Raw genomic sequence first — 40,569 nt, forward strand, 5'->3', positions numbered from 1 at the left:
GACGTCCTGAGCGCCCGGGGCGGTCACCCAGAGTGTGGAAGCCTCGCCAGTGGCCAGGGCTCCGTCGTTCTCGCGGTCGGCCCGGCAGAGCCGGTATGGGCCTGCGCCTGATGGCTCACCAGACGACAGCCGCTGACCTGGCGGAACGCGTACGCGGACACTGGGCAATCGAGAATCGTGAGCACCACGTCAGGGACGTGACGTTCGGGGAGGACGTCTTCCGGGTGCGGACCGGCAGCGCACCGCGGGCGATGGCCTCTCTGCGGAATCTGGCCATCGGCACACTCCGCCTGGCCGGACGGGGCAGCATCGCCGAGAGCCTGCGCCATCACGGGCGGGACATGGCTCGGCCGTCGGCGACCCTCGGACTCACGTGATCATTTCCGGCCGATCGTGAGAACGACGGAGCCCTGGGTCAGGATTGGCGCCGATAGGCTCGACGGGTGATCGATATGCAGGTGCGCGGTGACAGCGGCGACGTCATAGCCCGGGCCGAGGGCAGGGTGAAGTGGACTTCCGCCTTCGGTGATCTGAATCCGGGGCTGTTCCCGATGCTCTGGGGCCTGATTCCCTACGGGGATGCGGTCCTCAATCATCGGCAGGTGTCGCTGCTGCTGGCGGAACTCGACCGGCTCCCCGTCGCTTGCGGTGGTGACTGGGTCGGGCAGGCCCGCGAGTTGTGCCAGGTAGTCGAGCAAGGGTCACACCGCTATCTGTGGTTTGTCGGCGACTGACCGCAGAGTCGTGCGTCAACTCCCGTGAATTCGTTGCCTACTGGCCCAGGGCCTGCCAGCCGATGGTTCCGTTCTGGACGGAGTGGGCCTCGTCCGGGCGGACGACCTCACCGACGGGCTTGCTGTCCGCGATGTGTCCCAGGATCGAGAGCAGGTCCTCGTCGGCGAAGCGCCCGGCGGTGGCCGCAAGTCCCAGGGCCTGGTCGACTTTGTCGTTGCCCAAGACGGTGGCGAGCTCGACCGCGCGGGCCATCTTGGCGCGGATGCGAGCAGTGCCGGCGGGTCCGGCTTTCTTGAGCCAACGTCCGGTCCCGGGGCCGATGGCCATGAATGCGATCTCCGCTTCCGAGCGGGGCTGCAGCCTCGGCTGGTGGATGCTGCGGCCGTCGGGATGGTCGGGGTAGTGCGCGTCGATGGTCTGCGGAAGGCCCGGGGTGGAGATCTGGTGGCGCCAAATCTCCGGCAGGTCACCGGAGTTGGTGCGGGCGGTGATGGACAGTTCCTCGCCGACCACCCGGCACCACACCTTGGCGCCGGTATGGCCTGGCAGGGGCCGAGTAGCGCACCGAGTTGAAGCTGATGGTGCGGTCCGAGCCGACCAGTCTTTCCTCGCCCAGTGCGAGCGCGAGCGGCTCGATGGGCAGGACATGCAGCGTGGTGCGTTCGATGTCGAGGCGGTCGGCGGGTATCTGCCTGGTCACTCGGTGACGGCGGGAGTTCACTGCATCGCACCAGCTCAGGCAGGCATCGGCGAGCTCGGCGAAGGTGTCGTAGGCGGCCAGCAGGTTTGCATCTGTGGGCACCAGGTCGGCTTTCGCGATGCGGACTGTAGCCTCCGCGCCGCCCTTCGATTCGGGATCGTAGGGCACGTAACTGACCACCTGACAGCCGTAATGCCGGCCCGCGGCGACCAGCTGCGGATGACGGACCGGGATCCCGGCGATGTGCTCGACGGTGACCGTCTTGGCGTTGTCGGTCAGTACATACGCCGGTGCCCCGCCGATCCGCCTGAGCGTGGTGTCCAGGCAGGCCACCAAAGGGCCCAGCGTGCAGTCCCAGACCGGGATCACCACCCGCAATCGCGACCAGGACAGCCATGCGCAGAACAGCCAGGTCCGACGTCCCGCGATGCGCGGACCCTCGCCCCAGTCGAACTGCAGCCACCGGCCCGGCTCGGGAATCCACGGGCGGTACGTTCGTCGCTTACCCGCCTTCCACGCGGTCTTTGCCGTGCTCACCGCCCGTCTCGTCGAGCGTTCGCTGCCCCGGTAGCCCATCTTCACGAGCTTGTCGTGGACCACATCGGCACGGATCGTCGCCTTCGACTGCTCGACCCGCTCCTCGACCTTCTCCAGGAACGCGTCGATCATCTTCGCCCGCGGCTCTCGCTCATAGGGATTGCGTCCGCCGTTGCGGGCCTCGACATACCTCTTGACCGTCTTCGGGTCGTGCCCCGTCAAGGTCGCCGCGGACCAGACCGTCCCGGTCAGGTCGTACGCCTCAAGGATTTCCATAATCTCCGTGTCAGACTTCGTCACAGGACCTCTCCGGCCGGTAGCTGATGCGTGGAAACACCAGCAAACGGGCGGAGGGGTCTCCTCCAGTTAAGGAAGTGATCAGGAACACCACTGGTCAGACGGCCATCCACCTGGAATTCCGGTGGCCATCAGCCTGGACTCGGCTGGCCGCACATCTGGGACTTTGCCACGGCCGCCGTCAGCGCCCTACGCACAAGCAGCTCGCCCAAGCGCAACGTTCCACCAGTCAGTCATTCACCCAGATACCGAGGCAAGGCGTCCCCCAATACCGTCGCCTCATGCAGGGGTGCGCTGCGCAGACGCCCTCTGCGCGTACGGCGATCCGAGCAGTTCGGTTGAGACGACGGCGATGCGGGCCGAAACCCTGTCCGTTGCGCCCCGGGTTCACGCCGGATCGGTAGCCGCTCTGACAAGCGCCATCAACCGTTTGCTCAGACGGTAAGTTCGGTGATGCTGAGGGCGAAGTTCAAGTTTCCCACCCCGTGGTTGGCGAGGCCCACCGTGACCACACCCGCTCCTTCCAGCCAGTGCGCCATCTTCAGGCCGCCGACGTCCAGCGGGCGCATCCCGAGGCTCTCGACGAACGCCTCCACACTTGATTTGGCCTGCGCGTTGTCGCCGGCGATGAAGACGTCGGGCCGGCCCTTCTCCAGGACATGACGGAAGACGGTGTTGAACGCCTTCACCACGCTGGCGCCGGCCGGGGCCGCCTGGGCGACTTCCTGCGCGATCGAGGTCTCCTCACGGTGGGCCAGCCCGTCGAACGTCGAATTGAACGGATTGCTGATGTCGACGATGACCTTGCCCGCGAGTGCGTCTCCGTACTGGGCGACGGCCGGCACGACACCGTCGTACAACAAGGCCACGACGACGATGTCCCCGGCCGGGGCGGTGCCCCATTCTCCGGTCGTGGCGCCGTCGCCGAGAGCCTTGGCCAGGTCAGCGGCCTTGGACTGATCACGGCCCATGATCTCCACGGTGTTGCCGCCCGCTATCGCCCGCGCGCCGATGGTGCGGGCCATGTTCCCGGTGCCGATGATGCTGATGTTGCTCATGAGATGTCCTGCCCTGGGTGTGTGTTGTCCGGTTCAGAGGGCGGTGGTGCCGCCGTCGGCGACGAGTTCCATGCCGTTGACGTAGCTGGAGTCGTCAGAGGCGAGGAAGAGGGCGGCGGTGGCAATTTCGCCGGGGCGCCCCATCTGGCCGCGGGGGATGAGGGACTCGAACTGGCGCTTGGTGGCCTCGTCGAAGAGCTCTTCCTGCTTCGCGGTGGCGACCTGGCCGGGGGTCAGGACGTTGACGCGGATGCGGCGGTCTTTGAGCTCGTTGAGCCAGATACGGGCCCAGGCCTGCTGGACGGCCTTGCTCCCGGCGTAGACGCTCCAGCCGGGGAAGGCGCCGAGGGAGGCGTTGGAGCCGGTCATGAGGATGGAGCCGCCGTCGTTGAAGAGCGGGAGAGCCTTCTGGACGGTGAACAGGGTGCCGCGGGCGTTGAGCCCGAACCAGGTGTCGAACTGGGCCTCGGTGATCTCGCCGAGCGGCGCGGGCTCGCCGCCGCCGGCGCTGGCCCACAGCACGTCGAGGCTGCCCTTCTCCCGCTTGACGGTGTCGTACAGGCGGTCCAGGTCGTCCAGGTCGGCGGCGTCGCCCTGCACGCCGGTGACGTTGCGGCCGATCTGCTTCACGGCCTCGTCCAGGGCGTCCTGGCGGCGGCCGGTGATGAAGACGTGCGCTCCCTCGTCGACGAACAGCTTCGCGCCGGCCAGCGCCATGCCGGTGGTGCCGCCGGTGATGACCGCGACCTTGCCGTCGAGCTTTCCCACAGTTACTCCCTCGGGTCGGTGGTGCCGTGCGCACCTGAGATGGCGGTGTTATGTACACCGCCCTGTGTGCTTACGGTACGGGGTGGGCGGCCGGGGCGCAAACTATGTACACCGGTCGTTACCCTGTCGGGGTAGCATGGGGTCATGACGGAGTTGGAGAAGGGCCCCACGGGCCGCCGCCGCGGCCGGGGCGCCCGCGAGCGCATCCTCAGCGCGTCCCAGCAGCTGTTCCGCGAGCAGGGCATCAACCGCACCGGCATGGACCAGCTCTGCGCGGCGGCCGAGGTGTCCAAGCGCACGGCCTACCAGCACTTCACCGGCAAGGACGAACTCGTCGCCGAGTACCTGCGCCGGTTCGACCCCTCCGTTCTGTCGGGCGTGCTCGACCGCACCGACCTCACGCCCCGCGAACGGCTTCTCGCCGCCTTCGACATCCCCCCCACCACTCCTCTGTGCCCCTACATCGGCGCCGCCGTGGAGCTCCACGACCCCCAGCACCCCGCGTCCCAGTACGCACGCGACTACAAGAAAGCCGTCGCCGCCCGGCTCGCCGACACCGCCCGGGAAGCCGGCGCCGCCGACCCCGAACAACTCGGCGAGCAGCTCGCGCTGCTCCTCGACGGCGCCGCGGCCCGCACCCGGGTCGTCAACGCCGACGCCTTCCCCACCGCCGCCGCCATCGCCGCCGTCCTCATCGACAACGCCATCCCCGCCACAGCCGGCGATGACCAGCGACAGGAGAAAGCGGCGAATTAACCTGGCACTCCACGGCCAGGCCGGACGCGCTGCCGATCGGGCGACTGCACCCGCCGGTACGCGACACCAGCCGCCCGGTGCCACCTGGAGTGGAACAGGGAGTACGGAAGGGCGTGCAACACGGAATCGGCGCCACACTGCCGGTCTTTCCGCGCGCAGGGAACCGGCCGCTTCCTCACCATCGCCTCCACAGCTGCGTTTCGCATCGTGCCGGTCATGGCCGTCCACGCCGGCACCAGGCTCGCCGTCCGGGCCATCCGTGAAGGAGCACGCCAGGAACCGGACAACTCCCTGCGGGTAAGCGTCCTCTCACCCGGTGCGACTGCGACCGACTTCACCGATGCGGCAACCAACAGCCAGGTCAGGGCAGAGCAGACATCGCGAAGACGCAGGACGACATCACGACCCCGCACCAGGCGATTTCCCGGGCCATCGCTTTCGCGATCGAACAGGCCGCCGCAGGCGACGTGAACGACATCGCCGTCCGGCCCGCCACCCGGAGCCGCCCATCCGGTGCAGACACCCGCACTCACGGGTTATACGGCAAGACAGGCCCGCCGACCCGCGGGATGGTGGCGTGCCCGGGTGAACACGGCGGACGCGACGCCAGATGATCAAGGTTGCGGAGGCTGAAGATCAGCCCGGAGTCGCGTCCGCGTGCCCTCTTCCCTGAGCAGTGTCCTCCCGCGTCGCTTCGAGGACGCCGCCGCGCCCTGTCCGTGAACCTGTGAACTGCCCACGTTGGCCGCAGCGTTCGACCGTCTGCCCGATCCACGCCCGGTACGAGGACGCCGCCACCGGCTCGGCAACTGCTGGGGCTGCCTGGTCGCGGTACTCGGTGGCGCGAATAACGGCCGCCTCTCGCCGACATACCCCTCCCAGATCATGATCCACAGCTGGAGTGCACATGGCCGTTCACGAGCACCCCAGGCCCTGACGCCGTCTTTGGACGAGGCGGTAGACCTCCCGGGCCACATACCGCTTCAGGCAGCGGGTGATCTCACGCCGGGTCTTGCCTTCCGTAACCCGTCGCGGGGCCGGTGCCGTCGGGTCCTTCGAGACCGTCGAGCAGCATGCCGAGCCCGCCCAGGAACTCCCGGTCGGGGCCGACGTTCCGGGCGGCGCGGGCGGTCGCGGCCATGTGCGGGAAGTCGTCGGGCGACAGCGCGGAGATGGCCACCGTGCCCGGACCGGCGAGGGGGCCGAGATGCTCCAGCTGGATCGCCCCGGTGAGGTGGGCGAGCAGGGCGCGCAGGGCGACGACCCGCCGCTCGCCCGACACCCCGGCCTCGTCGAGGACCACGAGCACCGTCTCCGACCAGCGCAGCACCCCGAGGGAGTGGTGCCGGTGGGCGATGACCAGCGGGACGACCGCGGGATGGGCGCCCACGGCGTCGCGCATGCGCCGCACCAGGATCGTGATCCGTTCCCGCCACGCGGCGGCGGGGTCCGGCGGCTCGGTGTCCACGGCCTCCAGGACCTGCTCCACGACGAGCCGCTCCAGTTCGCCGCGGTCCCGCACGTACCGGTAGAGCCCCATGGCGCTCATGCCGAGTTCCTTGGCGACCGCCCGCATCGAGAGCCCGGCGAGCCCCTCGCTGTCGAGAACGGCGAGTGCGGCCGAGGCGAGCTGTTCGGGAGCGAGAGAGCGTGGTCGTGGCATGGCGGTTGACAGCGTACGGCATACGCTTACGCTGGTAGGCGTATATCGTACGCTTACGGAGGGAAGCAGTCATGCGTACGCAACGTAGCCCCATGGCCCCGGGGTCCACGGTGGCCGAGCGCGTTCTCACCACGGTCTCCGGCGACCTCGTCACCGTCCCCGACCCCGACCGCCTCGTGCACCTCCAGTTCCGGCGCTTCGCCGGCTGCCCGGTCTGCAATCTGCACCTGCGCTCGGTGGTGCGGCGACACGACGAGATAGCGGCCGCCGGTGTGCGCGAGGTGGTCGTCTTCCACTCGCCCGCCGACGAACTGCGCCCCCACGCGGGCGGCCTGCCGTTCGCCGTCGTCGCCGACCCGGACAAGCGGCTGTACCGGGAGTTCGGCGTGGAGCAGTCGCCGCGCGCCCTGCTGGCCCCGCGTGTCTGGGGGCCGATCGTCCGCGCGGTGGTGAGCGGTGCGTGGCACGTCGTACGGGGGCGTGAACGCCTGCCCGCCAACCGCCCGCACGGCGGTCGGCTCGGCCTTCCCGCCGACTTCCTCGTCGCCCCCGGCGGGCGGGTGCTCGCCGTCAAGTACGGCGAGCACGCCTACGACCAGTGGCCGGTCGACGAACTCCTCGAACTGGCCGCACGGTCGGCGCGTACACCGCCCCTCGGGCCCCGCCCGAGCGTCGAACGGCCGTGACCGCACCGCACCCGACATCACCCTGAGCCGACCGGAGAAATCGCCGGGCGGCTCAGGGTGGTGCCGCGGATGTCCGGGCGCCGGACAGCTCGTCGAGGGAGCGCCGCGGGTCTCGACCCGGGGTTGTTCATCCAGAAGGTCGAACAGCGCTACTCGATCGGCATGGTCGCGGCGGCACTCGCCGTGTTTGCGGTGCCGCTCGCCTTCGGCGGCGCGCTGACCGGCTCACTGCTGCGGGCCATGACCTTCATGATCGTCGCCTCGCCGTGCGCGGTGGTCCCGGCGACCATGCCGCCGCCGCTGTCCGCGATCGCCAACGCAGGGCGGCACGGCGTGCTGGTGAAGTCCGCCGTGGTGATGGAACGCCTCGGCCTTGTCGACGCGGTCGCCCTGGACAAGACCGGCACGCTCACCGAGGACACCCCGCGGGTCACCGACATCCGCCCGCTGCCCGACTCCCGGCTGACCGGGAGGAGTTGCTGACGCTCGCCGCTGCGACCGAACCCCTCAGCGAGCACCCACTGGCCCGCGCCGTCATGGACGCCGCACGCGCCCGCGGTCTCACCCTGCCCCTCGCGGAGGACTTCACGTCCACACCGGGTGTCGGCGTCACCGCCACCATCGAAGACCGGAAAATCGCCGTCGGCGCCCCCGCACGGCTGCTGTCCGGCGCCGAGGGCGCACCCGCCGCACGTGCCGCGGCCAGTGCCGCCGAACTGGAGGACGGCGGGCGCACCGCAGTCCTGGTGGTGGACGATGGCGTCCCGGCCGGAGTCCTGGGTATCCCCGACCGGCTGCGCCCCGACGCCGCCACCACCGTCGGCTCCCTCACCGCGCTCAACGGCACCGCGCCGTCGCTGGTCACCGGCGACAACCCGCGCTCCGCCGCCCGCCCGGCCGCCGAGGTCGGCATCAGCGACGTGCGTGCCGGGCTGCTGCCGCAGGACAAGGTGGCCGCAGTCAGGGAGCTGGAACAGGCCGGCCGCAGGGTTCTGGTCGTCGGCGACGGTGTCAACGACGCGCCCGCACCGGCCGTCGCTCACCCTGGCATCGCCAGGGGCGGCGCAGGCTCCGATCTGGCACTGGAGACCGCCGGCGCAGTGATCGTCCGCGACGAACTGGCCACCGCGTCCACCGCGGTGGCTCCCTCCCGCCGGGCCCGCCGTCTGGTCGCGCAGAACCTGGTCGTCGCGGCCGTGTTCATCTCCGGCCTGGTCGTCTGGGACCTGGCCGCCGCCCTGCCGCTGCCGCTCGGCGTCCTCGGGCACGAGGGCTCTCCCGTCATTGTCGGCCTCAACGGCCTGCGGCTGTTGCGCGAGTCTGCCTGGGCCCAGGCGCGGGCGGAGGGCCGCCGCTGAGCCCTCGCAGCGGAACGGCCCGCCGCACCCGTGCGAGGTGCGACGGACCGTTGCCGTCTGGCCCCCAAGGTCGGAACACAGCAGCCGCCGACACGGCAAAACATGATCGAAGATTCATATGGACATGGATTTCATTTCCATCTACGGTGAACGTGTCGACTCCGCGCGAGCCATAGGTGGTGATGCGTCATGCGTAGCCGCGGCCGGACAACCCGGCAGCGTAAGGCGGTCACGCGTGCACTTGCGGGCTGTCAGGACTTCGTCTCGGCCCAGGAGTTGTACGCGCTTTTGCTCGCAGGCGACCACGCGATCGGCCTGACCACCGTCTACCGCGCCCTGCGGGAACTGGAGGCAGACGGGGGTGTCGACGTCGTTCGCGACGAGACGGGCGGACGGCTCTACCGGCTGCGGCCCGCCGACGGGCACCGCCACTACCTGATGTGCCGCGACTGCGGCCGAAGCCGCCCGGTGGACTCCGGGGCCGTGGAGGAGTGGGCGAGCAGGATCGCCGCGGACACCGGTTTCGCCGCGGTCGAGCACACCGTCGAACTCACCGGCGTCTGCGCCGACTGTCTGCCCGGCGCGGACGCATGCCGACTGTCCGGGGCCGAAGGAGAGGAACCGTCATGCCACTGGGATCGCGCCCCGGACTCCCCGGGCCGAGTCCGCAGCTGCGCGAGCTGAAGGAGACCGTGCGTACCCTGCTCGGCCTCGACGACGACACCGCTGTCATGGTCCGCCAGCTCACCTGCACAGAACCGGGCTGCCCACCGCTGGAGACTGTCGTCGCACTCCTGCCGATGGAGGGGGAGGCCCGCCGCTGGACCCTGCACCGGCCTGCCGACCAGATCACCGAGGACGACCTGCGAGCTGCCCTGCTCGCCCCCGAACAGCACGACTAGGAGACTGACTTGACCACCCCCGAACCCCGAGATCTCCGCGACGAGCGGGTTCCCGTCACGGTCCTGACCGGCTTCCTCGGCTCGGGCAAGACCACCCTGCTCAACCGCGTCCTCACCGAGAACCACGGCCTGCGGATCGCCGTCATCGAGAACGAGTTCGGCGAGGTCGGCATCGACGACGCCCTCGTACTCGACGCCGAGGAAGAGATCTTCGAGATGAACAACGGCTGCATCTGCTGCACCGTGCGCGGCGATCTCATCCGCATCCTGGGCGCGCTGATGCGCCGGCGCGAGAAGTTCGACCACATCCTCATCGAGACCACCGGCCTCGCCGACCCGGCGCCGGTCGCGCAGACCTTCTTCATGGACGACGAGATCGCCTCCCAGCTGCGTCTGGACGCCATCGTCACCCTCGTCGACGCCGCGCACGTGCTCCAGCACCTGGACGAGGTCAAGCCGGAGGGTGTGGAGAACGAGGCCGTCGAGCAGATCGCCTTCGCCGACCGGATCGTGCTCAACAAGACCGACCTGGCCGACGAGGAGACCATCGGACAGGTTGCGCGCCGCATCCGCGCCATCAACGCCGGCGTGCACGTCCTTCCGGCCCAGCACGCCGCGATCGATCTGCGGCAGGTGCTGGACGTGGGCGCCTTTGACCTGGAGCGGGTACTCGCCGACGACCCGTCCTTCCTGACCGAGACCGAGCACCAGCACGACACCACGGTCACCTCGGTCGGAATCGAACTTCACGGCGAACTCGACGAGGACCGGCTCAATGCCTGGCTCGGCAGCCTGCTGCGCGCCAAGGGCGTAGACCTGTTCCGCTCCAAGGGCATTCTCGCCATCGCCGGAGCGCCCAAGCAGTACGTCTTCCAGGGCGTGCACATGCTGCTGGACGGCACCTTCGGGCGCGACTGGCGGGAGGGTGAACCCCGCACGAACAAGCTCGTGTTCATCGGCCGCGACCTCGACCGCGAGGCCCTCGAGCGCGGCTTCGCCGACTGCCTGGCCACGGCGGGAGCCGCCGCGTGAGCACCGCCGTGAACTCCCCGCTCGTCTGGGACGTCGCCGTCGACGACGCGCCCGTCGCGCTCAGCGCGCGCGGTGACCTGGTCGCCGTCGCTGGGGCCGAGGGGACCGTGAAGGTCTTCGACGCGGCGCTGGGCGCCGAGATCGGGTCCTTCGAACTCCCCGGGGGCGCGCTCAGAGTCGGACTCTCCCCGGATGCCGGGTCCGTGGTGGCGACCGGCCCGACGGGCTATGCGCTGTGGCGGCGCGCCGACGGACGCACGACCGTCCGCGAGTCCGGGGCCTGGTCGGCTGCCGCCGCCTGGGCGGACGGCACCCGTGTCGCCGTCGCCTCCGGTCGCCGCGCCCTCGTGCTGGACGTCGGCGGTGGGGAGTTGTGGCGTACGGAAGCCGCCGCATCCACCGTCACCGACCTCGCCTGGATGCGGCAGGGCCGGCGTCTGGCCGTGGCCGCGTACGGGGCCGTGCGCTGCCACGAACGCCACACCGAGAAACCGTTGGTGACCTATCCGTACGTCGGTTCGCACCTCGCTCTCGCGGTCGCGCCCACCGGACGGTGGATCTGCAGCGGCAACCAGGACGCCTCCATCCACATCTGGCGCACCCGGGACGGCAGCGAATTGACCATGTCCGGCTACCCGGAGAAAGTCTGCCGCCTCGCCTTCGACGACACCGGCTTCTGGCTGGCCGCCGACGGCGCCCCCGACGTGACGGTCTGGGACTTCTCCGGCGGCGGACCGGAAGGCACCGCCCCGCGCTCCCTGCGCTGCCACGAGACCGTGACCGCGCTTGCCTGGCGGCCGGGTGCCGCCGGGCACCTCGCCAGCGGCGGCGACGACGGCACCGTAGCCCTGTGGCATGCCACGGCAGGGCGGCCTCAGGCGCGCCTGCGGCCGGTACGCGAGATCGAGGGCACCGGTGCGCCGGTCGCCGCGCTGACCTGGGCCGGCCCTCATCTGCTGGCCGTGGCATGGCGCGACGGCCGCATCCGGACCCACGGCACGCCCTCCCGGACCGCCCTGTGAACCGGCCCGGCGGAATCGGGTCCGCCGCCAACCGTTCCGTGATCCGGTCCGCCGCGCACCGGCCCTGCACCCTCGTCGTGTGCCGGGGCTGCTGCTGCGGCAACCCCCGCAAGCGCCCCGGCACCGACCACGCCTGGCAACTGGACCGGCTGCGCGCCGGCGCGGCAGAAGGCGGCTTCCAGATCCGTACGACGGACTGCCTCGGCCCCTGCGACCAGGCGAACATCATCGTCGTCCAGCCCTCCACCGCAGGGCGCCGGGCGGGGGGCCGCGCCGTCTGGGTCGGCTTCGCGATGGACGATGACTGCACCGATGACCTGCTGCGCTGGGCGGCGGAGGGCGGACCCGGCATGGCCGAACCGCCCGCCACGCTCGCGCTCCAGTTCGTCCGCCCACCGCGCGAGGCCCGCCCCCGTGCACGCCGGTGACATCGACGCCGGCGGCCGCGACGTCCTCGCGGCCGCCCGGCTCGACGAGGCCACCGCCGCCTCGGTCGCCACGACGCTCCAGGCCCTCGCCACACCGTCGCGTCTGCTGGTCCTCACCACTTTGCGGCAGCGCCCGTACCCGGTCGGCGAACTCGCCGCCGCCGTCGGCATGGAACAGTCCGCCGTCTCCCACCAACTGCGCCTGCTGCGCGCCCTCGGCCTGGTCACCGGCCGCCGCGACGGCCGCCGCATCGTCTACAGCCTCTACGACGACCACGTCGCCCAGCTCCTCGATCAGGCCGTCCACCACATCGAGCACCTCCGCCTCGGAGTCCGCGACCTCGGCTGACCGCACATCCCAGCCGCCGCAACTCTCCCCCATGGCACCATCGCCCGCGTCGTGCTGGACGCCCTCCGCGAGCCCAGGAGCAGCAGGTCAGTTCAGGTGGGCGACCTGCCGTGGTGCCGGCGCCGCGCGGAGCCGGTCGGGCAGTGTGCCGTCGTCGGGCATTCCGGCCCGCGGCCACTCCCCGACCACCTCGGCGTCGGCTTCCGTCAGAAGGGGCCCCAGGCGTGCGACGGCCCCGGTGGGCCTTCGGCCGACCCCGCGCGGTTGCACGGCGGCGTGCAACCCGTGGTCCCTCCGGCAGTGCAGCACTTTCTCCAGGCAGCCGGTGGAGACCATCACCCCGTGAGGGCAGGCCCGGACCGCGCGGCGCAGCCCGTCCATCACCTGCCCGGTCGCGGCGGCCTCGCAGGAACCGCAGACGACAAGGGTGAAAGGGCGGCTCCGAGGGCCGCGTGCCGCATCGCTCATCTCCGCGTCTCCTCCGCAGTGTTCGAAGGGATCCCCTATTTGCGCCACGGCTCACCCAACTGGACGGTGTGACCAGTGAGTTGGTGCGCGAGCGACGCCATCCGGGGCAGTCTGGAGCGGCACTTCGGAGTGGCCCTCGCCTTCCAGAACTGCCACCGGGTTGCCGCCTTCCGCCCCGGAGCGCACGGCGGTGAGACCCACACGCGCTTCACCTCTGTGCGGCGGTCGTCGCCCAGTCAAGAGATGGCAATGGTTTTCATCTACCATTGAGATGAAAATCGTTTCCATCTAGGGTGAGGGCGTCACCGCATCGCCGGCACGTGTCCGCTTCCCGTCCGGCACCTCCCGAAGGAGAGCCCCAGCATGTCGGCCGTCCCTGCCTCCCGTTTCGCCCCACCGTCCGCGAGGCTCGCACTCGTCGCCGCGACGGCCGCCCTGACGGCCGCGACTGCGACCGCCTGCTCGACCTCCTCCTCGAACAACGCCGGCAACACCGCCGCGACCAGCAACAGCGGCGGCTCGGGCAAGACGATCCAGGTGGTGGCGGCGGAGAACTTCTGGGGCAGCATCGCCTCCCAGCTCGGCGGCAGCCACGTGAAGGTGACCAGCATCATCACCAACCCGAACACCGACCCGCACGACCACGAGCCGACCGCCGCCGACGCCCGCACCGTGGCCGGCGCCCAGTACGCGATCGTCAACGGCATCGGATACGACGCCTGGGCCGACAAGCTCCTGGCCGCCAACCCAGGCAGCGGGCGCACCGAACTGAAGGTCGGCGACTTGGTCGGGATCAAGCCGGGCGGCAACCCGCACCGCTGGTACTCCCCGGACAACGTCCACCAGGTCATCGAGAAGATCACCGCCGACTACAAGAAGATCGACCCGGCCGACGCCGCCTACTTCGACCAGCAGAAGGCGACCTTCGAGACCAAGACGCTGGCCGGGTACAACAAGCTCATCGCCGACATCAAGGCGAAGTACGCCGGCACCCCGATCGGTGCCTCCGAGTCCATCGTCACGCCGCTCGCCGAGGGCCTGGGGCTGAAGATGCTCACCCCGGAGGCGTTCCTGGACGCGATGAGCGAAGGCTCCGACCCCACGGCCAAGGACAAGACCACCATCGACCAGCAGATCAAGAACAAGAAGATCAAGATCTACGTCTACAACTCCCAGAACTCCACCCCGGACGTTCAGGCGCAGGTCAAGGAGGCCAAGGCGGAAGCCATCCCGGTCGCCACCGTCACCGAGACCCTCACCCCCGCCGGCGCCAGTTTCCAGCAGTGGCAGACCACCGAACTGCGAGGCATCGAGCAGGCCCTGGCCAAGGCCACCGGGAAGTGAGCCGACGCCATGAACCCGATAGCGAAGGCCCGCGAAGCCGTCACCCCCAGCGGACACACCGTCCCCAACCGCCGCGCGGGCGGCCACGACACCGCACCAGACAGCGGGAGCGGCCCGGTGGTCGACCTGCGCGGGGCCACCGTGCGGGTCGGCGGCCGTACGTTGTGGTCGGGCGTGGACCTTCGCATCGGGACCGGCGAGTTCACCGCCGTGCTCGGTCCCAATGGCGTCGGCAAGTCCACCATGATCAAGGTGCTGCTCGGCGCCCTGCCGACGGCTGCCGGTGAGGTGCGGGTGCTCGGCGCCCGGCCCGGGCAGGCCAACGACCGTATCGGCTACCTGCCGCAGCGCCGCAGCTTCGACACCTCCCTGCGGATCCGCGGCATCGACGTGGTGCGCATGGGTCTGGACGGCGACCGGTGGGGGGTGCCGCTGCCGTTCCCGAGCACGCGTGGGCGGGCCGCCCGCGCCCGCGTGGACGAGGTGATCGAGCTGGTCGGGGCGTCGGCATACGCGCACCGGCCCATCGGGCAGTGCTCCGGCGGCGAGCAGCAGCGGCTGCTGATCGCGCAGGCGCTGGTCCGCAGGCCCGGCCTGCTGCTCCTCGACGAGCCGCTGGACAGCCTCGACCTGCCCAACCAGAGCGCCGTGGCCGCGCTGATCGGGCGCATCTGCCACCAGGAGGGCGTGTCGGTGGTCATGGTCGCCCATGACGTGAACCCGATCCTCCACCACCTGGACCGGGTCGTGTACCTGGCCGAGGGCGGGGCCGCCGCCGGCACACCGACCGAGGTCATCACCTCCGAGACGCTGACCCGCCTCTACGGCACTCCGGTCGAGGTGCTGCGGACCTCGGACGGGCGGCTGGTCGTGGTGGGCCAGCCGGAGGCGCCCGCGGCGCACACCGACCGGCACTCCGGGGGGCCGTCATGACGCTCGCCGAGACCGGGGCACCGGACTGGTCGTGGAACCTCCTGACCGACTTCCAGGAGATGTGGTCGTACCCCTTCATGGTCAACGCGTTCCGCGCGGGCGCGATCGTGGCCGTCGTCGCGGCGGTCGTGGGGTGGTTCGTGGTGCTGCGGCGGCTGACGTTCGCCGCGCACACCGTCTCCCTCGTCGCCTTCCCCGGCGCGGCCGGGGCGCTCCTGCTCGGAGTGAGCGCCGGCTACGGGTACTTCACGTTGTGCGTGGCCGCCGCGCTGGTCATCGCGGCCCTGCGCGGTGGGGGTGAGCACGAGGAGTCCGCGCTGACCGGGACCGTGCAGGCGTTTCTGCTCGCCTCCGGGTTCCTGTTCACCGCCCTGTACCGGGGGCTGCTGGAAGGGCCGCAGACCATCTTGTTCGGCACTTTCCTGGGGATCACATCGTCGCAGGTCACCGTGTTGACCGTGGTCGGAGCGGTGGTACTCGCCGTGCTCGCGCTGCTCGGACGGCCGCTGCTGTTCGCCTCCGTGGACCCGAAGGTGGCCGCCGGGCGCGGGGTGCCGGTCCGCGCGCTGTCCGTGGTCTTCCTCGTCCTGCTCGGCGCGGCCACCGCCGAGGCGAGCCAGATCACCGGAACGCTCCTGGTCTTCGCCCTCATGGTGATCCCGGCAGCCACCGCGCAGGTCCTCACCGCCCGCCCCGGCCTGAGCCTGGCCCTGGCCGTCCTCCTGGCATTCGCCACCACCTGGCTCGGACTGACCGCCGCCTACTACTGGCCCTATCCCCTGGGCTTCTTCGTGACGACGATCGCCTTCGCCGGATACCTGCTCGCTCTCGGCTGGCGCTCACTGAGTGAGGTGCCCGGCCGCCGGGCGATGGCCCCCACCGCCACCCGGGAGGTGCCGGCATGACCCTCCTGATGGCCGTCTCCCCGCTGTCCCATCCGTTCTTCCAGCACGCCTTCCTCGCCGGGACCGCCATCGCCGCCGCCTGCGGGCTGGTCGGCTACTTCCTGGTCCTGCGCGCCCAGGTGTTCACCGGCGACGCGCTCAGCCATGTCGCCTTCACCGGCGCGATGGCCGCCCTGGCCTTCGGCTACGACCTGCGCCTGGGCCTGTTCGCCGCCACCATCGCCATGGCGCTGCTCTTCGGCACCCTCGGCCGCCGGGCGCGCCCCGACGACGTGGTCATCGGGAGCGTCTTCTCCTGGATCCTGGGCCTGGGCGCCTTCTTCATCACCCTCTACACGAGCTCCCGCAGCACCACCAACGGCACCGCCGGCATCAGCGTGCTGTTCGGCTCCGTCTTCGGCATCTCCGCCGGCAGTGCGGTGGTCGCCGCCCTAGTGGCCACCGGGGTCGCCCTGCTGGTGGTCCTCATGGCTCGGCCGCTGCTGTTCGCCACGCTCGACGAGGCGGTGGCCGCGGCCCGCGGAGTACCGGTACGGCTCCTCGGCTACGGCTTCCTCGCCCTCGCCGGAATCAGCGCCGCCGAGGCGACGCAGGCCGTCGGCTCCCTGCTCCTGCTCGGCCTGCTCGCCGCCCCCGCGGGCGCCGCGGTCCGGCTCACCGACCACCCCCACCGGGCCCTTGCCCTCTCCGCCGGGCTGGCGGTGCTGGAGATGTGGGCGGGGCTGTTCGCCTCCTACGCGGTGCCGAGGATGCCGCCGAGCTTCGCCATCATGGCCGTCGCCACGGCCGTCTACACCGCCACGTTCCTGGTACGCCGGCCCGCCCACGTCTCCCGCGCACGAGCCGCTGTCCCCACCGGCCCATGAGAACCCGAGCAGGTCGCGCTGAGCCACGCGCCCGGCAACGCACCCCCACTGAAGTCACGCTGATCGGCCGCCGCACCCAGCAACGCTCCCTCGTCCTCGCGGCGTTCATCCGCGCCGACGGATTCGTCGGCGCCCAGGCCCTCCACGCCCAGCTCGCCGCCGAAGGCACACCGGTCGGCCTGTCCACGGTCTACCGCACCCTGACCGCCCTGGCCGGCGCGGGCCGGGCCGACATGGTCCGCGACTCAGGCGGTGAACGCCTCTTTCGCTACCGCCCCGGCCCCGACCACCGCCACTACCTCATCTGCACGGAATGCGGTCTGAGCCGCCCCGTCGACTCCGGCCCGATCGAGGACTGGGCCGAGACCATCGCCCAGGACTCCGGCTTCGCGGACATCCGGCACACAGTCGAACTCTCCGGAGTGTGCTCAGGACTACTACGAGCGGCGGATCAAGGAGGGCAAGACCCGGCGTGAAATCGTCCGTTGCCGCCCGCTCTGCGACCCGCCGGGCTGCGGCGGTGGCGATCGGCCCGTCGAGGTGACGCCGTAAGCTGCGCCGGGGTTCTGAATCGCGGGAGGCGTGGGTGGGTCGGGATATGGTCCTCAGCGGCCGGTACGAGCTGGTCGAGAAGCTCGGGCAGGGCGGCATGGGAACGGTCCATCGGGGTGTGGACCGGCAGCTGCGCCGTACCGTCGCAGTCAAGCTGCTCTCCTCACAGCTGGCCCACGATCCGCAGTCGCGAGCCCGCTTCCGGCGCGAGGCCCACGCTGCCGCCGCGCTCAACCATCCAGCGGTGGCCACCATCCACGACGTCGGCGAGGAGCCGCACCCGGATGGTCCGCGGCCGTACCTGGTCATGGAGTACGTGCAAGGCGCCACCCTCGCCGAGGTCCTGCACGACGGCCCGCTCCCCGTCGCCAAGGCGGTCAACGCGGCCTGCGCGGTACTGGACGCGCTACGGCACAGTCACGAACGCGGAATCGTGCACCGGGACATCAAGCCCTCGAACATCATGCTCACCGGACCCGAAACCGTGAAGGTCCTCGACTTCGGCATTGCCAAGGCGTTCACCGAGGCTGCGACGCGTATCACCGGCAGCGGTGCGGCCATAGGCACCCCGGCTTACCTCTCTCCCGAGCAGATCAGCGGCGCGGAGATCGACCACCGGGCCGATCTCTACGCGATGGGGTGCCTGCTGCACGAACTGCTGACCGGGCAGACCCCGTTCCACGGTGATTCGCCGTTCGCCGTCATGCATCAGCACCTGTACGCCGAACCCGAGCCGGTCTCCCGGCTCCGACCGCAGATACCGCCGGCGGTCGAGACCGCAATCCTGCGTGCGCTGTGCAAGGACCCGGCGGAACGATTCGCCGATGCGGGACAGATGCGCGCAGCCCTCGCCGACGCCCTGGCACAGACCTCCATGCCGACGGCCCAGGCCACCACGCCCCGGCCTCCGGCGACGCGGTCCGCCGACCGAACCACGCTCCGCGACAAGTTCCGTATCTCACTGCGCCCTTCCGCCGACAGCGCCCTGGCTCTGCTCGGATGCCTGCTTTCGGTGCTGTGCGCACATGGCCAACTGGTGGACACCGCCCACTTCGGCCGGATCGCCATCGCGGCCGGTGCGCTGGGCGTGGTGGCGCTCCCGTGGTCGACACGCCTGTCGTGTGCGCTGGGCTGGGGGCCGGTGGCCGAGGCTGTGGCGGTCAACTCCGAACTGCGGCGCGCCTACGTCGGATGGCACGGTTCGTACGTCGGTATCGCTGCTCTGCTGGCACTGGCCGCCGTCTGCTGCCTCGTCAGCGCGGTACGCAGCCGGCAGCGCGGCGTCGGCTCGCTGGTCGCCTTCTGGTTCAGTGCCACCGCGTCGATCTGGTACTTCCTCGACGACCTGCACAAGCTCTTCGTCTTCTACCTGCTGCTGTCCCTCGTGGCCATTGCCACTGTGTCGTGGGAGACGGTCGGACTCGTACGGCGCCGGGCGAGGAACGGACGGGCGGCGCCAAAAGGGCTGTCCGCCAGCCTGACGCCACCTGGTCGCCGGCCCACGACCACGTCGACCCGAAACCTCAGGGCATGACGAGGTCGAGGTTGTAGGACGGGCCGGGAGTCGGGGCAGCCCGCGACACCGGTTTTGGATACGGCCGCCCGCCTGCCCCTCTTCCTGGCCCTCGGTGTGACTCAGCCCTTGTATTCGGGGGCGATGCGTTCGACCAGTCGCAGCGGTGCCGACCAGGCAAGGTCGTATGCGTGGTCGTCCTGGAGGTCGGAGCTGTCGTCTTCGCCGGCCAGTTGGTGTGCGGTGAGTGTGCAGATGTCAGGGGTGGGGGTGACGAGCTTGGGGCCAGGGCCTGTCCGGTCGGCGGGGAGTGGGACCGGACAGGCCCTGGCGGGTTCGAAAGGGCTGGAGCGCTACACCGCGAGCCAGGCTGCCTGGTCCGGGGCAAGGTGGCCGTTCTCGACGGGTTCGCTGGTCAGCAGGATGGAGGTGTGGTCGGGGAGTGGGTACGGCTCGGTGGAGAGGCTGACCACGCAGACGAAGCCGGGTCGCCGTGGAAGGCGAGGACTGCGGTGGGGGTGTCGAGCCAGCTGAGGGTGCCGTCGCCGAGGGCCGGTTGCTCGCGGCGTATGCGGAGGGCGCTGCGGTAGAGCTCCAGCATCGACGACGCGTTGACCGGTGCGGGGACGCCGGGGGCAGCGGCTGCAGTTCTTCCTGTCCGAATCGCCCTGGGAGCCGAGCTGGTCAACCACCGGCGGCTTGAGCTGCTGTGCGGGAAGCCGGCGAGCTCTGTCAGCCCGTTCCTGAGCCGCCCTGGTGCACCTGCACGGTGGGTTCGACGCCGCGGGCGTCGACGACCTCGCGCCACGCGTCCAAGCCCGCCTGGAAGGCGACGATTCCGGCCTCCGGGAGGGCGATCTCGATCGCTTCGAGGATCTCCTGCGAGGTGACACCGAGGTCCAGGGCTACCCGGATGTGGCTCTGGATGTGTCCTTTGCCCGCTCTCATCACGGTCAGGCTCAGGATGAAGAGCAGTTACCCTCGTGGGTCCACGGACGAGTTCTTCGGTGTGCAGGCCTGGCCGTTGGGACAGGGGACCTGCCCCACCGTTGCCTCGTGACTCGCTGACGAGCCGCATCGGGTCCTCGCCGGCTCGGGGCCGGTCGGACACGGTGGGGACCGCACGCGCTTACAAACCGTGTCGGCGCCCTCGGTCAAGCGGCGGTTGCTCATGGGCGGTGCGGTCCCCGTGCGTTGCCTCACGACCCCTGATCGGACAGACATTCTCCGATCAGGGACATGGACATGGCCACCTCACGGTGACGATGGGCGCCCCGGAGCTTTCGTCTGGTTGATGTCGCCGATCACCTGCCACAGCCGCAGCGCCCGCCCTCGGTGCTGGAGCGCCAGATGGTGAACGCCGGCGGCGGCGTCCAGGTCGCCGATCAGTTGCCAGCAGGCGGCCTCGTCCTGGCGGTCGCCGTGCCGGTGGAACAGGCCCGCCGCGCGCTCCAACGCCGGGCTCGCCCGGTCCCGGTCGTGTTGACCGGCGTACACGCGGCCGACTTCCAGCAGCGTGTACGCAACGCACCGCTCGTCGGCCAGTTCCTCGAAGGTGACCAACGCCTGCCACAGGCAGCGCAGCGCCTCGTCCGGATCACCACGCCGATCGTGCAGCCGGCTGAACCGCCGCAGCACCACGGCCACGCGATGCCCGTCGCCCAGCGCCCTGGCCTGGCTCAAGGCCCCGTCGAACCAGAACTCCGCCTCGTCGAGCCTGCCCTGCATGAGCTTCAGCACGGCCATGGAACAGGACAGCTGCGCTTCGATGTGCCGGTCGCCCTCACCGGCCGCGATGGCCAGCGCGTGCTCGACACGTTCGAGGGCTTCGTCGTCACGGCCCTGCACGCGGCTGACCGTACCCAGCATGGCCACCGACAGCGCCTCGCCGCGTTTGTCCCCACCGTCCTGACACAGCCCGAGGGAGGACTCCAGGGCCCGGGCGGCCCGATCGAACTCGTCCTGGTAGATGTGCAGCTGGCCAAGACCGCGCAGCAGCACCGATGCGCCGCGCGCGTTGCCGGCGGCCTCGGCCGCGTCCAACGCGAGCCGGTGCCCGTGCTGCCAGTCCTGATAGAGACACCGGTGGTCGTAGTAGGTCGCCGCGCCGGCCGCCAGCTCCCAGGCCAACTCGTCCAGGCCCCAGTCCACGGCCAGTTTCACCGCGCCGAGCAGGTTGTCGCGTTCCGCGTCGAACCAGCCGACCGGGTCGGCCATCAGCCGGTCCATGACCGCATCGGGCAGCGACCGGCGCGGTGCCGAACCGGGCGCGGCTGCCAGCAGCCCGGCCGTCGGCAGCCGATCGGTACCGCGCCCGATCAGCTCAAGCCAAACGGACAGCACCCGGGTGATCGCGTCCCGCTTGTCTTCCATCGGCAGCGGGGCGGCGATCTCCACGGCACAGGTTCTGATCAGGTCGTGCAGCCGGTAACGCGGCTCGCCGAGGGCGTCGGTGGCGGTCAGCCGCACCAGGCTGGCGTCGACGAGGGTGTCCAGCACCTCCTCGGCGTCCGAGCGGTCGAGCAGCGGGCCGACCACCCAGCCGGGCAGGGTGTAGGCGCCGAGCAGACCCAGCAGGCTCAGCGCGCGCACCGCGTCGGCCGGCAGCAGCCGTAAGCTCAGTTCGACACTGGCTCGCACGCTGAGGTCCCCGATCCTCAGCTCGGCCAGCCTCCGGGACTCGTCCTCGATCCGTTCCCGCAGCACCCGCAGCGACCAGGCCGGGCGGCCCGTGAGCTTGCCGCTGGCGATCCGGATCGCCAGCGGCAGGTTGCCGCAGCAGTCGAGGATCGCGTCTGCCTCCCCCGGTTCCCGTTCGACCCGCCGCCGTCCGACAATTCCCGTGAACAACTCCCGCGCCTCTGCCGGGCTCAGCACGTCCAGGTCGATGTGCCGAGCGCCGGGGAGTTGCGTCAGCAGAGTGCGGCTGGTGATCAACACGGCACAGCCGTCGGCCGCCGGCAGCAAGGGCAGCACCTGATCGGCGTGACCGGCATCGTCCAGCACCACCAGCATGCGACGGTCCACCAGCAACGACCGGTAGAGCGCTGCCCGCTCGGCCAGGCGGTTCGGGATCGCGCTGCCGGCGATCGAGAGCGCGCGCAGTGCCTCGGCCAGCATCAGCCCCGGGTCCCGCGGCTCATCCGATGTCGCCGCGAGGTTGAGGTAGAGCTGGCCGTCGGGGAAGTCGGCGCTCGCCAGCCGCGCGGCGTGCGTCACCAGGCAGGACTTGCCGACACCGGGACCGCCCACGATGACGGCCACCGGGGCCCGGTTCGACGCCGACCCGTCGAGCAGCCCGGCGATCTCGGCCAGTGCTTCGGTCCGGCCCACGAAGTCGGATACGTCGAGGGGAAGTTGACGTACCGGCATCGCCATCGCCGGCCCGGGAGCCGCCGGGGCAGCGCTCTCCGGTGGTGTGGCCGGGGGGCCATTTGCCGGGATCGTAGCCACCAGGGCGGGATCTGCGGTCAGGACGCGCTGGTGCAGCGCCTGCAGCGGCGGGGTGGGGTCGACGCCGAGTTCGTCGGCCAGTGTCCGGCGCAGCCGCTCGTACACCTGCAGCGCCTCGCCTTGTCTTCGGCACCGGTAGAGGGCGACCATCAGGTGCTCGGCGACCTGCTCGTCGTAGGGATGCTCGTGGAGCAGAGCGGTCAGCTCGTCGATGACCTCTCGATGACGCCCCAGGCCGAGTTCGATGGCCAGGCACTGTTTGTGCGTGGCCGCACGTTTCTCGTTCAGCCGTGCCGCGTCGATCTCCAGGACTTGGCTGGGAGTGTCGACCAGGGCGTCTCCGCGCCAGCAGGCCAGCGCCCGCCGCAGCGCGACCGCTGTCTCCAACGGGGTCGTGTGCTGTTCGGCGAGGTGTCGCTGGTGCTCGAACTCCAGCAGGTCTAGCTGATCTTGAGTCAGGTGGATCTCATAGCCGCCGCGCCGCGTGCTGATCAGAGTGCCGGGTGATCCGCAGGCGACGAGGTTGCGGCGCAGCCCGGAGACAGCGTCCTGGACCTGACGGACCGCAGTGGCGGGCGCGTTCGTGTCCCACATCACGGCGACGAGCCGTTCCGTGGCGACGATGTTGTTGGCGTCGATCAGAAGTGCTGCCAGCATCTTGGCCTGCCGCGGCCCGTTCAACGGGACCGCGCGTCCGGCGATCTGGGCGCGTAACGGCCCCAGTAAGCCGAATTTCATGCTCCCCCTGGTACGTGACGATTAACGCCCATCCCCCTGGCTGACCTCGCACAAGGACGAATCTAGGACGGCCGGCGGATCCGTGTCCATAGCGCCTCTGCAGCACGGCTCACCGAAGACACGTGGGCAGGCAAGGGTGCGGAGGGTGCCTTCGCCCGGTACCTCGGCAGCATCCGGGCCGGTGTCCCGGGAGCAGAAGCAGCCGCACCGATTCATGGGGGCACCGGTTGCCCCCTGAAGCTCGTCGCAGGGTGGCCCGGCAGGCGAACTCCGCCGCGGCCGCGCACGCACCGCCGCGCAGGCCACACCCACCACCGCACCACTTCCGATCGGCAAAACGACAGAAGGAGCACTCATCAATCATGCCTCGCGACTGGAAGACCTTCGGCGCACTGGCGGTCGCAGGTCGCTGCGCCACGATCGGGCTCGCCACGGGAACCACTGAGGCGCAGACGCGGATAAAGACCAGCAACGTCACGGAACCAGGTTGGTACAACGACTCCGGCAGAACCGGCAACTACCAGTTCGTGGCGAACAATTGGGACAGCCGTTACCAGCGCTACCAGCAGTCGCTCGTCCGGGTGTCCGGGCAGGACGGCGGCAAGGACATGGCCCACTGCCTGCCGCCCCTGGGCGACAACTCCCTGACCGAGGAGGACCTCGCCAGCCTCGGCTCGACGGCCCTCCAGGTGGTCGTCGACGCTCTCGCGAAGTGCGCCGCCGCAGGCCAGTCCGCCGTCACGGACCCACCGCAGGACGCGGTCACGCTCTGGCTCGGCCTGCACGGCCTCGCCCACCAGCGCGCCGACAGCCGCACGTTCCCCTGGCCGGAGGAGAGCATCACCGAGGCCATGATCACCAGACTGGCCTGCCTCAAGGAGACCTGACCACATCGCCACCCCGAGACAATGCGACGACGCCCCAGGGCCGACCTCGAGGAACACCGAAGGCGCCCTTCTCTCGCCGCACGTACCGAACTCGTGCCGGTGTTCAGCGGTGCGATGCCGTGCTGAGGGCGGATCGATGCTCGGCCCGGCCTTTCCACGGTCGGGCCGGAGAGGACGCATGTGTTACTCGCTCTTGAAGATCACCTGGCCATTACCGGTGCCCGCCCGCGGGAGAGCCGCTGTAGGGGTCTTCCAGGTCCTCATGCGTGCGAAGACGTGCCCGACACGGGCTCGGACTTTGCGGTGAGAGGCGTTGTGCTCCCGCTTTCCAAGCGGGAAGTTCGTCCTGGCCGGGCGGGCGCCGGTGCGGGATGACCGGGCCCGTCCCCCGGTATCCGCCGTCCGTGATGACCATGGCCTTGCCGACGGCGGCGTTCGCTCCGGACAGTTCCCATGCCTTGCAGTCGTTCCGGTTGCCGGGCAGAGGCCGGCCGACGGTGACGACGAGTTGAGCGTCGGCGTCGATGACGACCTGGTGATTGGTGGAGTACCGATGGTTCTTCGACTGCTCGGCGACCGTGTGATCCCGGGTCGGGACCAGGGTGCCGTCCACGATCAGCACGGTCTCCTTGCGGAACCGTTTGCGCTGATGCAGGGCGAGTAGCGGTCCGAGATGATCGACGATACGGGCGGCGGCCGACTTGGACACGCCGGACAATGGTCCAAGCTGTCGCCGCGTCAGGTTCGTCCGCCAGTACGCGGTGACCAGGTGCGGCGGGGTGTCCCACCCGGACCGCGGAGCCGCAGGGCAGATGCGACGGGGTCGCCGCGGACCTGGGTGAGCAGGGGGTCCGCGGGTGAGAGCGGCGGATCGGCAGCGCGGAATCGGGCCACGCCGGGGGCGTCACGTGACGTGCGGACGGGTCCCGGTTCCGGTTGGTGGTCATCCGGGGTCCGGCCCGGTGGACGCGGCGGCTGTGAACGTGGTTCCACGGTTGGGAGGATGCGGTGGTCGCTGCACACTCCCCGGGCTGAGCCCACGCCTCGCCCCGGCTGCGTCACGCCGCCCCCGGCCGACGGTCACTCCTGGCGATCGCCCGGCTCGACCGCCCGTCGCCGGCCGGTCACGAGGAGGGCCCGTGGTATCTCGACCCCGTGCCGTTCCACCCCATCGGGTCGTCGGCCCGGTCCTGGTGGTTCACCGTGCCGGACGACGGGTGGTTCGCCACTCCGCCGACGGGGGAACCGCCGATGACGGCGGCCAGGATGAACGGCAGCGCCAGGACGGCGGCCAGGAGGAACTGACGCAGCGGAAAGCCGGATTTGTATCGCTTCACTTTATGTATCCGTTCTGGTGAGTTCTACGCCGCGGGCCACGGGGCCCACAGCGATTGGCCATGCTGGCAGACCGTGATCAACGGGTGATCAATGTGCAGGTCGCGCGGTGAATGGGCGGCTGCTGCGCCCGATGCCGCAACAGCCGTCTCCGCGACGGGAGCGCCTTCCCGCGGGCCGTGAACGACGTCATGGAGCGACGCTCCGGTCCGTCGTCAGGCCGCCCATGATCTCCGCGTCGTCGGCGAGGATCGCCTGGTGCAGCGCGTGCAACTGCCGTCCGGGGAAGATTCCCAGGTCGTCGGCGAGCAGCTGGTACGCCTCGCGATAGGTGGCCAGCGCGGCGTGGCGTTGGCCGGACCGCCACAGGGCCATCATGAGATCCGCGCGCAGTCGTTCCTGGTGCGGGTGATCAGCGACCGTGGCGAGGAGTTCGGGGATTATCTCGAAGTGCTGACCGTCCGCGAGCTGCGCCTGGAAGTACTTCATCAGCAGTCCGAGCCGGAACTGTTCCAGCCTGGCCGCCTCGGCCTGCATGACCAGAGTGTGGGTGAGGCCGCTCAAAGGCTTGCCCCGCCACAGCCGGATCGCCTCGCGCAGCAGCCTGCCGGCCTCCTTGGGCGCACCGTTGTGGAGGCTTTCCTGGCCGAGCTGCAACAGTTGCTGGCACCGCTCCAGATCGACCTGATCGGACTCCGCCGTGAGCTGGTACCCGTCGCTGGTCGTGATCAGACGGACGCCGGTCGCGCAGGCGAACTGCCGGCGCAGACGGCTCACGTACAGCTGGATGTTCTTCTTGGCGCTCGAGGGTGGTGCCTCCCCCCAGACGGCCTCGATGATGTTGTCGACCGAGACGTGCCGGTTGGCATGGAGACACAGGTAGGCGAAGAGGATCTGCGGCTTCGCTCCTCCCGGGGACACGGTGACACCGGACACGAGGATCTCGAGCGGCCCTAAGAGATTCAGCTGAGTGGGTCCGGTCTCGACCCCCGCGTCCGGGGCGGCGTCCGAACGGGACGTTCCGCCGCCCTGCCACGCTGTGCGCATGAGCTCCACTCCTACCCCCTTACGAAAAACAAGGACCATCCGGGGAACTGGCGACCCGTCCTGATGACGGGCCGCGTGTCAGACGAGGGGCAGGTCATAGACTCATCCGGATTCCTATTTTATGAACTCATCGGCGACCCGGGGCGGCCACGAATTGATTTGCAGTATTCCCGTCGAGTAGGCGAGCGCGATCAGCGCCACCCGATTCGGCATGCCGAACTGTCGGAGCATGCGCGAGATGTGGTAATCGACGGTCTTGGGGCTGATGAATAAACGTGAGGCCAGGAATTCTGATGTCAGTCCCGCCGCGGTTCCTTCGAGGATCTTCGCCGCCATCTCACCGATGACCAGACTCTCGCTGACGGTCTTCGGCCCGGCCGGGTCCGTGGGGTGGAAGAGCTGTATGGCCACGGCCCTGTTCGGCGAACTACCCCACAGGGCTGTCGCGGTGAGCACGGCAATCAGCGGTGTGGCAGACCGTCGCCGCAGTGCTATGCGGTGACTGAACTGGTCCCGGTCTCCGATGAGCAGCTGGTTCAGGTCGCGGTCGAGAGCCTCGCGGAGGTCCGATTCTATGAGGCAGCGGAACGGCTTTCCGTACAGTTCCTCGCCCGACCCGCCGAACTGGCGGAAGAATTCCGGACTCCCGTACTGCATCTGGTGCTTGCGGTCGAGAAAAACCAAGATCTCTCTGTCCGTTGTCAGCGCAGAATGACCCATTCGTGCTCCTGTGGCTTTCGACTGCACCCTGCCGGCCCGATCGACGGCGACTCGCAGGGCAGACCTGTCGTAGGCGCCGCTGGGCATAGAGCGTGCACGCGCCCGACCTGTTCGGTTACGGCCATACTGGCTCACGACGATCAGCGCACGATCAGTGCGGAATCGATGAGTGCGGGAGCCGCCCGCACCAGGGAACTCCGCGGTCCCGGGCCCGCTTCCGAGGAACGGCACCGGGACGTCGGCCGGCACCCGGGCACAGCGAGCGGAGCGGCACCGGGCGCCGGCGGACCGTCCGGCCCCCGAGCCGCTACGACGACGGGCCGGCCGGGGTCCTCGGACCGGTGCCCGGTGTCAGCACGGCTGCGGACGCCCGATGGCGACCGGTGCGGCCACCGTCGTCGGGACGCGCGGGATCACCGCGGATCGGCGTGTCCGACGGCCAGGTCACCGAGCGAGACCGGTGCACCGGGACCGGGCAGGGCGGCGAGCCTGGTCCGCCTCGCGTGGTCCACCAGGTCCTGCGGGGTCAGACCGGCCAGTGCCTTGCTCACGTGCTCGAGCATGGCGGTGGCGGCGGCGAGGACGGCTTCGTCGTCCAGCGGGCGCGCTTCGACGTTCATCGCCCTGGCCGTGAGCTTCTGGAGGCTGCGGAACAGATCGCCCTTGTGGACCTCACGGATCGTCAGTGACAGGTGCACGGACAGGCCGCCGCTCCCGACTGCCTCGTGGGCGAAGGCGCGTGGGATGTACAGGACGTCCCCGGCGTGCACGGTGGCGCGCAGCACCTCCGCCGGCTTCTCCCCCTCCACCCTCCCCTCGCGCCATTCGCCGTTCGCCGGTCCCTCGTAGACACGCCAGTCCTTGCTGCCGGCCAGTTGGAGAACGAGCACATCGGCGTCGTCGCGATGCAGTGGAGCTCCCTGGGCGCCAGGCGGGGTGACGAAGCAGAACGCCTCCACCGGCCGCTGGAGTTCGGCCGACAGGCGGGCCAGCAGATCACGGGTGGGGCGGTGCCACTGGTCGACCCGGTGCATGAGCAGGGTCGCGCCCTGCTCGATCAGCCCCCGTATCTTCTTCTGGTCGGCGAACCCCGGATGGGAGACGCCTCGGACCGAACGTGCCGAGACGTAGGTGTCGGCGGGCAGGGGCCCCTCGGCGCCGGTCATCTCCAGGTAGGGCTCGTGCAGGAAGCCGCTGGCGAGGGCGCCGTCCACGTCGGCCGGCGTGAAGGGACTGACGAGGGAGCCGTCGGGAGTGAAGACACCGGGACGGCGGCGCCAGTGGTCGGCGGCGAAGGCCGCCGGGTCGCCGACCCACCGGGACAGTGTCGTGGAGTGCGCAATGGTCATGTCGTGCGTTCCTCTCTGTGCTCGGACGATGTGCGCCGGGGCACGTGGAGCCGGAGAACGGGCAGGTCGCCCCGCTCGAAGCGCTGTTTCGTCTCGGAGATCCGCACCTTGCCGCTGGTCGTCACGGGAAGGCCGCCGGCGGGCAGCAGGGCGACCTCGGAGACGTACAGGTCGAGGACCTGGGCGAGCCGGCGCCGCACCTGGGCGGCCAGTTGCGCGGGGGACGGTGCGCCGGGGCCGCCGGTCACTTCCGACACCAGGCACAGGAGTTCGCCGGCCGCCTCGTCCTCGACGGTGAAGGCGGCGCACCGCCCCGGTCTGAGGCCCGGTACGGCGGCACAGGCCGCGGCGATGTCCGCGGGATGGAAGTTGCGGCCGCGGTGCACGAGTACGTCGTCCGTCCGTCCGAGGACGAACAGCTGTCCGCCGTCGAGGAACCCGAGGTCCCCGGTGGGGTGCCAGCGGGATCGCCGGACCGGCTTGCGCCAGTAGCCGCTGAAGAGCTGCGGGCCCCGGATGTGGATCTCGCCCACGCGGTGCGGGTCCTGACGGCCGTCGCCGATGCGTACCCGGGTTCCCGGCAGCGGGACGCCCGAGGAGAGCAGGGTGGTGGAGGGGGTTCCCCGCGCGGCGCGGACCGCGCGGCCCGCACGCAGCGCTTCGGTGCTGACGGCGAGGCGGAGCGGCGGGAGTTCGGGGGTGGTGGCGGTGACCGTGAGGGTCGCCTCCGCCATCCCGTACGAGGGACACAGGACCTCGGCCCGGAACCCCGCTGCCGCGAACCGGGCGGCGAACCGCTCGGCGGTGGCGGTGCGGACCACCTCACCCGCGCTGCGCGCGACCCGCCAGGCACGCAGGTCCAGGAGGGCCATCTCGTCGTCGGTGGTCTTGCGCGCGCACAGGTCGTACGCGAAGTCGGGAGCGCTGGACAGCGTGCCGCGGCAGACGGTGAGAGCGGAGAGCCATTCCGCCGGACGGCGGGCGAAGCGCTCGGTCGGCAGGAGCACGGACTCGTATCCGCTGAACAGCGGCCTGAGGATTCCGGTGATCAGACCCATGTCGTGGCTGAGCGGCACCCATGTGACGGCGACGTCGGCCGGGCTCTCGCGGTAGCAGACGGCCGCCTGGCGGCAACTCGACCGCAGGGCGCGGTGATCGATGACGACGCCCTTGGGAGAGCCGGTCGATCCGGAGGTGTACTGGAGAAAGGCCGGTGTTCGCGGGCTCACCCGTGCGTCGGGCGCGCCGCCGCGCTCCGGCAGGGCGGCGGCGACCGCCGGCAGCTCCTCCCAGGTGCGGATCGGGACCTGCGTGGCGGAGTCCTCCAGCGCGGGGCGCACCGTGTCCCGCCACGCTTCCGTGGTGATCACGAGAGCCGGGCAGCAGTCCCGGACGACGGCACGCAGTCGCTGCTCGAACGCCGCCGCGCGCATCGTGCGCGGGCCTGGGGCGGGAACCGCGACGAGTCCGGTGCCGATCACGGCCAGCAGGACGACGGCGAACGTCTCGTCGTTCGGCAGCACCAGGACCACCCGTTGTCCTGGTTCGGCGTCCAGGCCCCGCAGCGCGCGGGCGACGGTGTCCACCAGCCGGTCCAGTTCCCCGAAGGTCGTACGGCGCCGGATCTCCCCTTCGTCCCAGCTGGTCAGGGCGATGGCGTCCGGCCGGTGCCGGGCGTGGTGCCGGAGCCATCCGGTGGCTGTGACGGAGTCGTGGGCTGGTCCTCCGCTACCGGGGGCCATGGGGAGCGCTCCGGGCCAGGACGCCGAGATCGGCCCGCCGCAGCTTGCCGCTGGGCGTACGGGGCAGGGAGCCCGAAACCGCGAGCACGACGCGCGGGCAGGGCAGATCCAGTTGCTCCGCCGTGGCCTCGATGGCGGGCACCGGGTCCTGGAAGCCGGCACCGTGACTGTGTTCCACGAAGCACACCGGTCCGTCGCCGGCGCCGTCGAGGGCGGCGGCGTCGGTGACTCCGGGCAGCAACCGGATGTCGTGCTCGAGCCGCGCCATCCGGATCTCCCGCGGGCTGTCGGCCCGGCCGAGGACGAACAGATATCCCTCGTCGTCGAGATGGCCCACGTCCCCGGTCTTCAGCACGCCGGTGTCGGACGGAGCCCGGTCGGCCGCCCGCAGCCGGATGTCTATGTCCCCGGTCTCGCCCGCGGGCACGGGCCGGCCCTCCCGCGAGATCTCGACCCGGATCCCCGGCAGGGGTCGTCCGACCGATCCGGGCCTGGCCAGCCACTCCGCCGTCGTGATCTCGGTGATGACACCGTGGGACGTGCCGTAGTACTCGTGCAGGACCGGCCCGAACAGGTCGATGGCCGCGCGCTTGACCCCGGGTGGGCAGGCGGCTCCGCCGTGGAAGACGACCTGGAAGGGGTGGCGCGGTGCCGCACCGGCCTCGACGAGGTCGGTCAGTCGGTCGGGGCTGAGCATGACGCTGTCCGCACCGTGACGGTCCGCCAGTTCTGTGAAGGCGTCGCAGGACCAGGTTCGCTGGACGACGACCGTGCTGCCCGCCTGCAGCGCGTACAGGGCGGGGCCGAGAGTGCCCAGGTGGTAGGTGGGGTTGGCCATCAGGTGCGGGCCACGGCCGGCTCCGGCGCCGTAGCGTTCGGCGACCGCGACCCCGCGGTACGGCCTGCGTGGACGTGTCCGCGCCACGGCCTGCGGCAGTCCGGTGGTCCCGGAGGTGGCGAACACGAGATGGCCCGCGGCGGGCGGTGTCGCGGGCGTGCCGGGGCCGTCCGCCCGGGCCGTCAGCTGCGTGTCGGTCACGACCGGGCAGGGCAGGGCGGGGCCGTCGGCCCAGGGCCGGGCGCTGATGTGCGCGGCGGTGGACACCGAGGCGAGCAGGGCAGGTCCCATGGGAATCCCGAGCAGCTCACGGTCGATGGGGAAGAGTCCGAAGCCGTGTCGCAGCGCGGCGAGGGCCAGTGCGAAGAAGGCCGGTCCGGTGGGGATGTCGGTCGACACGACCGCGCCGTCCGGGATCCCGTGGGCGCGCAGCCCCCGGGCCAGGGCGTCCGCGCGGCCGGTGAGATCGCCGTAGGTGCTCTGCTCGCCGTCGGCGATCACGGCCACGCGGTCCGGGTGGGTCCGCGCGGTGGCCCAGGGGTCCCAGAGATAAGGCTTCATGATTCCTCAGTGCTTGGCTGTCGGCGAGGCGGAAGGGGGCTGCGCGAGCGCGGCGGCGAGTGCCGCGAGGTCGGGGAGGCTGACGACCAGTTCGACGTCGACCTCGACGCCCAGGCTCTCCTCCAGACGGAGGCTCAGTTCGACCGCGGTGATGGAGTCGCCGCCGAGGGCGAAGAAATCGTCCTCGGGCACGACCGGCCTGCCGAACACCTCGCTCACGGCGGTCAGTACCTCGTCGATCGGCGTGTCGGACATGGCGCCTTCTCTGCTCGGGGGGCGTGGGTCGGAATCGGGTACGGCGGGAAGGCGGACGGCCCTCACGGCTCTTGCCCGGTCATCCGGCGGGCACGGTGGCCGTCAGGCCGGCGAGCATGTCGTCCAGGACCGACCGTGCCAGCGGGCGGTCGGCTCGGTGCCCGTCGTAGAGGAGGTCGATGCACAGCCGGTCGCGGAACTCGGTGCACCGGAGGTGAAGCGCGAAGGTGTCATGGAAGGTGATCCTGTGCAGCGGGTAGGCGTCAGGCGTGATCCGCAGACCGCCGATGTCGTCCGCGACCGCGGAGTTCCCCTCGAACCGGCGCAGGTTGACGTAGATGTCGCGGCTGACGGGTGCTCCGCCGGTCTCCTCCGCCTCCCGGGTCAGCGCGGTGAGGTCCTCGGCGTCGAGCCTCTGGTGCCGGAGCCCGTTGAGCAGTTGGTCACGCACCTGTGTCCGCACGGAGAAGGCGTCGGCGCCGGCGTCGCGCAGGGTCAGCGGGCAGGAGCCGGCGAACATGCCCACCACGTCCATGTCCCGGGACGCACGCGAGTCCATCGAGGTCCACAGTCCCACTTCGGACATGCCGGTTCGAGCGGCCAGTGCCGTGGCGAACAACCCGACCGCCGACTGCAGGACGGTGAAGCGGAACTCGGCGCACAGACCACGCAGCGCCGTGACCGTCGCGGCCGGCAGTTCCGCGCTCACCATGCCTCCTTCCGCGGGGTCGGTCCCGGCCGGGCCGGTCCGGGGCCAGGAGACACGGGTCATGAAGGCCAGGCGTTCTCTCCAGTTCGCCTGTGCCTGCTCGCGCAGCCGCTCGCTCGTCCGCTCCCGCTGCCGGACCGCCGCGTCGGCGAACGAGGGGGCCGTGTCCGGCGGGGAGCCGCCGTCGCGCAGGGTCTGGTAATCGCGCCAGACCTCATGCCCGAAGAGGTGATGGGCCCGGCCGTCGAAGACGAGGTTCTGGAAGGTGGCCAGCAGCGCGTGGTGGTTCTCGTCGTAGCGCAGCAGCCTGATGACGAACGGCCGTTGTGTGCCGTACGACCACGGGGTGACGCAGTCGCGGGACAGCAGGACCGAAGCGTAGTGGGAGAACTGTGCGGGCGAGGCGGCCTTCACCTTCACCCTTCGGACGACCTCCTCCTCGGCCTCGATGCCCCGGGTCCACTGCAGGGGGTGCGGGCCCGGCACCGGATCCATCTGGAGGTGCAGGGCGTCGTGCCGGACCACGAAGGCGCGTACGGCCGCGGCGAGGGCGTCCGTGTCGAGGCCGCCCAGGATCTCGAACGCGAGCTGGGTGTTCTTGTGGGACCAGCCGCTGGAGAGGGTCTTGGTGTGGAACCACTCCTGCTCGTAGGTCAGGGGGAACGGGGTACGGACCCCTGGGGCCGTCAGGTCAGGCACAGGTACTCCGTTCCGCTCTCCTTGAGGACGGCGGGGGAACCCGCCTCGACGATGCGCCCGTCGCGCATGACGACGACCTGGTCCGCCTCGTCCATCACGGTCAGGCGGTGGGCTATGACGACGACGGTGATGCCCGCGTCCAGCAGCGCCCGCATGATGGATTCCTCGAGAGCCGGGTCGAGGGCGCTGGTCGCCTCGTCCAGGATGACCAGTTCGGGTTTCTTGGCCAGCGCCCGGGCCAGCACGATCCGCTGGCGTTGTCCGCCCGACAGCCCGTGGCCGCCGGGGGCGACGAGGGTGTTGTACCCCATCGGCATGGCTTCGATCTCCTCGTGGATGTGCGCCAGCCCGACCGCCGTGATCAGATCCGACTTGCTGATGTCGTCGCCGCCGAAGAGGATGTTGTCCCGGATGGTGCCGCCGAAGAGGTGCGCGTTCTGGTTGACGTAGCCGATGCGCCGCCGGTAGGTGGGCCGGTCGAGTTCGGCCAGGTCGGTGCCGTCGACGGTCAGGGTGCCGCCGGTGGGTGTGTACAGTCCGGCCAGCAGCATGCCGAGGGTGGACTTCCCGGAGCCCGAGCGGCCGATGATGGCCATGAACTGCCCTGGTTCGAGTTCGAGACTGACGCCGTCGAGGGTGGGCCGCGGAGCTCCCGGATAGCGGAAGCCGACCGCCTCGGCCTTGATCCGGCCAGGCCTGGCCACGCCGGTCTCGGCGAAGGCGCCCCGCGGTTCGGGGGCCGCTCGCAGGACGTCGTCGAGTTTGGCGAGGGTGGGCCGGACCGCGGCCAGCTGGGAGCCGGCGTCGAAGAGGCCTTCCAGCGGGATGAACAGGGCGATCGTCAGTGTCATGAAGCCCATGGCCTCGCCGAGCGAGTAACGGTGGCTCAGGACCAGCCAGATCCCGGCGACCAGCACGATCAGGGGCGCGGCGAACTGCAGCGTGCGGCTGAGGGACGCGAACAGGGCGAGGTTGCGGCGGGCGCTCAGCCGCTTGTTGACCTCATGGACCAAGGTGTGCGACCAGCGCTCCACCGCCCGGCCGTCCATGCCGGCGGCCTTGAGAGTGGTGATGCTCTCCAGCATCTCCACCAGTTCCTCCTGGGCCTTGGTCTGGCGTTCGAGGACTTCTTGGCTCAGTCCGGTCTGCCGGCGCCAGGTCAGCACGAGGATGGCGGTCTGCACGACGACCAGCACGGTGACGAGAAGCGACAGGAGCGGGTTCGCGACGGCAATGGCGATCAGATAGACGACGATGAGCAGGCTGTCGAAGACGGCCGAGACCGCGGTGAGGCTCAGGACCTGGACGAGCACGTTGCTGGTGCGGACCCGTAGCGCGAGATCACCGGAGTTGCGCACGGTGAAGAAGTCGTAGGGCAGGTCCGCCATATGCCCGACGATGCCCAGGGTGAGCCGTTTCTCGATGACGGCCTGGCGCCTGGTGACCAGAAACGATCGCGCCACGGACAAGGAGAAATAGAGGACGACCAGACCGGCCAGGATGGCGCAGGCCGTCCACGCTCCGCCGGTGGACCGGTTGCCGAGGACGCGTTCGACCAGGAATCCGGCGGTGAGCGGCAGGGCGAGTTCGAAGGCCATGAGTCCGGCGGAGGAGGCGAGGATCAGCGCCAGTTCCCGGCCGCGCGGCAGAAACTGCCGCAGGCGGTGCCAGGGGCCGGGGAGCTGACTGCCGCGTCGGCGCCGGCCGGAGCCGGCTTCGAGCGGCCGCTCGAACTCCAGGGCCACGCCCGTGAAGGACTCGGCGACCGTTGCCATGGTGAGCCTGCGGCGTCCATGGACAGGGTCGACGACATCCACATGGTCTTTGCCGGCTCCCTCCAGGACGACGAAGTGGTTGAAGTTCCAGAACAGGATCGAACCGGGGGACAGCCGGGCCAGGGCTTCCGTGCCGGCGCGTACCCCGCGGCCCTTGACGCCGTATTCACGGGCGATCTCCAGGAGGGTGCGGGCCGATGCGCCATTGCGCCCGGAACCCGCACGCGCGCGGACCTCGTCGAGGGACACGTCCACGCCATGGTGGCGCAGCACGGTCACGAGAGCGGCGGGACCGCAGTCGCTGACCTGGGTTTGGAAGCAGACCTGCAGCCGCGCTCCGCGTGTGCGTCGCCTGAACCGCTCGCGGACCGCCGTGATCCGCTCGGCTGCTCCCTTGGGCCGGGTCACGGCAGGAGCGTGACCGAAGACCGGTCCAAGGCCATCGCTCCTGCGATGGTGTTCGAGCGCCTCGGCGTTGAAACGCGAATCGCCAGGCATGAGTCCCTTCCCGTTGTGAGTCACTGGCCTGTCCGCCCGCGACAGGACGTCCGCACGTGAGCCGTCGGCCCGTCCGCCGAAGAAGCGCAGACCTTCGGCAGACGGACCGCGGACTTCAGATCGTCAGATGACGCAGGTGAGGGAAATCCCGAACTGGCCGCCGACGATGTCGTCCAGCTCCTCTTCCGACAGGTCGGAAATGTCGATGTCGTCGAAGTTTTCCATGACTTCTCTCTTTCGCAGGGGCTTCTTCGCATCCGTGGATCGGATTCTGTAACCAGAGAACGGTGTCGAGCCACACCAAGAAATCACCGAAAAGCGATGCCCGGACGAAATCCACTACAGGCACCGAACCACCTGACGAAAGGAAGCACAGGGGATGTAATGCATTCACTTCACGTCCGGATGACCGAACGACTGAACCATAGAGAGCATCATCCGATCAGTCAAGCCTCGATTCACCGCCCGCGTTATGCTCAATCCACACCGGCTACGAATTCCCGCCCGCCTGCACTGCGAACTGAATAGGGTGGGCAAGAAAGGAAAGGTTCCACATAAACGTCCACACTCATGGTCGCATGAAAATCGACCGGCAGAACGGCGGCCCGGAAAGACTAGTGGATTCCCTAGATCTTCGAGTTCCCCGCCCCGTTCGGCCGCCGGGCACACGCACCTCCGGCCGTGGGACGCGGCCGAGGTCGGCAGGGCCGTGCCGACGGCCGCCGACAGGTCCCGGCCACTCGGGGGAACGCCGGCCGGCCCGCTCGGCCGGTCGCAATTGGCCCGGATGCGGCGCCCGTTGGCTCCCCGGCGATGCCAAGCGGAAACGCCCTGATTGGTAGACTCCCGCAGGCCATGGTCTCCTGAGCCTCAGCCGGGAGATGCTCTGAGCATGTGCGGTACCCGTGGAGGAATGATCTCGGTGTTGACGATGCAAGAAGCACTGCTGGTGCTGAACAAGTACTGGACCGAACACGGGTGTTTGGTCGTTCAGCCCATGAACACCGAGGTGGGTGCGGGCACGCTCAACCCGGCTACGTTCCTGCGGGTCCAGGGACCGGAGCCGTGGCGTGTCGCATACGTGGAACCGAGCGTCCGGCCCGACGACTCACGTTACGGCGAGAACCCGAATCGGCTGCAGACCCACACGCAGTACCAGGTCATCCTCAAGCCCGAGCCCGGAAACGCGCAGGAGCTTTTCCTGGGCAGTCTGCAGGCACTGGGCATCGACACGGCGGCACATGACATTCGCTTCGTCGAGGACAACTGGGCCTCCCCGGCGCTGGGCGCCTGGGGGCTCGGCTGGGAAGTATGGCTCGATGGTCTGGAGATCACCCAGTTCACATACTTTCAGCAGGCAGGCGGCATCACCCTCGACCCGGTGTCCGTCGAGATCACCTACGGGATGGAACGCATCCTGATGGCGCTCCAGGGCGTCAATCACTTCAAGGATCTCGAGTACGCGCCGGGTGTCACCTACGGCGAGGCGTTCGGCCAGGCCGAGTACGAGATGAGCCGTTACTACCTCGACGAGGCCGATCTGGATACCCAGCGGAGCCTTTTCGAGGCCTACGCGGGCGAAGCACGCCGCATGCTCGACGCGCGACTGCCCGTCCCCGCGTACTCCTTCGTCCTCAAGTGCTCGCACGCGTTCAACGTGCTCGACGCGCGGGGCGCCATCTCCACCACGGAGCGGGCACGTTCCTTCGCCCGGATGCGCGGGTTGGCCCACGAGGTCGCCGAGTTGTGGGTCGCGCGGCGCGAGGAACTCGGATTCCCCCTGGGCCGCGTGTCGAGCGGCGACTCCGCCCCGGCCGGCACCGCGGTGAGCGAGGCTCCGGAGCGGGCGGCGGCCGCGGAACCCGTGGAGGCCGAGCAGGACACGGTGGCCCCGCCGGCCGAACCGGGGCCGGCCACCCTCGTGGTCGAGATCGGCGTGGAGGAGATGCCGCCGGCCGAGGTCACCCGGACCGCGCAGGCGGTGCGCACCGCGTTGACGGAGAAACTGGGCGCGACCCGGCTGGGACACGGTGAGATCAGGGTCGACGCCAGCCCCCGACGCGTGGTGGCCACCGTCCTCGGCGTGGAACCCCGCGAGGCCGACTACGAGCAGACCGTGCGCGGGCCCCGGGTCTCGGCGGCGTTCGACGCGGAGGGAAACCCCACCAAGGCCGCCATCGGCTTCGCCAGGAGCAACGGCGCCGAACCGGCTGACCTCGGTCGCGTCACCGTCGGGGCCAACGAGCATGTCGCGCTCACCCGGCAGGTCGTCGGGCGCTCGGCCGAGGACGTCCTCTCCGCTCTCCTCTCGGAGGTCGTGACCGGACTTCGCTCCGAGAAGAACATGCGGTGGAACGCGCCGCGGCTCTCCTTCACCCGTCCGATCCGCTGGATCATGGCTCTGCTGGGAGAGCGGGTCGTCCCTTTCACGGTGTCCAGCCTGACGTCGGGGCGTACGACGCAGGTTCACCGTGACGCGGTGCCTCCCACGGCGGAGGTGCCGACGGCCGACGGGTACCTGCCCTTTCTGAAGGAGCACGGAATCCTCGCGGACGCCGCGGAGCGGCGGCGCCTCGTGGTGGACGGCGCGGCACGGCTCGCCGAGGCCGTGGGCGGACACATCCAGACGGATCAGTACGGCGCGCTGATCGACGAGATCACCAACCTGGTCGAGTCCCCCACCCCGATCCTCGGGAACTTCGACCCGAAGTACCTCACGCTGCCCGCGGACATCCTCGTCACCGTCATGCGCAAGCACCAGCGCTACCTTCCCGTGGTGGGCGCCGACGGCAGCATGCTGCCCCACTTCGTCGCGGTGGCCAACGGAAGGTGCGACCACGACGTCGTCCGCCACGGCAACGAGGCGGTGCTGCGCGCCCGGTACGAGGACGCCTCCTTCTTCTGGAAGGCGGATCTGGAGACCCCGCTGAGCGAGATGAGGGAGAAGACGCACCTCCTCACGTTCGAGGAGCGTCTCGGCTCCATGGCGGACCGCGCCGACCGCATCTCGGCCATCGCCCGCCGGCTGGCGGAGGTCATCGGCCTGTCCGGCACGGACCACGACGTCCTGGAACGGGCCGCGGCCCTGACCAAGTTCGACCTCGGCTCCCAGATGGTCACCGAACTGTCCAGCCTCGCGGGCATCATGGCGCGCGAGTACGCCGTGCGCGCGGGCGAGAGCCAGGGGGTGGCGCAGGCCCTCTACGAGAACGAACTGCCGCGTTTCGCCGGCGACGCGTTGCCCGAGACCCTGCCGGGGGCCCTGCTGGCCCTGGCGGACCGGCTCGATCTGCTGGTCGGGCTCTTCGCGATCGGGGCCGAACCCACGGGCAGCTCGGACGCGTTCGGGCTGCGCCGCTCCGCGCTGGGCGTGGTCAACATCCTCCTCAGCAGGAGCGACCTGGCCGCGATCAGGCTCAGCCAGGCGCTGGCCGTCGCGGCGGAGCACCAGGCCGTCACGGTCGAGCAGAAGCATCTGGAGGACGCGGCCCAGTTCGTGCTGCGCCGCTTCGAGCAGCAGCTGATCGAGCTGGGGCACTCCACCACCGACGTCCGCGCGGTGCTGGTGCGCGGCGACTCGCCGCGGCTGGCCACGCGGACCCTGCAGGAGCTTGAAGGCCTGCAGGGTGACGACCGGTTCGCCACCGTTCTTGCGGCGTTCCAGCGGGTACGGCGCATCGTGCCGGCCGGGCTGGAGGCGGTGTACGACCCGGAGCAGCTCCATGAGCCCGCCGAGCAGGCTCTGCACGCCGCCCTGGTCAAGTGCCGGCAGGTCCTCGACGGGGAGACCTCGCTCGTCCGCTTCAACGCGGAGACGGGCGAGCTGGTCGACGCGGTGAACATCTTCTTCGACAACGTCCTGGTGATGTCCGAGTACCCCGCGGTCCGGGCCAACAGGCTGGGCCTGCTCGCCGGAGTACGCGACCTCGCGGAGGGCATCGTGGACTGGGAGTCGCTGGTCTGAGAGGTCCGGCCGACCACTGACGGTTCATGAGCGGGTGCCCGTACGAGCACCCGCTCGTGTGTCGGGTCGGTCACCCGCCACGGCTCCGCGCACCGGCCGGTCACGCGACCGGAGCGGTGTCCAGGGCACTTCGGCCGACACGGCGAGCACGTCGTGCCGGCCGTTCGCATGTCCTCCCCGGAGCCGGTCTCTCCTGCCCCGCAATCCCGGCGGCCTCACGTTGTATACGCATTTTCGAGGATGAACCGACGCGATTGATAGGCTGGTTGCTGTCCGACCGCGGTCGGCTGGCCACCTCAGCGCACAGGCGATCGATCCAAGCGTGAACCGATCCCACGGTGAGTCCGTGCTCATGGTGGTGACGACGGCGTTCGGAGTGGTCGGGCAAGGAGGGCCTTGGCGAGGTGACGGAAGAACTGCTCTTCGCCGTTCTCGGGGCGGTCCGCGCATACCGGGGCGACGCGGAACTGCACCTCGGTCCACCCCAGCTCCGGGCCATGCTGACGGTCCTGCTTCTGCGACCGGGGCACACCGCGTCGAAGACACAACTGGTGGACGCGCTGTGGGGCCCCACGCCCCCCAGCAAGGCCACCACCACGATCCGCACCTACGCCTGGCAGTTGCGCAGACTCCTGGAACCGGACCGCTCCACGCCGCGCGTGCTCGTGTCGGTCGGCGACGGCTACCGCCTGGTCGTCCCCCCGTCCTCGCTCGACGTGGGGCAGGCCGAGACACTCACTCGTGAGGCGGCGCAGGCACGTGCCGCGGGCCGGTTGGAGGAGGCGAGCGACAGGCTGGTCCGCGCACTCGACCTGTGGCAGGGAGAGACTCTGGCCGGAGTGCCCGGCCCCTTCGCCATGCGGCAGCGTGACCGGCTCGAGGAATTACGCATCGCTCTGCTGGAGGAACGTTTCGACCTCGACCTGTCCCTCGGTCGCCATCGCCAGGTCATTCCCGGCCTGGCGGACCTCACGGCCATGCACCCCCTGCGCGAGCGTCCGTACGGCCTGTTGATGCGCGCGCTCTACGGGGCGGGCAGACAGGCCGACGCGCTCGCGGTGTTCAGCGGTGTCAGGAAGCTGCTGCTGGAGGAGCAGGGCATCGATCCCGGGCCTGAGCTGACCGCC

34 protein-coding genes and 4 pseudogenes are annotated in these 40,569 nt (G+C 70.1%); 21 read left to right on the top strand and 17 right to left on the bottom strand.

Translation table 11 applies throughout. The features are described 5' to 3' along the window. The first annotated feature begins 110 nt into the window (after positions 1-110). Positions 111-377 carry a hypothetical protein gene (locus LQ326_RS42775; protein WP_372497106.1) on the top strand — a complete coding sequence of 89 codons (267 nt, stop codon included), beginning with the start codon at positions 111-113 and terminating at the stop codon, positions 375-377. Positions 378-452: 75 nt separating this feature from the next. Continuing rightward, on the top strand, positions 453-734 hold the full coding sequence (locus LQ326_RS42780; protein ID WP_234544518.1) for a hypothetical protein: 282 nt from the start codon (positions 453-455) through the stop codon (positions 732-734). Positions 735-771: 37 nt separating this feature from the next. Here LQ326_RS42780 and istA read toward each other — a convergent pair. The 3 genes and pseudogenes from istA to LQ326_RS42800 all read right to left on the bottom strand — a co-directional run bounded on the left by istA (position 772) and on the right by LQ326_RS42800 (position 4,095). Beyond that, positions 772-2,248, bottom strand: a pseudogene (gene istA, locus LQ326_RS42790) (IS21 family transposase). A 455-nt stretch (positions 2,249-2,703) separates the two neighbouring features. Next, entirely contained in the window at positions 2,704-3,327 is a 624-nt protein-coding gene (locus LQ326_RS42795) for an NADPH-dependent F420 reductase (RefSeq protein ID WP_234544489.1), read from the bottom strand. Positions 3,328-3,360: 33 nt separating this feature from the next. Continuing rightward, positions 3,361-4,095 (bottom strand): SDR family NAD(P)-dependent oxidoreductase, encoded by a 735-nt coding sequence (locus tag LQ326_RS42800; protein WP_234544490.1) that lies wholly within the window; start codon positions 4,093-4,095, stop codon positions 3,361-3,363. 144 nt (positions 4,096-4,239) lie between these two features. Between LQ326_RS42800 and LQ326_RS42805 the strand changes: the two genes are divergently transcribed. Continuing rightward, on the top strand, positions 4,240-4,851 hold the full coding sequence (locus tag LQ326_RS42805; protein WP_234544491.1) for a TetR/AcrR family transcriptional regulator: 612 nt from the start codon (positions 4,240-4,242) through the stop codon (positions 4,849-4,851). 1,000 nt (positions 4,852-5,851) lie between these two features. On the opposite strand, the gene LQ326_RS42815 is transcribed toward LQ326_RS42805, so the two are convergent. Further along, positions 5,852-6,514 carry a TetR/AcrR family transcriptional regulator gene (locus tag LQ326_RS42815; RefSeq protein ID WP_234544492.1) on the bottom strand — a complete coding sequence of 221 codons (663 nt, stop codon included), beginning with the start codon at positions 6,512-6,514 and terminating at the stop codon, positions 5,852-5,854. A 71-nt stretch (positions 6,515-6,585) separates the two neighbouring features. On the opposite strand from LQ326_RS42815, the gene LQ326_RS42820 reads away from it, so the two are divergent. From LQ326_RS42820 to LQ326_RS42855, 8 genes and pseudogenes are all read left to right on the top strand, one after another. After that, a complete protein-coding gene (locus tag LQ326_RS42820; protein WP_234544493.1) occupies positions 6,586-7,200 on the top strand; it encodes a peroxiredoxin-like family protein in 615 nt (204 codons plus the stop codon). A 123-nt stretch (positions 7,201-7,323) separates the two neighbouring features. Next, positions 7,324-8,558 (top strand): annotated as a pseudogene (locus LQ326_RS42825) (HAD-IC family P-type ATPase); the annotation flags it as partial. 189 nt (positions 8,559-8,747) lie between these two features. Further along, a complete protein-coding gene (locus LQ326_RS42830; RefSeq protein ID WP_234544494.1) occupies positions 8,748-9,242 on the top strand; it encodes a Fur family transcriptional regulator in 495 nt (164 codons plus the stop codon). Positions 9,243-9,250: 8 nt separating this feature from the next. Next, a complete protein-coding gene (locus tag LQ326_RS42835; protein ID WP_234544495.1) occupies positions 9,251-9,460 on the top strand; it encodes a hypothetical protein in 210 nt (69 codons plus the stop codon). A gap of 9 nt (positions 9,461-9,469) precedes the next feature. Beyond that, positions 9,470-10,492, top strand: coding sequence for a CobW family GTP-binding protein (locus LQ326_RS42840; RefSeq protein ID WP_234544496.1), 1,023 nt, complete (start codon positions 9,470-9,472; stop codon positions 10,490-10,492). After that, positions 10,489-11,514 (top strand): WD40 repeat domain-containing protein, encoded by a 1,026-nt coding sequence (locus LQ326_RS42845; RefSeq protein ID WP_234544497.1) that lies wholly within the window; start codon positions 10,489-10,491, stop codon positions 11,512-11,514. The genes LQ326_RS42840 and LQ326_RS42845 overlap by 4 nt, the downstream gene beginning before the upstream one ends. A 38-nt stretch (positions 11,515-11,552) precedes the next feature. After that, complete coding sequence (locus tag LQ326_RS42850) at positions 11,553-11,942, top strand: (2Fe-2S) ferredoxin domain-containing protein (protein WP_372497107.1); 390 nt, start codon at positions 11,553-11,555, stop codon at positions 11,940-11,942. Then, entirely contained in the window at positions 11,929-12,291 is a 363-nt protein-coding gene (locus LQ326_RS42855; RefSeq protein WP_308402153.1) for an ArsR/SmtB family transcription factor, read from the top strand. Before LQ326_RS42850 ends, LQ326_RS42855 begins: the two co-directional genes overlap by 14 nt. A gap of 87 nt (positions 12,292-12,378) precedes the next feature. Here LQ326_RS42855 and LQ326_RS42860 read toward each other — a convergent pair whose 3' ends face one another. Continuing rightward, a complete protein-coding gene (locus LQ326_RS42860; RefSeq protein ID WP_234544498.1) occupies positions 12,379-12,759 on the bottom strand; it encodes a hypothetical protein in 381 nt (126 codons plus the stop codon). An 87-nt stretch (positions 12,760-12,846) separates the two neighbouring features. Between LQ326_RS42860 and LQ326_RS42865 the strand changes: the two are divergent. The 7 genes and pseudogenes from LQ326_RS42865 to LQ326_RS42895 all read left to right on the top strand — a co-directional run. Then, positions 12,847-13,029 (top strand): annotated as a pseudogene (locus tag LQ326_RS42865) (hypothetical protein); the annotation flags it as partial. 93 nt (positions 13,030-13,122) lie between these two features. Continuing rightward, positions 13,123-14,103, top strand: a complete 981-nt coding sequence (locus tag LQ326_RS42870) for a metal ABC transporter solute-binding protein, Zn/Mn family (RefSeq protein ID WP_234544499.1) — start codon at positions 13,123-13,125, stop codon at positions 14,101-14,103. Between the two features lie 9 nt (positions 14,104-14,112). Beyond that, positions 14,113-15,036, top strand: a complete 924-nt coding sequence (locus LQ326_RS42875) for a metal ABC transporter ATP-binding protein (protein WP_234544500.1) — start codon at positions 14,113-14,115, stop codon at positions 15,034-15,036. Beyond that, on the top strand, positions 15,033-15,941 hold the full coding sequence (locus LQ326_RS42880; protein ID WP_234544501.1) for a metal ABC transporter permease: 909 nt from the start codon (positions 15,033-15,035) through the stop codon (positions 15,939-15,941). The genes LQ326_RS42875 and LQ326_RS42880 overlap by 4 nt, the downstream gene beginning before the upstream one ends. Next, positions 15,938-16,807: a metal ABC transporter permease gene (locus LQ326_RS42885; RefSeq protein ID WP_234544502.1), complete on the top strand. Its 870-nt coding sequence runs from the start codon at positions 15,938-15,940 to the stop codon at positions 16,805-16,807. The genes LQ326_RS42880 and LQ326_RS42885 overlap by 4 nt, the downstream gene beginning before the upstream one ends. Then, positions 16,804-17,283 (top strand): Fur family transcriptional regulator, encoded by a 480-nt coding sequence (locus LQ326_RS42890; RefSeq protein WP_234544503.1) that lies wholly within the window; start codon positions 16,804-16,806, stop codon positions 17,281-17,283. Before LQ326_RS42885 ends, LQ326_RS42890 begins: the two co-directional genes overlap by 4 nt. A 110-nt stretch (positions 17,284-17,393) precedes the next feature. Beyond that, positions 17,394-18,893 (top strand): protein kinase domain-containing protein, encoded by a 1,500-nt coding sequence (locus LQ326_RS42895; RefSeq protein ID WP_234544504.1) that lies wholly within the window; start codon positions 17,394-17,396, stop codon positions 18,891-18,893. Positions 18,894-19,604: 711 nt separating this feature from the next. Here LQ326_RS42895 and LQ326_RS42905 read toward each other — a convergent pair. Together LQ326_RS42905 and LQ326_RS42910 are read right to left on the bottom strand one after the other, a co-directional pair. Continuing rightward, positions 19,605-19,820 (bottom strand): carboxymuconolactone decarboxylase family protein, encoded by a 216-nt coding sequence (locus LQ326_RS42905; protein WP_234544505.1) that lies wholly within the window; start codon positions 19,818-19,820, stop codon positions 19,605-19,607. 306 nt (positions 19,821-20,126) lie between these two features. Next, positions 20,127-23,063 (bottom strand): AfsR/SARP family transcriptional regulator, encoded by a 2,937-nt coding sequence (locus tag LQ326_RS42910; protein WP_234544506.1) that lies wholly within the window; start codon positions 23,061-23,063, stop codon positions 20,127-20,129. A gap of 362 nt (positions 23,064-23,425) precedes the next feature. On the opposite strand from LQ326_RS42910, the gene LQ326_RS42915 reads away from it, so the two are divergent. Then, positions 23,426-23,950 carry a TetR-like C-terminal domain-containing protein gene (locus LQ326_RS42915; protein WP_234544507.1) on the top strand — a complete coding sequence of 175 codons (525 nt, stop codon included), beginning with the start codon at positions 23,426-23,428 and terminating at the stop codon, positions 23,948-23,950. A gap of 249 nt (positions 23,951-24,199) precedes the next feature. On the opposite strand, the pseudogene LQ326_RS42920 reads toward LQ326_RS42915, so the two are convergent. The 10 genes and pseudogenes from LQ326_RS42920 to LQ326_RS42965 all read right to left on the bottom strand — a co-directional run. After that, positions 24,200-24,836: pseudogene (locus LQ326_RS42920) on the bottom strand (transposase); the annotation flags it as partial. A 238-nt stretch (positions 24,837-25,074) separates the two neighbouring features. Continuing rightward, a complete protein-coding gene (locus LQ326_RS42925) occupies positions 25,075-25,287 on the bottom strand; it encodes a hypothetical protein (protein WP_234544508.1) in 213 nt (70 codons plus the stop codon). 187 nt (positions 25,288-25,474) lie between these two features. After that, the gene (locus LQ326_RS42930; RefSeq protein ID WP_234544509.1) at positions 25,475-26,332 is read right to left on the bottom strand and encodes an AfsR/SARP family transcriptional regulator; all 858 of its coding nucleotides are present in this window, start codon (positions 26,330-26,332) and stop codon (positions 25,475-25,477) included. Between the two features lie 114 nt (positions 26,333-26,446). Further along, the gene (locus LQ326_RS42935; protein ID WP_234544510.1) at positions 26,447-27,052 is read right to left on the bottom strand and encodes a helix-turn-helix transcriptional regulator; all 606 of its coding nucleotides are present in this window, start codon (positions 27,050-27,052) and stop codon (positions 26,447-26,449) included. Between the two features lie 413 nt (positions 27,053-27,465). Further along, positions 27,466-28,401 (bottom strand): cupin domain-containing protein, encoded by a 936-nt coding sequence (locus LQ326_RS42940; protein WP_234544511.1) that lies wholly within the window; start codon positions 28,399-28,401, stop codon positions 27,466-27,468. Beyond that, positions 28,398-30,143 carry an AMP-binding protein gene (locus tag LQ326_RS42945; RefSeq protein WP_234544512.1) on the bottom strand — a complete coding sequence of 582 codons (1,746 nt, stop codon included), beginning with the start codon at positions 30,141-30,143 and terminating at the stop codon, positions 28,398-28,400. Before LQ326_RS42945 ends, LQ326_RS42940 begins: the two co-directional genes overlap by 4 nt. Continuing rightward, complete coding sequence (locus LQ326_RS42950) at positions 30,130-31,542, bottom strand: class I adenylate-forming enzyme family protein (protein ID WP_234544513.1); 1,413 nt, start codon at positions 31,540-31,542, stop codon at positions 30,130-30,132. Before LQ326_RS42950 ends, LQ326_RS42945 begins: the two co-directional genes overlap by 14 nt. Positions 31,543-31,548: 6 nt before the next feature. Next, a complete protein-coding gene (locus LQ326_RS42955; protein WP_234544514.1) occupies positions 31,549-31,797 on the bottom strand; it encodes an acyl carrier protein in 249 nt (82 codons plus the stop codon). A 79-nt stretch (positions 31,798-31,876) separates the two neighbouring features. Then, positions 31,877-33,205, bottom strand: coding sequence for a condensation domain-containing protein (locus LQ326_RS42960; RefSeq protein ID WP_234544515.1), 1,329 nt, complete (start codon positions 33,203-33,205; stop codon positions 31,877-31,879). Continuing rightward, complete coding sequence (locus LQ326_RS42965; protein ID WP_234544516.1) at positions 33,193-35,388, bottom strand: peptidase domain-containing ABC transporter; 2,196 nt, start codon at positions 35,386-35,388, stop codon at positions 33,193-33,195. The genes LQ326_RS42960 and LQ326_RS42965 overlap by 13 nt, the downstream gene beginning before the upstream one ends. Before the next feature lie 1,021 nt (positions 35,389-36,409). Between LQ326_RS42965 and LQ326_RS42970 the strand changes: the two genes are divergently transcribed. Further along, on the top strand, positions 36,410-39,442 hold the full coding sequence (locus tag LQ326_RS42970) for a glycine--tRNA ligase (RefSeq protein WP_234544521.1): 3,033 nt from the start codon (positions 36,410-36,412) through the stop codon (positions 39,440-39,442). Positions 39,443-39,846: 404 nt separating this feature from the next. After that, positions 39,847-40,569, top strand: a 723-nt coding sequence (locus LQ326_RS42975; protein ID WP_234544517.1) for an AfsR/SARP family transcriptional regulator, incomplete at its 3' end; no start/stop codon positions are given.

The sequence above is a fragment of the Streptomyces shenzhenensis genome, from assembly GCF_021462265.1.
GTDB classification, from domain to species: domain Bacteria; phylum Actinomycetota; class Actinomycetes; order Streptomycetales; family Streptomycetaceae; genus Streptomyces; species Streptomyces shenzhenensis.

Excerpts from the sequence above, each read along its gene's own strand:
- LQ326_RS42775 (WP_372497106.1), top strand. The coding sequence starts at position 111 with ATGGCTCACCAGACGACAGCCGCTGACCTGGCGGAACGCGTACGCGGA.
- LQ326_RS42780 (WP_234544518.1), top strand. The coding sequence starts at position 453 with ATGCAGGTGCGCGGTGACAGCGGCGACGTCATAGCCCGGGCCGAGGGC.
- LQ326_RS42795 (WP_234544489.1), bottom strand. The coding sequence starts at position 3,327 with ATGAGCAACATCAGCATCATCGGCACCGGGAACATGGCCCGCACCATC.
- LQ326_RS42805 (WP_234544491.1), top strand. The coding sequence starts at position 4,240 with ATGACGGAGTTGGAGAAGGGCCCCACGGGCCGCCGCCGCGGCCGGGGC.
- LQ326_RS42815 (WP_234544492.1), bottom strand. The coding sequence starts at position 6,514 with ATGCCACGACCACGCTCTCTCGCTCCCGAACAGCTCGCCTCGGCCGCA.
- LQ326_RS42820 (WP_234544493.1), top strand. The coding sequence starts at position 6,586 with ATGCGTACGCAACGTAGCCCCATGGCCCCGGGGTCCACGGTGGCCGAG.
- LQ326_RS42830 (WP_234544494.1), top strand. The coding sequence starts at position 8,748 with ATGCGTAGCCGCGGCCGGACAACCCGGCAGCGTAAGGCGGTCACGCGT.
- LQ326_RS42860 (WP_234544498.1), bottom strand. The coding sequence starts at position 12,759 with ATGAGCGATGCGGCACGCGGCCCTCGGAGCCGCCCTTTCACCCTTGTC.
- LQ326_RS42870 (WP_234544499.1), top strand. The coding sequence starts at position 13,123 with ATGTCGGCCGTCCCTGCCTCCCGTTTCGCCCCACCGTCCGCGAGGCTC.
- LQ326_RS42875 (WP_234544500.1), top strand. The coding sequence starts at position 14,113 with ATGAACCCGATAGCGAAGGCCCGCGAAGCCGTCACCCCCAGCGGACAC.
- LQ326_RS42880 (WP_234544501.1), top strand. The coding sequence starts at position 15,033 with ATGACGCTCGCCGAGACCGGGGCACCGGACTGGTCGTGGAACCTCCTG.
- LQ326_RS42885 (WP_234544502.1), top strand. The coding sequence starts at position 15,938 with ATGACCCTCCTGATGGCCGTCTCCCCGCTGTCCCATCCGTTCTTCCAG.
- LQ326_RS42890 (WP_234544503.1), top strand. The coding sequence starts at position 16,804 with ATGAGAACCCGAGCAGGTCGCGCTGAGCCACGCGCCCGGCAACGCACC.
- LQ326_RS42905 (WP_234544505.1), bottom strand. The coding sequence starts at position 19,820 with ATGAGAGCGGGCAAAGGACACATCCAGAGCCACATCCGGGTAGCCCTG.
- LQ326_RS42910 (WP_234544506.1), bottom strand. The coding sequence starts at position 23,063 with ATGAAATTCGGCTTACTGGGGCCGTTACGCGCCCAGATCGCCGGACGC.
- LQ326_RS42915 (WP_234544507.1), top strand. The coding sequence starts at position 23,426 with ATGCCTCGCGACTGGAAGACCTTCGGCGCACTGGCGGTCGCAGGTCGC.
- LQ326_RS42930 (WP_234544509.1), bottom strand. The coding sequence starts at position 26,332 with ATGCGCACAGCGTGGCAGGGCGGCGGAACGTCCCGTTCGGACGCCGCC.
- LQ326_RS42935 (WP_234544510.1), bottom strand. The coding sequence starts at position 27,052 with ATGGGTCATTCTGCGCTGACAACGGACAGAGAGATCTTGGTTTTTCTC.
- LQ326_RS42940 (WP_234544511.1), bottom strand. The coding sequence starts at position 28,401 with ATGACCATTGCGCACTCCACGACACTGTCCCGGTGGGTCGGCGACCCG.
- LQ326_RS42945 (WP_234544512.1), bottom strand. The coding sequence starts at position 30,143 with ATGGCCCCCGGTAGCGGAGGACCAGCCCACGACTCCGTCACAGCCACC.
- LQ326_RS42950 (WP_234544513.1), bottom strand. The coding sequence starts at position 31,542 with ATGAAGCCTTATCTCTGGGACCCCTGGGCCACCGCGCGGACCCACCCG.
- LQ326_RS42955 (WP_234544514.1), bottom strand. The coding sequence starts at position 31,797 with ATGTCCGACACGCCGATCGACGAGGTACTGACCGCCGTGAGCGAGGTG.
- LQ326_RS42970 (WP_234544521.1), top strand. The coding sequence starts at position 36,410 with ATGCAAGAAGCACTGCTGGTGCTGAACAAGTACTGGACCGAACACGGG.